Here is a 57,671-nt window from a genome sequence, read left to right on the forward strand (position 1 = left end):
AACGTCCGACAGCGTGCCCGTGCTGAGCCCGGGACGGAGATCGCCGAGCGCCCACTCCGGGTAGGTGTGCCACCGCGTGGCGTTGGCCAGCGAGTAGTCCAGCACCACTTTCGAACGCTGCTCAGCGCTCAGCGTGGCGAGGAACTCCTGCGCCTGCTTGATCACCGCCACACCCGACTGGGCGGGCAGCCTGGACGGCGCGAACACGTTCGGATCAGCCGACAGTGGAGACGGAGCGGCCGGCTGGGCGCCGAGGGCACTCCCGGGAAGCAGCGTGGTCAGGAGCAGCGCTCCCGCGATCGCGACACGTGCCGGCCGAAGCCGTCGTGCTGTGCTGCGTGACATCTTCTTCGTCCGTTCTCGCCCGCCACGGCACCGTCGAGCGGTGCCCGAGAGGGCGTCGTCGAATTTCGGTTCACCTTGCACCGAAACCGTAGCAGACTTAGAAGACACGGTGCACCGATTCTCCGTCAGCGCGCTCCAGTCGTTTCTGCACACGACGTCTCGTATCGTAAGATCCACAAGACGCGAGGCCCGACGAAGGAGCGACGATGGTCAGTGACCACAACAAAGTCGGCCGCCCGCGCAGCGAGGAGGCCCGCGCGGCGATCCTGCACGCCGTCGACGACCTCCTCGTCGAACTGGGATACAGCGCGGTCACCCTCAAAGGCATCGCCGAGCGCGCCGGCGTCTCCAGGCAGACGGTCTACCGCTGGTGGTCGACCAAAGCGGAGATCCTGCTGGAGGCGAGTGCCGCCGACGCCCGCCAGGAACTCGAGGTACCGGCGCACGAGGACCCCGCTGACGACCTCGCCGCCTACCTCGGCGCGCTGATCACCTTCCTCACCACGTCGGACGCGGGGATCGCCTACCGCGCACTCGTCGGCGAGGCTCAGCACGACCCGGCGGTCAGCGAACTGCTCAGAGGCAGCGACCCGATCGGGGAGAGCGCCGCCGTGGTCATCGACCGCGCCCTGCCAGGCGACTCGCTACTCCCCTCCATGGCCGAGGCGACCGCACAACTGGTCGGGCCGGTGTTCTTCTGGATCCTGTGTGGACGAGACCCCCACGCACTCGATCCGCGCCAACTGGCAGTCGACTTCGTCCGCCAAGCCGCTCACACCCCCACTCAGGCCTGAGCATTCGAGGAGGCCGCCACGTGGACGGCCTCTCCTGTCTTGGCGTACCTCGGTCGCTCAGGACAACGGGTCCGGAGAACCCGTCCCCGGAGCGGCGCCGACCGCGGTCAGGTCCGGCCGACCAGGACCGGACGGCCGCAACGGTGTCGTGTCCCGTGCGGAGAGGAACTCCGGACGGGTCTGGTCCTGCGCGCTGGGGGCGTTGCGGACCGCGTTGAACGTGATGATCATCAGCCTGCGGCTGGTCGCGGACATGTTGGGCGGCGATCCGTGCAGCAGCTGGCCGTGGAAGAACAGCACTGATCCCACGTCGCCGAGGGGGGCGACGATCCCGCGCTCGTTCATGGTGTCGCCCAGGGCCGTCGGGTCGATCTGGTACTTCAGCGACGCCGAGAGCGTGGAGGCCCAGTCCTCCTCCGCGTCGAAGGTGACCGGGAGGAGGTCGTGGTGCGATCCCGGCACGAGGTAGAGGGGGCCGTTGAACTCCGTCACGGGGTCCAGGAACACCACGGCGCTCAGCGCGTCCGGCTTCGGCATGCCGTCCTCGCGCTGCCAGAACATGAAGTCCTGGTGCCATTCCCAGATGCCGCCGCCCAGCCCGTGCTTCGCGTTGATCTTGAACTGGTGGATGTAGACGTCGCCGCCGAGCAGCTCCGTCGCCGGGCCGAGCAGGCGTGGGTCGCGGACGAGGTCGTGGAACACCTGGTTGGTCAGGTGTGCGCCGTGCACCGCACGGACCTTCCCGGAGTCCTGCTCCATCGTCCTTTGTGGACCAGGTCGGTTGAACTCCGCCTCGGACTCCTCGCGCAGGACCGCGAGTTCCTCCGCCGTGAACAGCCGTTCGCGCAGGAAGTACCCGTCCTCGGCGTACTGCCTGGACAGTTCGGTTGGCAGTGTCACGGACGTGCCTCCTCGGCCTCGGCTCGCATCAACGGCTGTTGCCACCTTCTCCACCACCTCGGCGAACTCGGCGATCGTGGGGTACTCGAAAAGCGCGTGCAGCGGGATGTCCACCGCGAACGAGGAACGCACCTCGGCGAGGACCTCGGCGGCGAGCAGCGAATGGCCGCCCAGGTCGAAGAAGTCCTCGTCGCCGCCGATCTCCGCGACGCCCAGCGCGGCCGACCAGATCTCGGCCAGCCGTCGTTGGGTGGAGGTGCTCAGCGCCACGCGGGAGGACCGCACCGGCGAGTCCCACCGAGGTGCGGGCAGCGCGCGCCGGTCGATCTTGCCGTTCGCCGTGAGCGGCAGCTTCTCCAGCACCACCACGCTGGAGGGCACCATGTAGTCGGGCACCTTGGTCGCCGCGTGGGCGCGGAGCCGCTGCCCCAGATCCGGGACGTCGTCGCCGACGCGACTCACGTAGCCGACCAGCCGGGCGTCACCGGCCGGGGCCTCCCGCACCAGCACGACGGCCTCGCTGACCTGGGGATGGCTCTCCAGCGCGCTCTCGACCTCGGCCAGTTCGACGCGGAAGCCGCGGATCTTGACCTGGAAGTCGGCCCGGCCGAGGAACTCCAGCTCGCCACCGGGCCGCCACCGGCCCAGGTCGCCCGTGCGGTACAGGCGCCGCCCGTCCCCCGCCGCGAACGGGTCGGGCACGAACCGCTCGGCCGTGATGGCGGGTTTGCCGACGTAGCCGCGAGCCAGTCCCTCGCCACCGATGTGGATCTCGCCGATCACGCCGTCCGGGACGATCTCCCCGTGCTCGTCGAGGATGTACACGGCGGCGTTGGCGATCGGCGCGCCCACCGGCACCGGCGTCGGCCATTGGCCGTCGGACAGCGGCAGGTCGTAGCACGTGACGACGTGGGTTTCGGACGGCCCATACTCGTTGTGCAGGGACATGCCGGGGACACGGGCCAGCTGCCGCACGTCCGGGGTTGCCATGAACTGCTCGGATCCGGAGATGATCGTGCGCAGCGCCGCCGGTGCCGAACCGGCCTCCCGATAGCCCGCCGCCACCTGCTGAAGGGCGGGCGCCGGGATGAACAGCCGCCTGACCCGTTGCGAATCCAGGACTCCGTGCAGCCGCGCGAGGTCCAGCCGCTCATCCTCGGTGATCAGGACGACTTCGCCGCCCACCATCCACGTCGAGAACATGTCCTGCACCGAGACGTCGAACGCCAGCGACGCGAACTGGAGCGTGCGCGGCGGGTCGTCCTGGCTCATCCCGTAGTGGGCCGCCTGCCAGGAGAGCAGGTTGACCACGGCGCGATGGGGCATGGCTATGCCCTTCGGCCCTCCGGTCGACCCCGACGTGTACGTCACGTAGGCCACGTTCTCCGGGTCGAGGCCGCTGCCGGGACCGGCCGGCGCCCCTGCCTGCGCGTGAACGCCGTCCACCGGCAAGATCTCGGCCGTGGTCGAAGGCAGCCGGTGCCGCACCCGGTCGAGCGTCAGCACCACTGGAGCGTCCACTTCGGACAGCACGGCGCTGATCCGGTCCTTCGGGTTGCGCTGGTCGATGGCCACGTACGCGCCGCCGGCCTTCAGCACCCCCAGCACCGCGACGACCATCTCCAGGCCGCGTTCCAGGTAGAGCGCGACTCGGACGTCCGCACCGACGCCCGCCGCACGCAGGCGGTGAGCCAGTGCGTTGGCGCTCGCGTCGAGTTCGGCGTAGCTCAGCCCGGTCTCGCCGAGGCGTACCGCGACCCTGTCCGGTGTGGACGCCGTCTGCGTCTCGAAGAGGTCGAGCAGCGTCGTGCTCGGCACCGGCTGGACAGGTCCCACGCTGCGTTCGGCGATCAGCGCGGCGCGTTCTTCGTTGTCCAGCAACGGGATCCGCGACACCGGCACCTCGGTGCCCGCCGCGATCTCCGTGAGCAGCCGCTCGAAATGCCGTGCCATCGCCACGATCGTGGTGGCCGACAGGTCTCCCTCGGCACAGTCGAACGACAACCGCCACCCGTCACCCGTGCGGCGAGCCGTCAGCGCCAGCGGATGCCTGACTTCCGGGGTCGGCGCGAGCCGTTCGGCACTCACGCCGGGCAACGCGAGGACCGTGTCGTCGTCGGAGGCCTCGAACCACACCTCGAACAGGGAGTCTCCCCTGCCCCTTCGGCTCGGCCTGGCCACCCTGACCATCTCGTCGAACCCGAACTCGCGGTGGGCTGCGGCATCGCGCAGGGTCCCGCGTACGCGCTCGGCCAGCTCGCGGAACACCGGGTCGCCGGTCACGTCGAGGCGCAGCGGGAGGATCTGCTGGTAGCAGCCGATGTCCTCGTCGCCATCGCGGTCCGGCGAGCTCGTGCCGATCATGATGTCGGACTGCCTGCTGTACCGGTGCAACAGCAGCGTCCAGGCCGCCAGGAGCGCGGTGCTCGCCGGGCAGCCGGCCTGCTGGGCGACGGCGTCCACGACCGCGGCGGAGACCTCGACGCGGTGGGACAGCGGACCACCGCCGTCCTGCCCGAGCCTGGGCAGGTCGAGTCCCACCGGGCACTCCGCCAACCGGCTCTCCCAGTACCGCCGTGCCTCTTCGTGGTCGCCCGTGCGTCCGGCCGGGCGCGCCGTGAGAGGTGGCAGTTCCTGGGCCGCGTAAAGCGCGGTGAGGTCGCGGACCAGCACGTACTCGGACCGCTGGTCGAACGCGATCCGGTGCGCCACCACTCCGAGGAACCACGTGTCCGAGCCGCACCGCACGAGAACCGCGCGCAGGACCGGACCGTTGGCGAGATCGATCGGCATCTGAGCGTGGGCCCGCAGTACCTCGACGGCCTCGCTCTCCGAGTCCGCCACCTCGTGGGTGAGCGCGAAGTCCGCGGCGGGGTCGTCGATCACCTGCACCGGTGTTCCGGCGACGTCGGCGAACCGCGTGCGCAGGGCCTGGTGACGCGACCTGAGCCGGGAGAAGGCGGCTGCCAGTGCGGCGGGGTCGACATCTCCGGTCAGCCGCCAGGCAGCCGAGAAGTTGTGGGCGGGACTGCCCGGATCCATCTGCGCGAGGAACCACAGTCCACGTTGGAACGACGAGGCCGGCTCCGCCGCCAGCTCCAGTGATCGCCCGGTCATCGCTCACCCCAGACAGCCCGGTCCGATGTGTTTCCGGCATCGTCCTGACGTCGCCGGGCCGCCGACAAGTCCGGCAAGCTCCCGACACTTCCACCGTCCACTTGCCACCGTCCTGAGCTCATCCGATGCTCCCCTGGTCCCCGGTCAGCCGGGCGGCCACTTCCTCGTCCGACAGCGTGGAGACCATGGCGAGCACCTCGCGGAGATCCGCCTTGGACGCCTGTTGCACCCGGCGTTCCCGGACCCGTTCGGCGAGACGCTCCACCGTGGGGTCGGCCGTGAGCAGGTCCGCCAGCGGCAGCTCGACCCGCAGTGCCACCCTGATCCGGCTGACCACCCTGGTGGCGAGCAGCGAATGCCCGCCGAGCTCGAAGAAGCTGTCGCGGACTCCGATCCGGGACACACCGAGAACCTCCGCCCAGATCTCGGCCAGCCGCCCCTCCAGGGCGTCTCGCGGCTCGACGTACGGCGTCTCGGCACTGCGTTCCACGGTCACCGGCGGCAACCCGGCACGGTCAACCTTTCCGTTGGGAGACAACGGAATCGCGTCCAACCAGGCGAACACGGCCGGGATCATGTGCTTCGGCAGCTTCTCGCCGAGCTCCGCGCGGAGCCGCTCGCCGTCGGGCCGTTCGGACTTCGCCACGAGATATGCCGCGAGGAACCGGTCACCGTAGCGGTCGGGCACCGCGACGACGACGGCGTCGGCCACGCCCTCGCACTCCCGCAGCGCCACCTCCACCTCGCCCGGCTCCACCCGCTGGCCGCGCAGCTTCACCTGGAAGTCGTTGCGCCCCCAGAACTCCAGCAGCCCGCCGTCGGTCCACCGCACGCGATCGCCCGTCGCGTACAGCCTCTCGCCGTCTCCGAACGGACTAGGCACGAAGCGCGCGGCGGTCAGATCCGGCCGGCCCGCGTAACCCAGTCCCACCTGGCCGCCGCCGACGAACAACTCGCCCACCACGCCCTCCGGCACCGGTGACAACCGCCGGTCCAGCACGAACAGGGTGACGCCCTGGAGCGGGCGTCCCAGCGGCACGCGCGCGCCGAGAGCTTCGCTGACCTCGTGCATGGTCACGTCGACCACGGCCTCCGCCGGCCCGTAGGTGTTCAGCAGCCGCACGCCGGGATAAGCGCGGAGGAAGTCGCCGGCCAGCGTAATGGTCAGCTCCTCGCCGCCGGCCACCACCTGCCGCAGTGCCGGATGCCCGCCGGGGTGCTCGTGCTCCAGGAACGACCGCAACATCGACGGCACGAAGTTGCACATGGTCACACCGTGCCGGTCGAAAACGCCGTGCAGGTAAGCCGGGTCGCGGTGCCCTCCCGGCTGGGCCAGCACCATCCGCGCCCCGTGCAGCAGCGGCCACACCAGCTCGGGAACCGAGTCGTCGAAACCGATCGGCGTCTTCATCACCAGGACGTGGCCGGCGTCCAGCCCGAGCCGGTGCCGGAACGCGTTCAGCCGGTTCACCAGCCCGCCGTGGGTGTTGGTGGCACCCTTCGGTTTTCCGGTAGAGCCGGACGTGAACAGCACGTACGCCGGGTCGCGCGGACCGATCGCCGTGCCGGGCGGGGAGGTGGGCTCGGCGGCGACCTGCTCGCGGACCGCCGGGTCGTCCAGGCACACCGAACCGGTGTCCGGCGGCACCATCGTCCGCAACGCCCGGGAGGTCAGCACGATCACCGGACGCGCCTCGGCGATCATTCCCGCCAGCCGCTCCGCGGGGCTGTCCGGATCGAGGGGCACGTACACGCCCCCGGCCTTCCAGATGCCCCACAACCCCACCACGAGGTCCTGCCCGCGCTCCAGGCAGACGCCCACGGGGGCGCCGCGCCCGACGCCCTGGCGGGCAAGCCACCCGGCCAGCTGGTTCGCGCGCAGCTCCACGTCCCTGAACGACAGCCGATCGCCGCCGTCCTCGATCACGGCGATCCCGTCGCCCCACTGGTCCACGACCGACTCGAACCAGCTCACCGCCGAGTCGAATCCGGTCCACAGTGGACCGCCGTCGCCCAGCGAGACGGTGCGGGACACCGTGGCACCGGACATGACCGGCAGTCGTGACACCTGCTGGCCGGCGTCAGCCGTCCCGCCGCGCAGGACCTCCAGCATCCCTGATCCGAGGCCGGTCGCGGTCAGCTCGCCGAGCACGTCGGTGGAGTACTCCAGCAGGCCGGTCAGTTCGCCGCCGGCCGTCGGCGCCAGCTCGAGGCCCACGTCGAACTGCGCCGTCGCCGTGTGCAGCTGTGCGACCCGGTCCGCTCCGGCCACCCGCGGAAGCTCTTCACGGAGCACGAACAGGTTGCGCACGACCGACAGCCGGTCGGAGAAGTCCTTGTCGAACGGCAGGTCCTGGTGCGTGTACGCGGCCAGGCACGTCTCGCGAACCCGGCCGAGCAGCTCCCGGAACGTCGGCTCGCCGCCCAGATCCACGCGCAACGGCACGGTGTTGGCGAAGAAGCCGACCACTCCGGACAGTTCAGGGCGCGATCGGCCCGCGGTGACCGTGCCGATGACGACGTCGGTCTGGTCGGCCCACCGCGACAACACGACCGCCCAGGCCGCGGCGAGCACCATGAACGGGGTCACCTGCTCGGTGGCGGCCAGCTGCCGCACCTTCGTCACCAGCTCGGCGGGAACCGTGACGGGCGCGGCCTTTCCGGCGAAGGAACGAGCGGCGCCCGCGGGCACGTCGGCCGGCAGCTCCAGGGGAACAGCCGCGGAGAGTCGTTCCCGCCAGTGCTCCGCCACCGCGTCGTCGACCGCCTGATCTCGTTGCCACGCGGCGAAGTCCACGTACCGGACCGGCAACTCCGGCAGCAGACCGCCCGTGGTCAGCGTGTTCAGCTCCTGGGCCAGTGTGCCGATCGACTCTCCGTCGGCGACCGTGTGGTGCACGCACAACGCGAGCACCCATTGCCCGGAAGTGGTGACGTGGAACAAAGTCGTCCGCAGCAACGGGGGTACGGCGAGGTCGAACCGTTGTTCCGCGAACCGCGCGCACGCTTCCTCGAGGGCCGTCTCGTCGTGCACCTGCCGGACGGCCAGGTCGAAGCCGACCTCGCCGTGGACGACCTGTTCGACGCGACCGTCGGACGTCAGGCGGAATCCGGTGCGCAAGGCGTCGTGCCGGGCCACGAGGGCACGGAGCGCGGTGCGCAGGGTTTCGACTTCCGGCTCGCGGTCCCAGTCGACCCGGCCGGCGATGTTGTACGCGGCTCCCGCACCGATCTGGTCGAGCAGCCACAGGCGCTCCTGCCCGAACGACGCCGGGGCCGCCACACCATCGGCGAGCCGGGGAATCGGGTGGTCCTCGCGGGTGCCCCGGGACCCGGAGGCCACCGCGGCCGGAGTCGCCTCGCTCAGCAGCCATTCCAGCTCGACCTCGGTGCCGTGCTCGGACATCAGCGTGGCGCGCAGCCGAACGGCACGCAGGGAGTCGAGCCCCTGGCCGACGAGCGGCCGATCGAGGTGCAGCGCCGCGGCCTCGCGCTGGAGCGTGTCGGCGACGAGCCGCAGGATCGGGTCTTCGAGATCGGCCGTGCGTTCGGCGGCAGGAGCGATCGGTTCGGCTGCGAGAACCTGAAGCGTTCCAGCGAGGTACCGCTCACGGCACTCGGTCCGGCGAACCTTCCCGCTGGACGTCCTGGGCACCGCGCCCGGCCGCACCAGCACCACGTCGGCCAGCTCCAGCAGGTGGTCCCTGGTCACGGCCTCACGCACCGCGCGGATCACCTCGGCCGGCTGGTCGTGGGCGAATCCCCTGGCGACCTCGTGCACCAGCACGACCCGTTCGGTCTCGCCGTCGTCGACGGCGAACGCGGCGGCCCTTCCGGCGGCCAAGCCCTGGTCGGCGCTCGCCGCGGACAGCTCGATGTCGGCCGGGTAGTGGTTGGCTCCCCTGACCACGATCAGTTCCTTGAGCCGTCCGGTCACGAACAGCTCGCCGTCCCGCTGGAACCCCAGATCCCCGGTGCGCAGCCAGTCTCGGTCCACACAGGACAGTCGCGCGTGGAAGACGCGCCGGGTCTCGTCCTCGTTCGCCCAGTAACCCGCGCCCACCGTGGGGCCGCTGACCCAGACCTCGCCGACCTCACCCGGCAGGCACTCCCCACCGGTGGAAGGGTCCACAACGGCGACGAGGTCCGTGCCCCTGGCGGTGCCGCAGCCCACCAGCGTCGCCCCGGACTCGGCCGGCACGGCCTTGCCCCCGGCCAGCTCCACGCGGTCCACCGTGAGCTCCGCCGGCAGCGCGGACGAGGCGGCACCGGTCACGAACAACGTGGCTTCCGCGAGGCCGTAGCAGGGCAGGAACGCCTCCGCGCGAAACCCGGCCGGACCGAACCGTTCGGCGAACGCGTGCAACGTCTGGGCGCGCACCGGTTCCGCACCGACGAGAGCCTGCCGCCACCGGCTCAGGTCGAGCCCTGCCAGTTCCTCGTCGCTGACCCGGCGCACGCATTCCGCGTACGCGAAGTCCGGCGCGGCACTCGCGGTCCCACCGAACTCGCTGATCGCCCGCAGCCACCGGACGGGGTGGTGCAGGAAGGCCAGCGGGGACATCAGCAGGCCGGGGAACCCGCTGTAGAGCGGTTGCAGGATCCCGCCGATCAGGCCCATGTCGTGGTAGGGCGGCAACCAGCTGACACCGCGGGCGTCCTCGTCCGGTTCGAGCACGTCGGCGATCACGGCCGAGTTGTGCAGCAGGTTGCCGTGGCTCAGCAGCACGCCTTTCGGCGTCGCCGTGGATCCGGAGGTGTACTGGAGGAAGGCGATGGAGTCCGGCGTCAGCGAAGGCCTCGACCAGTCCGCGTCCGTGGCGGAGGGCACCAGCCAGCGCAGGGAACGGTCCGTGATGCGCGCCTGCACCGCGGGCAGGCTCGCCTCGTCGGTCATGGCGACGCTCGCGTCGCAGTCCGCTGCCACGGCGAGAACCCGCGCGACTCCGGCGCGGGTGGTCGGCGGGTAGACCGGAACGGCGACGACTCCGGCGTACAGACAGCCGAAGAAGGCGGTGACGTAGCCGGCACCGGGCGGGTACAGCAGCATCACCCGGTCGCCCGGTTTCACCCCGGTGGACTGCAACTGGGCCGCGACACCGCGCGCGGCGGCATCCAGTTCGCGATAGGTCAGCGCCAGTTCGGTGCCGTCGCCGTCCGCGAACACGTAGCCGACCGCGTCCGGTCGCCCGGTCGCCCGCGCGATCAACAGTTCGACGAGATCGGCGGCGTCACTGCGTCCCATGCTCACTCCTGTCCGCATCCGCGAGGAACCGTGCGCGGTCCAGCTTGGGAATGGATCTCGCGGGCCGGGCGGGCGTCGCCTTCTCCACCAGCCCGGCCACGTTCGCGACCGTGCCCGCCTCGAAGAAGTCCACCAGCTCCAGTTCGACGTGGCAGACCGCGTGGATCCGGTGCAGGATCCGCACGGCGAGCAGCGAATGCCCGCCGAGGTCGAAGAAGTCGTCGTGCACACCGAACTCCTGGGCCTCCAGCAGTTCCGCCCAGATCTGGGCGATCACGCGCTCGGCTTCGGTCCGTGCGGGAACCTTGTCCGGTCGCGGCTCGGTCCGTTCGGCAGGCACCTGCCGTGGTTCGACCGGGGGCGCGACGAACTCCAGTGCCCCCGACGCGGTCCGCCTGGCCCGGATCCCGGTGGCGTACAACCGTGTGCCCGATCCGGACGGGTCCGGCACGAAGGACTCCGCCGTGCGGCCGGGGTCGCCCGCGAACCCGGCGCCTGCCTCGGATCCGCTGACGAACAGCTGCCCGACCACGCCCACGGGCACCTCGGCGAGCGACCGGTCCAGCAGGTGTGCCCGGCCGGCGTCGAACTCCTCCGCCGGGGCGAGCGGCAGCCTCCACACAGGACACTCGGCGTCGGTCGTCCCGGCGCGCAACACTTCGAGCAGCGACGCCGCCAGCAGCCGCGCCGAGGACTCCGTCAGCACCTCCGCGGCGAACTCCACGAACCCGGTCAGTCCGCCGTCCGCCGCGGGCGACAGCTCGATCTCCAGCTCGAACTTGGCGGTACCGGTGTGCACCGGCAGCACCTCCATGCTGATCCCCGGCAGCTGGGCCGTGGCCGGCGGGGTGTTGTGCAGCACCAGCAGGTGCCGGACGATCGGCGAGCGGCCGAGCGCGTCCCGGTCCGGCCGGATCACCTTGACCAGCTGGTCGAACGGCAGGTCCTGATGCGCGTACGCGTCGAGGCACGTCCTGCGCACGCGGCCGAGCAACTCGCGGAAGGTCAGGGGAGCGCGCACGTCCACTCGCAGTGCCAGGGTGTTCACGAAGAATCCGACGAGCCCTTCGAGCTCGGTCCTCGTCCGCGCGGCGACAGCGGTCCCCCACACCACGTCCGCGCGATCCGCCCACCGCGACAGCACCACCGCCCACGCCGCGGCCAGGACCATGTACAGCGTGGCGCCTTCGGCCTCGCCGAGCCGCCGCATGCCGTCGACGAGGTCCGCCGGCACCGTCAGCGGCACGTCTCCGCCCGAGAAAGGCCGTCCGGGGCCAGGCACACCGTCGGGGGGCAGCGCGAACGGCCGCACACCGGCGAGTTGCTCGCGCCAGTACTCGATCTGACCGGCGAACGCGTCGCCCGAGACGCGATCGCGGTGCCACGAGGCGAAGTCCGCGTAGCGAATCGGCAGGGGCCGCAACGCCGGTTGCCCTCCGGCGTGCAGCGCGCCGTACACGACGGCGAACTCCTCCGTGAGAATCCCGAGGGACCAGCCGTCCACCACGATGTGGTGCACGCACAACACCAGGTACCACTCCGCCGGGCCGACCTGGAACAGCGTGGTGCGCAACAGACTTGGCCCCGCCAGGTCGAACGGCCGGCCGCAGGCGAGTCCGATCTCGTTCCAGAGCTCGTCCTCGGTGACACGGCGGACCGGCACCTCGACCTCGACGGTCTCCTGCGGGTGCACGACCTGAACGACGCCGCCGTCGGCGTCGATCTCCAGCCCCGTGCGCAGCACCTCATGCCTGCCGACCAGAAAGCGGGTCGTGTCGCGCAGAACGGCCAGGTCGACCTCGCCGCGCATCCTGAGCGCGCCGGCCACCACGTAGAGGGTGCTGCCGGGATTCATCTTCTCGAAGAAGAAAAGCCGTTCCTGGGCATGAGATGCCGGGCTGCGGGTCTCCTCTGCCGGTCGGCGCGGGATCGGCGCGGGCGTGGCGCCGACACCCGCCGCGTCCAGTCGCCGCTGGAGCAACCGGAGCTGGTCCGCCGAAAGTGAAGTCACGTGATCACGCTTGCCCTGCCGGGCACCGCCAACAAGTCGGTGAGTCCCCCGACAGGGCACGTCCTCATCGCTCGCCGAACGAGTCGCCGACCACGCGCAGCACCTGTGCCGCGGAGTTCAGGAGGTACATGTGCTCGCCGGGCAGCTCCCTCGACGAGAACCCGCGGCTCGTCGCCTTCGCCCACTCGTCGGCCAGTTCGGCGGGGACCAGTGCGTCGTGCGTCCCCCGGATCGCGGTGATCGGAGCCGCCAGCGGAACGTCGGTGCTGGGCACGTAGTTCTCGTGCATCTCCACGTCCGCCCGCAACGTCGGCAGCACCATCCGGCGCACCTCCGGGTCGGCCAGCGCGCCGTCCCGGTGCCCGGCGAGCTCGGCGACCCGGTCGACGAACTCCTCGTCGGGCAGGCCGGTGGCCCGCCGCGCGCGTTGCGTCCACGGCCCCGGTGAGCCGCTGACGACCAGGCTCACCACCTCGGCCCGGGTCGTGTCCGCCAGCAGGTGGGCCAGTTCGTACGCGAGGACGGCGCCCAGGCTGTGACCGAAGAGTGCGACCGGGCCGCTTTCCCCGATCTGCTCCACGATCTGCGGCAACAGCCCGCGGGCCGCGAGGTGGACGTCTCGGTACGGCTCCTCCCGGATCCGCCGCTCGCGACCGGGCAACCGCACCGGAACGATCTCCAGGCCGGCCGGGGCCACCGAACGCCACGACCGGAAGAACGCGCCGCCGCTGCCCGCGAAAGGCACGCACACCAACGGAATGCCGCTCATCAGGCCCTCGTCCCGTTCTGCATCTCGCTGCGTGCCTCCTCGTCGGACAACGCACTCACTTCCAGCACGAGCTCGGCGATCGTGTCGACGTCGACGCCTTCGGTGGCACCGAGTTGCCCCATGTAGGCAGCGAGCGCGCGCACCGTCCGCGCCGCCAGGAAACCCGGGATGTCCAGCTTGATGCGGAACAGCTCCCTGATCCTCGACACCGCCTGGGTGGCCAGCAGGGAATGACCTCCCAGCTCGAAGAAGTCGTCCGCCACGCCGACCCGCGGGACCGCGAGCAGCCCGGACCACAGCTCGGCGAGCACCTGCTCCAACGGCCCGGCAGGCGGCGTGTACGTGCTCTGCGAGCTGCCCGCCCCCGGCTCCGGCAGCGCCGCGCGGTTGAGCTTTCCGCTGGGCAGCAAGGGAAGCTTGTCCAGCACGACGTAGGCCGACGGCACCATGTGGTCCGGCAGGCGCTCGGCGAGGTAGGAGCGCAGCTCGTGCGCCGACGGATGATCGTCCGTGCGCAGTGTCACGTAGGCCGCCAGCCTGCGCTCGCCGACGGAGTCGGTGTAGGCCAGCACCACCGGCTCGTTCACGCCGGGGTGACCGGAGAGCGCGTTCTCGATCTCCCCCAGCTCGATCCGGAAACCCCGGATCTTCACCTGGAGGTCGAGCCGACCGAGGAAGTCGAGGTCCCCGTTGGCGAGCCACCGGGCGTGGTCCCCGGTGGCGTACATGCGGCCGCCCGGCTCGGGGCTGAACGGGTCGGGCACGAACCGCTCGGCGGTCAGCCCGGGACGCCGCCAGTAACCGCGGCCGGGACCGGCTCCCCCGATGAACAGCTCCCCCGCCACGCCGACCGGAGCCGGCACGCCGTGCCGGTCGAGGACGTAGAGCCGGTGGTTGGGCAATGGCTTGCCCCACGGCACCCCGGCGGGACTGCGCCCGGTCACCGGGTGGGACGTGCTGCAGTAGGACACCTCGGTCATGCCCGCGAGGTTGAGCAGGCGCACACCGGGCACGAGCTCGGTCAGCCGACCGGGCAGGGCGGGCGGCATCCGGTCGCCGCCGAGACCGACCACCCGCAGCGCGACACCGGCCATGCCCTGCCGCCCGTACGTGTGGTTCACCAGCATGTCGAGCAACGCCGGGGCCGAGCTCCACGCGGTCACCCGCTGCCGCCGCAACAACTCCAGCAGCTGCTCCGGGTCCGTGGTCTCGATGTCGCCGGGCACGACGATCGTCGCGCCCGCGGCCAGCGTGCCGAAGACCTCGTAGACGGACATGTCGTAGTTGAGCGAGGAGATCGCCAGCATCCGGTCCGCGGGTTCCAGCCCGTAGGCCCCGTTCACGCCGTGCAGCGTGTTGGCGACCCGCCCGTGTTCGTTGGCCGAGCCCTTGGGACGGCCGGTGGAGCCGGAGGTGTAGATGACGTAGGCGAGATTTGATTCCGTGACAACGGCTTCGGGGCGTTCCTTCGGGCACTCGGCCAGGCGGGCGGCCTCCGTGTCGAGGCACACCAGCCGAGGACCGGGGGCGTCGTCGCTCACCCGCATGCGGTCCTCGTCGGCCACCGAGGAGTGGGTCAGCACGAGTGCCGCCCCGGCGTCCTCCGCCATGTAACCGACCCGCTGGCGGGGATACGCCGGATCGAGGGGCACGTATCCCGCGCCGGCCTTCAGGATGCCGAGCACCGCGATGATCATCAGCTCCGAGCGCGGCAGCGAGACTCCGACCAGCTGCTCTGGCCCGACGCCCTCGGCGCGCAGGAACCAGGCGAGCTGGTTCGCGCGTTCGTCCACTTCGCGGTAGGTCAGCGTCCGCTCGCCGAAGACCACCGACGCGGCGTCGGGCGCGAGGTCGGCCTGCCGTTCGAAAAGGCCGTGCAGCGTGCCCGCGGTCGTCGCCGGGGCCGCCGAGCCGCCACCGCTGAACTCGGTCACCATGCGGGTGCGCTCGGCCTCGGTGGCCATGGGCAACCGGGAGATCCGCGTGTCCGGCTCGCGCAGCCCGGCCTCCAGCAGCAGGCTGAACGCCGTCATCATCCGCCGCACCGTGTCCGCCTCGAACAGGTCCAGGCTGAACTCGGCGCGACCGGCGATGCCACCGTTCGCGTCCGGCACGAGGTCGAGGGAGAGGTCGAACTTGGTCGACTCCGTGTGCAGGTCCAGCACCTCCACCCGGACGCCGGGCAGCTCGAGTGCGGACATCGGCACGTTCCGCAGCACCAGCAGGGTCTGCACCAGCGGGACGGTGCCCGCCGACCGCTCGGCGACCGTCTCGGCGACCATCCTCTCGAACGGGAGGTCCTGGTTGGCGTACGCGGCGAGGCAGTTCGCGCGCGCCGCCCCGACCAGCTCGCGGAAGGTCGGATCCCCCGAGGTGTCCATGCGCAGCGGGAGGGTGTTCACGAAGAACCCGACCAGTGGCTCGACGTCCACGTGCACGCGGTTGGCGATCGGTGAGCCGATGATCATCTCCGGCTGGCCGCTCCACCGCCGCAGCAGCAGGGCGTACGCGGCGAGCAGCACCATGTACTGCGTCGCCTCCTCGGCGTCGGCCAGCTGCTCGACAGCGCGGACGGTGCCCGCGTCCAGGTCGAGGGGAACCGACGCGCCGAGTGAGGTCCGCACGGCCGGACGAGGCTTGTCCGCGGGCAGTTCCAGCACGGGCGCACCCTCGAGGTGCTCACGCCAGTACGCCAGCTGACCGTTGTCCGGCCGGCCTCGCTGCCAGACCGCGAAGTCCGCGTACTGCACGGCCAGTTCCGGCAACGGCGACGGCTCGCCGGCCACGTACGCCTGGTACAGCGTCGTCAGCTCGTGCTGAAGGACACCGAGCGACCACCCGTCCGAAACGATGTGATGCATGCTCAGCAGCAGAACGTGTTCGTCGTCGGCGATCCGCAGCACGCTGGCCCTGATCAACGGGCCGCGAGCGAGGTCGAACGGCAGGCGGACCTCCTGCTGGTAGCGCTCGCGCACCTCGGCTTCCGCGGCCTCCCTGGACAGCGCGCCCAGTTGTACCAACGGGATGGTCAACGGCTCAGCGGGAAGCACCACCTGGCCGGGCAGGCCGTCCTTCTCGGCGAACGTCGTCCGCAGCACCTCGTGCCGCCGCACGATCTCGTCGAGCGACCGGCGCAGCGCGCCGACGTCCAGCCGGCCGGTGAACCGCACCGCCGCCGGCACGACGTACGCGACCGATCCCGGATCGGCCTGGTCCAGGTACCACAGCCGTTCCTGGGCGAACGAGCACGGCAACGGATCACCTGTCCGCGCCGCGCGGGGAATGGCCGCCGCGGCCGCGGCCCTGCGCGCCAGCTCCGCGCCCACCAGCATCCGCTTCTCCGGCGTCAGGCCACGCAGAACCTCTTCCAGGTCGATGTCCTCTGCGTCGTACTCGCCCACCACGTCAGCCATTCACGCAGAATCGGGTGCGCGCGGCCGTGCTGGGAAGACGGGGATTCTCCCGACTCCCGGTGTCAGATCGACGCGACCGCTTTGGCCATTCGGTCCACTGTGGCCAGTTGGTCCGCGAGCAACGCGGTCGTGCGGCCGGTCAGGCCGCGGCCCGCGGTGGCCGGGTCGTCGCGGCCGGAGGCGACGATGATGCGGACGGCGGACCAGTGGTGGGCGACCCGGTCGACCTCGCGGGCGACCTTGAGCAACCCGGGCTCGTCGAGACGGCGAGCGGCCGCGGCCAGGTAGTCGCCGTGCAGACCGGTCACGGCGAGCGCGACACCGGCCACGACGAACACCTCGTCCACGACCGACGTGTCACCGTCGGCGAGACGGGCGGCCGCCTCGCGCAGGAAGCGTTCCAGGCCGGGGAGACCGCGGTGGTCGGACGAACCGTCGGCGACGCCTTCCCACCCGGTCAGGTTCGCCGTCATGATCTCGCGGAGGTGGTCGCGGGACGCGGGACCCCGGTGGCCTGACACCGTCACGTCCAGCCAGCGGTTGCCGATGGGGTTGGCGGTGAAGAACATGTCGCGGCTGTGCCGGATCGGGTTGGCCGAGTCGCGGGCCGCGGTCAGCTCCTCGATCGTGATCTCGCCCCGGAACCGGGGCGGCACCGGGTCGCACACCGACACCGTGCCGCGGGCGTCGTCGAACCCGTACACCACGAGCAGGTGGTTGGTGTGCACGTCCTGGTAGGCCGGGCGGAACGGCAGGAAGTAGTTGTCCGCCGCCACAGCGACGGGTGTGCCCTCCAGCAACCGCGCGCGGACCTCCTCCCAGCCCTGTTCGGGCGAGGACGGCGTGTGCCACGTGGAGGCGACTTCGTGGTACGGCGCGAGGCTCGCGAACAACGATCCCTGCCAGCAGGGGAAGTAGTACTCCTCGCGACGCATGTCGCCGCCGCGGTAGTCGAAACCCCATGCCGCGCCGAGAAGGTCCAGCGGGTCCGCGCCGTGGAAGCCGAGCATCACCCCCGCGGTGGCGTGCAGGCAGTGACCTAGGTCGTGACGCCAGTGCGAGACGCCGGGGAGCGAGACTTTCATCGAGCCGCCTGCAAAGTGAGGGCGAACACGTGCAACGCCGGGTTGTGCGGCAGGACCAGAGCGACGACGTCCGAAGGGACCGTCAGCGGGACGCGTTGCGCCCAGATGCTGGGTGACATCGTCCGTTGCACGTGCCGGGGATAGTGCATCCGCCGGCAGCGGAACGCGAGCACCTCGCCGAACCGGGACTCGGTCTGCGGCCAGAAGTCGGACATCCGCAGCCACTGCCCGCGCACCGAGCCGTCCGCGTAGCAGACCTCCAGCAGGTCCTCGGTCCGGCGTTCGGCGGCGCCGAGCACGTGCACCCAGTCCCAGCTGCCCGGCGGGATCTCGACGCGCTGGCCGCGGCAACGGACGTTGTCCACGCCGGCGACCGGGAACAGGAACGGCACCTCGCCGACGACCGCCGTGCCTCCGGCGGGCGGGAGCTCGTCCGCGGGGAAGGTGTTGCCCCAGATGTTGAAACCGCCGCCGCCGAGACCGTCCGCATCGGTCAGCCCGGTGTTGTTCAGGTGCGGCACGAGGGAGATCGGTCGCATCACGTCAGCGCTGTCCCCACCAGACGGACGCCCGGCAGCACCGGCAGTTCCACGGCGAGCAGCTCGGCGCGCCGGGGCACCCCGATCCTGGCGATCGGCGTGCCGGGCCGCGCGCGCAGGAACTCCGGGTCGACGGCGTCGCGGTAGTGCAGCCACACAGTCGCTTCCACGACCGCGTCCGACAGGTCGAGGTGGATCCAGTCGTACCGACCGGGCACGACCTCGAGGAGCCTGCCGTCCAGCGGGAGGTCGCACGGGCTGAACGTGAGCTGGGCGGCGGTCATGCCGGATTGACGTCGACGAGGAGCATGTCCCGCACGGTGCGCCCACCGGCCGGGTCCAGGATCGAGATCGGCGACGCCTCGTGCCAGATGGCCGTGTCGTCGACCAGCACGGACTCGAGCGGATCCCGCAGGGTGAAGCGGACGTCCGGCAGGCCGTCGCGGTAGATCGCCGACTCCCCGCCCGCGCTGTTCTCCCGGCGCACCAGGTGCATGCCGACGAACGAGTGCCCGTCGCGATGCCGTCCCTCGGGTGTGGGCAGTCCCGGTTCGCCCGCCACGGCCACGATCCGGATCATGTGCAGCCCCACCGTCCATTCCGGACCAGGTCGCACCTGCGCGGCGAGTGAGAGGTCGGTCGTGATGAGCTCGCGCAGGCAGGGGTCGTCCAGGAACGCCGGCTCGATCGGGGAGAACAGGCGGTCGTTCGACCGCCACATCGGGATGCCGTCCTGGCGGAACGTCTTGTGCGGCAACGGCGTCAGCTCGAAGCCCGCACCGGAGGGCACGGCGGCCAGCCTGCCGTACCGGCGGTACCGGTAGCTGCCGCCGTCGACCAGCGCGCCGTCGAGGACGAGGTCCTCCCACCCGGCGCGGAAGTCCCGGAACGCGGCGCCGCCGGTGTCGACCGCGAAGTCCTGGCCGGACAGCCGGGCGAAGCCGTCGCCGGCCAGGCCCGCGACGAGGTCCGCCGTGGCGAGCCCGGATGTGCGAACGTTCTCGGGCACTGGCCCTCCTTGGTGGTCGGCCCGGATCCGGGCGCGGTGGGACTCCCCGGACACTGCTGCGGAAGGTGCCGCGAACGTCACAGCGACGGCACCTCCACAGCCGCCAGGACATCCGCGCGCAGCTGCGCGAGCATCGCCCTGGGGTTGTCGCGGGGGAAGAAATGGCCGCCGTCGAAGACGTGGACACGAGCGTCGCCCTCGGTCTCCGCCAGCCACGCGTCCGCTTCCTCGTCACCCACCAGCGGATCCGCAGCACCCCGGTACACCCGCAACGGGCATCGCAACGGTCGCAAAGGTTCCGGTTCGAAGGTGTTGGCCAGCGTGAGGTCCGCGCGGAGGACCGGCAGGAAGTACTCCAGGAACAGCGGGTCGAGCGGGGCCTGGCTGGGAAGGCCCTCGGAGCGGGTGATCAGCTCGCGCAGGCCTTCGTCCGTGGTCTCGCTGCGCCATCTCGGAGAACGCAGCCGGGTGGGCGCCGCGGCGGCGGCCACGATCAGGCCCTGCGGCGGTCGTGGCAGCCTGCGGCAGAGTTCCCAGCCGACGAGACCGCCCATGCTGTGGCCGAACACCACGAGCGGCAGGTCGTCGAGCCCGGCCGTCTCGGTGACCAGGGCCGACACCAGCGAGGCCATGTCCGTCACCAGAGGCTGCAGGCTCCGGCTGCCGCGACCGGGCAGCTCGACCGCGACGACCTCGACGTCGGGGCCCAGGCTCGCGGGCCACCGCTGGTAGAGCTGCGCGGACCCGCCACCGGGCGGTAAGCACAACAACCTCGCCTTTGCCCGCCCCGGTGGCGAGAAGTACCGCAGCCATTCCGTCACAGATCGAGATTCACCCGGTCCGGGTACCTCGACAAGTCGGTGACGTTCCCGACAGGGTGCCGCCGCCGGTCACCGCACTAGAACTCGAACTCGCCCGGCGCGAGGCTGCGGGCCAGGCAGAACTCGTTGCCCTCCGGGTCGGCCAGCACGACCCAGGACCGGCCGCCACCCTGTCCCACGTCCACTTTGGACGCACCGAGCGCGAGCAGCCGGTCCAGTTCGGTCCCCTGGTCGCTGTCGATCGGGGTGATCTCGAAGTGGATCCGGTTCTTGGTGCCGCCCTTGGCTTCCGGCACGCGGACGAACGCGAGGCTGGCCACGGTGGGACCACCACGCAGGTCGGCGAGACGTTCCTCGTCCGACGCCTCCGGATCGGGCCCGATCTCGACCACCTCACCGTTCTTGTCCTCGTAGAGGACGTATCCCAGGACGCCGCACCAGAAATCGGCCAGCCGCCGCGGGTCCACGCTGTCGATGGTGGTCCATTCCAACCTGCTCGTCATGCACAAAGCCCTTCTCCGTCAGACATCCCTGTGCACGTACACCGTCCCACGAGGCTCAGGCCGGTTTCAGGGTGAGGTGCTGTTTCGCCGCGGCTGTCACGGCGTCCCGGCTGAACGGCCACGCGGTCGTCTCACCGCGCCGCCACAACGGCAGCTGGTCGTCGTAGTGGTCGGCGAAGGCGTGGCCGGACGCGCCGGTGAGGTTGATCCACCGGGACGCGTCCGGGTCGGCCCAGTCCACGACCATCCGCATGGACGGCACCCAGTTCACCTCGTAGGTCTTCTTGGCGTTCCAGCCCGTCGCGTTCACCGTGGCGGGCCCGCCGGCGACACCCTCCGGACCGCGGTTGAGCAGCCACTGGATCGGCGCGGGACCGGAGCCCAGCGTCTGTTCCCGCACGGTCAACTGGTGCAGGTCGCCCCACTTCCACGCTGCCGGATCGTCGCCGAGCCGCTCGCGAAGCTCCTTGTTCGCGTCGTTCATGGCCGTGCTCAACATGGCGTCCCTGCCGTTCACGCCGCGCTGGGTGTTGTGCCAGAAGTCGTCGTCCGGGTGCTCCAGCAGGGTGCGCACCACCTCGAACCACTGGCCGCCGCCGTCCACGTCGACCTTGGGCGCGGCGTTCGTGAGCTTGTCCAGGAACATCAGCTGCAACAGGTTTCGCCACACGGCGTTGAAGTAGGCGGCCGGGGCGGAGTCGGCCGGTTGCGTGTAGTCCCAGCCGCGCAACAGGTCCTGCGCCTTGGCCGTGTCTCCCTCGACGGTCGCCTTGAGCAGGTGCGGGGTGAGGTTGGCCGCGTTGGCGTTGCGGGTGTCGAGCTGGATCCGCTGCATCGCCGCCGCGTCCAGCTTGCCGCCCTGCTTGATCAGGTCGGTGATCCGCTGGCTGCGGTTGCCGTCACCCCAGTCCTTGGTGATCAGGTACGGGTACGACGGGTCGGTCACCGCGTTGTTCGCGTTCACGAAGTACCCGCTGGCCGGATCCAGCGCGCTGGGCAGCTTCTCGAACGGGATGTACCCGCTCCACTCCGAAGCGCTGGTCCAGCCGGGCACCGGGAAGCGCCCGTCGCCCTGTTTGCGGATCGGGATCTGACCGGGCACCTGGAAGCCGATGTGCCCCGCGGCGTCGGCGTAGAGCATGTTCTGCGACGGCGCGGCGAACAGGGACGCGGCCTCGCGGAACGAGTTCCAGTCGTGGGCGGTGGCCAGCCCGAACACCGCGTCGACGGTCCGGGACGGCTGCAACGCGGTCCACTTGAGCGCCACCGCGTACTCACCGGACTCGACTCCGGGTTCACGGCCCTGCGTGCCGACTGCCTTCAGCCGGTCCATGACGTCGGACATCAGCGGGCCGTGCCCGGTCGATCTGACCGTGATCGTCCGGGATTCACCGCCGGAGACCTTGATGACCTCCTGCCGGGTCTCCAGGGGCTTGCGCTCGCCGTCGTACTCGTAGGTGCCGTCGCTGACGCGTTCCAGGTAGAGGTCGACGACCGCCGGGTCGAGGTTCGTCAGCCCCCAGGAGATGTCGCGGTTGTGCCCGATGATCACGCCGGGCATGCCGGAGAAGGTGAAGCCGCTGACGTCGAACGGGCAGTCCTTGCCGACCGAGCGGCAGTGCAGACCCATCTGGTACCAGATGCTCGGCATCTGCGGCCCGAGGTGGGGATCGTTGGCCAGCAACGGTTTTCCGGACGTGGTGAGCTTGCCGGACACCACCCAGGCGTTCGACCCGATGCCCTTGCCGCGCGGCCCGAGAACGCCGTCGAGGGTGCCGGCGGCGTCGGCCACGCCGGCCACGGCCGCCGCAATGCCCGCCTTCTCGTCACGTCCGGCGCTCTGCGGCACGGTCGCGTCCGGGTCGGCCGGCACGCTGGGTTCCCAGCGGCCGAAGTCGTACTCCGGGAAGAGCCTCGCCACGGTGTCCGCCGGCAGGCTGGCGGACAGCATCGCGTGCCTGGCCTGGTACGTGATCGTGCCGCTGAGGTCCCACGCCATCGCCTTGAGCCAGGACACCGAGTCGACCGGAGACCACTTCTCCGGCGTGTACCCCGGTGTGAGCAGCCCCAGGATCGCGTACTCCGCGCTCAGCTCCGAACCCGTGTGCTCGGCCAGATAGGCGTTCACGCCCTCGGCGTAAGCCTGCAGGTGGTCGCGCGTGCTCGCCGAGAGCATCCCGTACTCCTGCTCGGCGACCCGGCGCCAGCCCATCGTCCGCACCGTCGCGTCGGTGGCCACCTGGTCCTCGCCGAACAGCTCGGCGAGACGCCCGGCCGTGATGTGGCGACGGATGTCCATCTCCCAGAAGCGGTCCTGCGCGTGCGTGTACCCCTGCGCCAGGAACAGGTCGTGCGGGTTGTCCGCGTAGACCTGTGGCACGCCGTACTGGTCGCGCAACACCTCGACCGGCGCCTGCAGGCCCGGTACGGCCAGTTCGCCGTCGGTGACCGGGAACGAGTTCCGGACGGTCCAGGTGACGAACAGGCTGACCGCGGACAGCACCACGACCAGGAGCACCACGACACACCACGCCGTGACGCGCAATCGGCGCGGCCACTTCGATCTCGGCCGTGCCTGCGGGACGGCGTCGGTCACGGTGCCCGGGGTGCTCGACACATCTACCACTCGTGGAGCATCGCCACGTTCGCGCGCCGGGCAAAGAGAGGGGTTCTCCTGACTTAACCCGCGTACGCGCAGGTGCCACGCTCGCGAAGTGGTTACCGACGCCGCCGTGCGCCCCAGGTCCGGACCCGACTTCCGCCGGTTCTGGACCGGCGACGTGGTGTCGCAGTTCGGCTCCCGGATCACCGAGTTCGTGCTGCCGCTGCTCGTCGTGACCACTTTGGACGGATCCGGCACGCAGGTCGGCCTGTTGCAGGGCCTGTACCTGTGCCCGTTCTTCCTGTTGCCGCTGCTGGCGGGTGTCTGGCTGGAGCGGCGGGCCAAGCGGCCCGTGATGATCGCCACGGACCTCGTGCGGTTCGTGCTGGTCATGGCCGTGCCGGTGCTGGCCCTGTTCGGCGGGCTGACCTTGCCCCTGCTCTACGTGATCGCGGTGCTCGGCGGCACGATGACGGTCGTCTACGACATCGCGGCGACCAGCTACCTGCCGGTGCTCGTCGAGGGCGAGCAGCTCGCGTCGGCCAACAGCAAGGTCATGGCGGGCCAGGCCGCCAGCGCGACCGGCGGGCCCGGCCTCGCCGGCTGGCTCAGCGGCCTGTTCGGCCCGGCCGCGACGCTCGTGTTCGACGGGTTGTCGTACCTGGCCTCGGCGAACGCGTTGCTGCTGATCCGCCATCGCGAACAGGTCCCTTCCCGGCCGCGGCGCGACCTCCGGCACGAGCTGGTCGAAGGGCTCCGGGCGGTGCTGCACAACCCGCCGGTCCGGGCGCTCGCCGTCCACGCGGGGATCTACAACGCCGCCACCGCGATGACGACCGTGGCGTTCCTGATCTACTTCGTGCGCGACCTCGGGCACAGTTCGGCGGCGTACGGCCTGATCATGGTGTTCGGCGGGCTCGGCGGCATCTCCGGCGCGCTGGGCGCCCCCGCCCTGATCAAGCGACTCGGGTACGGGCGCTCGATGCTGGTCGTGCTCGTGTTCTCCACGTGGTCGTACTTCCTGCTGCCCCTGGCCGGCGGCGGTCAGGCGGACGTGGTTCTGGGCGGCCTCGCCTACTTCCTCGGCTCGGCCGGTGCCGCGGGCGGGACCGTGGTCGCGGTGACCGTGCGGCAGAAGACCACACCGACCGAGCTGCTCGCGCGGATGAACGCCAGCTACCGGCTGTTCGCGTTCGGCATGCTGTCACTGGGTTCCGTGGCCGCGGGATTCCTGGTCGACGGGATCGGCGCGCGAACCACGTTGTTCGTCACGCCGATCCTGTTGCTGATCTCCGCGATCCCCGCGGCCAGCCGGCCGGTCCGCACGATCCGCGAACTGGACTGACCTCGCGCTAACGATAGGAGCGCAGGAGTTCCGTGAGGCAGCTCGTGCCGAACTCCAGCGCGTCGAGGGGGACGCGCTCGTCCACCGTGTGCAGCAGGCCGCGGTAGTCGGTCCCCGCCGGCAGTTTCAGCGGAAGCCAGCCGTAGCAACGGATGCCGAGCTGGGCGAACAACCGGGCGTCGGTCGAGGCCGGCGAGACCATGGGCAGCGGGATCGCGTCGGAGTCGGCCTTGGCGAGGATCTCGGCCATGGTGTCGTAGAAGCCGCCGAACTCCGGTTGCCTGATCCGCTCCGGCCGGACCATCGAGCCCTCCAGCAGCAGTTCGTGCTCGAAGTCCTCGCCGACGAGGGTTCGCAGCTCACCGACGAAGTCCTCGACGGTGTAGCCGCCGGGCAGGATGCGGCCGTCCAGGTCGACGGTGATCTCGCTCGGCACGACGTTGATCTTCTCGGTCGTCCGGACGATCGTGGGGTTCGCGGTGTGCCGCAGCACCGAGTCCAGCCGCAGGGCCTCCCGCAGCGGAAGCCCGTCGGGGCGAGGGTCGCCCGCCTGGTCCTCCCGGTAGCGCGCCACGTGCTCCGAGAGCGGTGCCGGCAGCGCGCCGGCGAGCACCTCCAGCATGCGGTCCGCGGCCGAGGTCTGGTGACGCGGCATCCGGGTCCCGGTCAGCGCGGTGAGCAGCCGTCCCAGCCGCGCCATCGGCGAGTCCGGTGGCGTGAGCCGGGAGCCGTGGCCGCCCGGTCCGCGCAGGGTCACGCGCAGCCAGCAGGCACGCTTCTCCGCCACGACGATCGGGTGGAACCGGTGGCCGGTCAGGTCGATGCCCGCACCGCCCTCCTCGCCGATCGCGTACTCCACGCCGTCGAACAGCTCCGGGTGTTCGTTCACGAGATAGCGCGCGCCGACCGCGCTGCCCGCTTCCTCGTCGGCCACCACGGCCAGCACGACGTCACCCGCCGGGCGCTCCCCCGCGGCCGCCAGCCGCGACAGGGCGGACAGCATCATCGCGATGCCGCCCTTCATGTCGATCGCGCCACGCCCCCAGACGTGCCCGTCGACGACCCGCGCCTCGAACGGCGGATGCGTCCACTGCTGGCCGTCCACCGGCACGACGTCGGAGTGCGCGTGCAGCAACAGCGGGGGCGCCTCACCGCGGCCGGGGAACCGCGCGACCAGGTTCAGCCGCTCCGGATCCGGGCCGAGCACCCTGATGTCCACGTCGGTACCGGCGAGCAGCCGCCGCAGGTGGTCGACGACGGCGGTCTCCGCGCCGGGCGGGTTGGTGGTGTCGATCCTGATCAGATCCCGCAGCAGCGGCACCGGATCGTTGGCGAACGACATGGATGTGCGTCCTTCCTCGTCAGCTGAGCAGGTCCACCACGCGGGCGGCGAGCGCCTGGACGTCCCCGTCGCCCGGCCGCAGCACCAGTTCCGGGCGCTCCGGCCGCTCGTACGGGTCGTCCACGCCGGTGAACCCCGTGATCTCGCCTCGGCGGGCCCGCGCGTACATCCCCTTGGGGTCACGCGACTCGCACACCTCGAGAGGCGTGTCGACGTGCACTTCCCGGAACGCCAGCCCGGTCTCGTCGTGCCTGGCCCGCACCCGGTCGCGGTCCGTCCGATATGGACTGATCAACGCGACGATCGCGACCACTCCGGCGTCGGCGAACAGCCGGGCCACCTCGCCGACCCGGCGGACGTTCTCCGCCCTGTCCTCGGCGCTGAAGCCCAGGTCCGAGTTCAGGCCGTGCCGCAGGTTGTCGCCGTCCAGCAGGTAGGCGGGCCGGCCCGCCTCGATCAGCAGGCGCTCGACCTCCGCGGCGATCGTGGACTTGCCCGCGGCCGACAGTCCGGTCAGCCACACCGTGCAGCCCGGCGTCGCGCGAGTCACCTCGGTCCGGTGCCAGACGACGGAAGGCGCCGCGGGACGCAGAATCATCCCGGCACCGACGGTGTCGTTCGTGGCCTCGTCGATGAGCACGAAGCCGCCGGTCGCGCGGTTGTGCCGGTACACGTCGTAGGCCAGCGGTGCGTGGGTGTGCAGCGTGATGCGCCCGATCTCGTTGAGCGACAACGACTCCGCGGACTCGTCACGGTGCAGGGTGGTGATGTCCAGCCGATAGCGCAAGGTCCGCACCGTCGCGCGAACCTCGCGCGTGGTGTGCTGGACGAGCAACCGCGATCCAGGTGTGAGCGAGGACCGGTCGCCGAGCCAGCAGACCATGGCCTCGACGTCCCTGCCGATCTCGGGCCGGTTGCCGGGCTTGCAGATCAGGTCACCACGGCGCACGTCCACGTCGTCGGCCAGCCGCACGGTCACCGCCTGGGGCGCGAACGCGTACGGCGACGATCCGCCGCCGGGCCGGTGGATAGCCGAGATCGTCGAGGTGACGCCGGACGGCAGGACGACGACCTCGTCGCCCGGCCGGAAGGTGCCACCACCGATGGTGCCCGCGTAGCCGCGGAAGTCACCGTGGCGCACCACGTACTGCACCGGCAGCCGGGCGTCGACGAGGTTGCGGTCGGACGCGATGTGCACGTTCTCCAGGTGGTGCAGCAGCGGAGTGCCCTCGTACCAGGGCATCTGGGTGCCTCGGTGCACGACGTTGTCCCCGTGCAACGCCGAGATCGGGATGAACGTGACGTCAGCGACGTCGAGCCTGGACGCGAACTGCTCGAACTCCGCGCGGATCTCGGCGAACCGGTCGGCCGACCAGTCCACCAGGTCCATCTTGTTCACGCACACGACCAAGTGCGGGATGCCCAGCAGGCTCGCGACGAACGCATGCCTGCGGGACTGCTCGAGAAGGCCCTTGCGCGCGTCCACCAGGACCAGCGCGAGGTCCGCGGTGGAGGCGCCGGTGACCATGTTGCGGGTGTACTGCAGATGACCGGGGGTGTCGGCGATGATGAACCGGCGCCGTGGCGTGGCGAAGTGTCGGTAGGCCACGTCGATGGTGATGCCCTGCTCGCGTTCGGCGCGCAGTCCGTCGGTCAGCAACGCCAGGTCCACGGCCGTGCCGCGGACCTCGCTGGCGCGCTCGATCGACGCCAGCTGGTCGGCGAAGATCGCTTTCGCGTCGTAGAGCAGCCGTCCGATCAGCGTCGACTTGCCGTCGTCCACACTGCCCGCCGTGGCCAGCCGCAGCAGCTGGGGCTCCATCAGAAGTACCCTTCCCGTTTGCGGTCCTCCATGCCTGCTTCGGAGATCCGGTCGTCGGCCCTGGTCGCGCCGCGTTCGGTCACGCGGGTGACCTCGGTCTCCGCGACCACCGCGGCCGGTGTGTCCGCTGTGGACTCCACGCAACCGGTGCAGGTGGCGTCGCCGACCGTGCGGAAGCGGACGGTGGCCTCGTACGGTTCGTCTCCCGGCACCGGCTGCAGGAACCTGGTCTGCGCCAGCAGCATCCCGTCGCGCTCGACCACCGTGCGGCGGTGGGCGTAGTAGATCGACGGCAGGTCCATGCCCTCACGGGCGATGTAGGACCAGATGTCCAGCTCGGTCCAGTTCGACAGCGGGAACACCCGCAGGTGCTCGCCCTTGCGGTGGTGGCCGTTGTAGAGGTTCCACAGCTCGGGCCGCTGGTTTCGCGGATCCCACTGGCCGTGGTCGTCACGCAGGCTGAAGACGCGTTCCTTGGCCCTGGCCTTCTCCTCGTCGCGGCGGGCACCGCCGAACACCGCGCCGAACCTGTGTTCCGCGATGGTCCGCAGCAGGGTCGTGGTCTGCAGTCGGTTGCGGCCACTGGGATCCTCGGTCACGCGGCCCGCGTCGATGTCGTCCTGGACCCTGCCCACGACCAGCCGCACGCCGGTCCGGCGCACGACCTGGTCGCGGAACTCGATCACCTCGTCGAAGTTGTGCCCGGTGTCGATGTGCACCAGGGGGAACGGCACCGGCGCCGGCCAGAACGCCTTCGCCGCCACGTGCAGCATCACCATGGAGTCCTTGCCGCCGGAGAACAGCAGTGCCGGCCGCTCGACGGTCGCGACCACCTCGCGCAGGACGTGCACCGCCTCGGCTTCGACCGCGTCCAGGTGCGACAGCACGTAGTCCTCCGTGACGGCCACTACGCACCCATCGCGCGACGCAGGCTCAACGGCCGCATGTCCGTCCAGACGGTCTCGACGTGCGCGAGGCACTCGCTCTTGGTCCCAGTCACGCCGACCTCGCGCCACCCCGACGGCACCTCGCGGTACGTCGGCCAGATCGAGTACTGCTCCTCGTGGTTGACCACCACGGTGTAGCGGATGTCGTCCTCGTCCTCATCACGCATTTCCAACCTCCATCTCGGTTTCACGCAGTACTGCCAGCGAGCGCAGGACCGCGGCCAGCTCACTGGCGTTGGCGGGCTGCATCATGCTGAAGTGGTCGCCCCGCACGGCCGTGACCCGGACCTCGCCGTCCACAAAGGACTCCCAGCCCGCCGCAGTGGTGCTGGAGTCACCAGGGACCAGGAGGTCCACGACACCGCGGTGGCGTTCGGGCTGCCACACCGACACGGCCGTGGTCAGGTCCACGAACGTCTTCGCTCTGGCCAGCATCTCGTCGCGTTGCCCGTCCGGCAGCAACCCGGCCTCCGCCAGGGAGCCCAGCGCCTTCTCGTACTGGGCGCCGGGTTCGAGAGCGCTCAGCTCGGAGACGTCCAGCGTCACGTCGAGGCCCGACGCCCCGGCCACGCTGCGCACGAAACCGTCCACCGCGAGCGGCAGCGGAACCGGGACGCCAGGGACCTCGGGCGCGACCGTGTCGAGCAGGGCGAGCAGCCGGACGTCACCGAGCTCGGCGGCGACCGCCACGGCCAGACTCCCGCCCAGCGACCACCCGACGAGGTGGTACGGGCCTTCCGGCCACCGCTGCCGGATCACCGCCGCGTACCGGCGCGCCAGTTCCGGCACGTCCCGCCGGGCGTCCTCGGGCAGCTCGATGGCGTAGCACGGCCGGTCGCCCAGGTGCTTGCTCAACGGCACGTACGGCAACGAGGACCCGGTGCTCGCGTGCAGGCAGATCAACGGTGCCGACGTGCCGGACTCGTTCAGCGTCACGATCGATCCGGCTCCGGCGAACGCGTCCCCGGCGGTGACGACTCCGGCGAGCTCGCGGATCGTCTGGTGCTGGAACAGCTGGCGGGCGGTGACCGGCACGCCACGCCGGTTCGCCTTGTCCACCACCAGGACCACGGAGATCGAGTTGCCACCGAGGTCGAAGAACCCGGTCAGCACACCGACCGGTCCCGCGCCGAGCACCTCCTGCCAGATCTCGGCGAGGATCTCCTCCGCCGGCGTGGCGGGCGGCTCGTACCGAACCTCCGGTGCGGCCGCGCCCGGTTCGGGCAACCTCTTGCGGTCGACCTTCCCGTTGGGCGTCAAGGGGAACGCCTCCAGCCACGTGTACCGCGCCGGGACCATGTGCTCCGGCAGCACGTCGCGCAGATGCCGTCGCAGGTCCGCGTCGCCCGGCCGCGTGCCGTCCTCGGGCACGAGATAGGCCGCGAGGTACTGACGACCGGCCTCACCCCAGGCGGCGACGGCGGCCGAGCGGACCGCCGGATGGCCGAGCAGCGCGGCCTCGATCTCGCCGAGCTCCAGCCGATGTCCCCGGATCTTGACCTGGTCGTCGGCCCGGCCGAGGAACTCCAGCCTGCCGTCACCACGCCACCGGGCCAGGTCGCCCGTCCGGTAGAGGCGCCTGCCACCACCGGCGAAGGGATCCGGGACGAACCGGTCGGCGGTGAGGCCGGGCCTGCGGTGGTATCCGGCCGTGACGCCGTCTCCGCCGATGAACAGCTCCCCTGCCACGCCAACGGGTTGCGGCTGAAGCCGCCGGTCGAGGACGTAGGCGGTCTCGTTCGCCAATGGCCTGCCGATGGTCACCTCGCCCGCCACGCGGTCCGCGGTCGACCACACCGTGGTCTCCGTCGGGCCGTACATGTTGTGCAGCTCGGCGGAGGTGATCTCGCCCAGCCTGCGGGCCAGGTCGCCGGTCAGCGCCTCACCGCCGACGAACAGCACCTTCAACGACCCCAGGGCTTCCGCCGCGTCCGCGTCGCCGGCGAGCAGCCCCGCGAGCGTGGGGGTGCATTGCAGGTGGGACACGCCGTGCGCACGGATCTGCGCCGCGAGACCGGCGTCCCGCCTGGCGCCGGTGAAGGCCCGGCGGACGGTGTCGACGTGCGGCAGGGACGCGAGGACGTCGTCGGTCGCGACTCCGAAGTCGATCAGGCAGGCGATCTCGTCGACGCCCAGTTCGGCCAGCTTCTCCGCGAACCGCACGCACTGCTCCGGCGTGCCGAACAGGCCACCGGAGTCCATGTACCGGTCGGCGGCGTGCTCCAGCAGCGCCAGCCGGTCGTCCTCGCCGAGCGTCTCGAACTCCAGGCCCATCTGCTTGGCCAGGCCGCGCAACAGGTCCAGCGACGTGCTCAGGTACTGGATGAACGGGCCGCGCGCCACACTCCGCGCGCGGTCGCCGTCCGGGTCGATGAACGTGTGCAGCATCAACGCCACGTGCCCGTCATCGGTGCCGTGGCGTTCCCGCCAGGCCTCCCGGTAGACGGCGATCTTCTCGGCGAGCGCCTCCAGGTCCTGGCCGAGCATGTGGGTCAGCAGGCCGAGCCCGGCGTGCCCGGCCGCCCGGAACGTCTCCGGGCTGCCCGCGGCACTGAGCCACATCGGCAGCTCGGCCTGCACGGGAGCCGGCCGGAGGCGGACCTCGACGTCGGCGCCCTCACCGGCGGGCAGGTGGACGCTTTCCCCGCGCCACAACGACCGCACGGTCTCGACGCTCTCCAGCATGATCTTCTTGCGTTCGGCGTAGTTGTCCGGCGCGAACACGAAGTCGTTGCGATGCCAGCCGGACGCGACCGACATGCCCACGCGGCCGTCGGACAGGTTGTCCACAACGGACCATTCCTCGGCCACGCGCACCGGGTTGTGCAACGGCAGCACCACACTGCCCGCGCGGATCGAGATCCGGTCGGTCACCACGGCCAGTGCCGCCGCCGCGACCGAGGGCGCCGGGTAGAGCCCGCCGAACGCGTGGAAGTGCCGTTCCGGTGTCCAGACCGAGCTGAAACCGTTGCGGTCGGCGTACTTCGCGCCTTCCAGCAGGAGGCGGTAGCGCTCGCTTCCGGGTGCGCTCGAGTCGTCGCTCGCGAAGTAGAACAGGCCGAAGTCGAGCTTCCTCGCCGGCCGCGCGGTGCCCAGCATGGTGTCCGTGTTCGCCTCGGCGACCACGACGGTGAAGCCCCTGGCCAGCGTCCACAGCAGCTCGACCACGGAGATGTCGAACGAGATGCTGCTGACCGCCAGCCACACGCCGGGCTGGTCGGTGCCGATCCGGCGGTCCAGCTCGGTGTACAGGGTGATCACCTTGCGGTGGTCGACCATCACACCCTTGGGCTGCCCGGTCGAGCCCGAGGTGTAGCAGACGTACGACAGCATCTCCGGCGTCACCGCGACCTCGGGCGCGGTGACCGGTTCGCCGTCCACGTCCGCCACGTCGATCACCGTGACACCGTGCTCGGCCATCGCGGCCCGGCTGTCCGCGTCGACGACGACCGCCGCCGGTGCCGCGTCCGCGAGGACGAACCCGAGACGTGCGGCCGGGTACTTCGGATCCAGTGGCACGTAGGCAGCGCCGGCCTTGAGCACGCCGAGCAGGGCGGCGACGGTGTCCACCGACCGTCCCACGGCGACCCCGACCAGGCTGCCCGGCCGGACGCCGACGGAGATCAACCGGTGCGCGACCTGGTTCGCCCGGCACTGCAACTGGGCGTACGTCAGCGAGTCGTCCCCGCTCACCACGGCGGTCGCGTCCGGGGTGCGTTCGGCCTGGGCGTCGAAGGCCTCGTCGACGGTCCCCGGGGCGACCGGTGCCTTGGTGTCGTTCCAGTGCACGGTCAGCCGGACGCGTTCCGAGAGCGGCAGGAGGTCCAGTTCGGACAGACGGGCGTCCGGGCGGGCGACCGCGGACTCCAGGAGCTGACGGGTGTGCTGCAGGAAGCGTTGCATCCGGTCGCGGTCGAACAGCTCGGTCGCGTACTCCAGGCCCAGCTCGACACCTCCGGCGGACCGCTCGGCGACGCTGAGGGTCATGTCGAAGCGCGCGGTGCCGGTGTGCAGCGCGACGCCCTCGACCTCCACGTCCCCCATCCGCGCGGCCTTGAGCTGCTCGTCGACCTGCAGCAACGCCACCTGGAACACCGGGTTGGCGCCCGCGTCCCGGTCCGGCCGCAGCTCGTTGACCAGCTGGTCGAACGGCACGTCCTGGTGCGGGTGCGCGGAGTAGACGGTGTCCTTGGCCCGTGCCAGCAGTTCCCGGAAGTTCGGGTCGCCCGCGGTGGACACCCGCAGCACGACCGTGTTGGCGAAGTAACCGATCAGCTGCTCCAGCTCCGGCCGGGTGCGGCCGGAGAACGCCGTTCCGGCGACGATGTCGTCCTGCCCGGTGTACCGGCCCGACACCGCGGCCAGTGCGGCCAGCGCCAGGGGAAGCACCCTGGTCGGTTCGGGTCCGCCCAGGGCCTGGAGCTCGCGGTGCAACCGGGCGGGCAGAACGTCGTGCACGGTGTCGCCCGCCCAGCTCGGAGCGGCCGGTCGCGGCCGGTCGGCCGGGAACCGCAGCGTCTCCAGGCCTGCCAGGGCCTCTCGCCAGTACTCCATCGACGACTCGCGCGCCGCGGTGGCCTGAGCGCCGTGTTGCCAGGCGGCGTAGTCGGCGTACTGGATCGGCAGATCGGGCAGCACGGCGGGCCGGCCCTCGCGGGCGGCGCTGTAGAGCTCGATCAGTTCCCTGGTGAGGATCTCGGTGGACCAGGCGTCGGTGGCGATGTGGTGCAGGGCGAGGACGATCAGGTGCTCGTCGGCCGCCAGCCGCACGAGGTCGGCCCGCAGCAGCGGGTCGCGCTCCAGGTCGAACCGGCGGCGCCCGGCCGTGATCAGCAGGTCGGCCGCCCGGCGTTCCCGGTCGTCGAACTGCCGCAGGTCCGACACGGTGAGCAGGTCCGCGGCGGGCGCGCCGATGATCTGGCGCGGGCCGCCGGGTGTGTTGACGTAGCGCGTGCGCAGGCTTTCGTGCCGCGCGACCAGAGCGGAAACAGCGTCCCGCAACAGGGTCACGTCGAGCTCGCCGCGCAGGCGCATGGCCATCGGCGTGTTGTAGATGGGCTTGCCGTCCGCCCACTGGTGCATGAACCACAACCGCTGCTGCGCGAACGACAACGGCAACGGCTCGTCCCGGCCCACTGCGGGTATCCGGCCGGTCTCGCGTTCGGCCGCACGCCTGGACCGGAGTTCGGCCACGAGTGCGGCACGCTGCTCGGCTGTCAGCTTGCCCAGCCGCTCCTCAGTGCTCTCGTGCATCGCGCTCCTCGAAGCTCCGTGGCCACACTCAGGCAGCCTGTCCACCGGGTGGAGGGGTCGGCCAGTCGGGGGATTCCCCTACCCGCCACCACGCCAGGAACTCCGGCTCGTCCAGCCGGGGCTGGGCGAACGAGCCGATCAGGGCGGCGGGCAGCGGCCATCCGCGCCGCACCGGCGGGGCGTCCGAGAGCGGAGCCCAGTCCACGCCCCGCAACACACCCAGATGACGATGCCGCCGCACCTCGGCGGAGATCCCGCCGGGCGCGGGCGACGTGACGCACACCGTGCCGCCGTCCGCCGACCACCAGGACCGGACCGTTCCCGGCGTGGGGTCGAACTCCGGGTAGTCACGGACTCGCACCGGCTCGCCGAGCAGGAGTTCCATGTGCACTTCGGACAACGGCTTGTCGTCGGCGGGAAAGTGGTGCACCGTCCGGTAGCCCGCGCGGGCGTAGAACGCCGGGTTGCCGCGTTCGACCACCGCGTCGAGCACCACCCGTGACGCTCCGGCCGCACGCGCGCCGGCTTCGAGCGCTCGCAGCAGCCGTTTGCCCACGCCGAACCGGCGGGCGTCGGGCGACACGGCGAGCCGGCGCACGACCCAGTCCACGCTGTGCGCACGAACCGCGCCGACGATCCGTCCACCGGCCGTCGCGGTCCACAGGTGGTACCCGGCGGCCAGGTCGGCCCGCACGCTGTCCGCGGTCTCCCCTGCGCCGTCGGCGACCGGCAGGCCCGGCACCAGATCCCCGGCCCGGTAGGCGTCCCTGGTCACGGCGGCGACGTCGACGGCCAGCCGATCGGTCAGCGCGACGACCGGTGCGACGACCAGAGTGTCTGTTGTGGACACACCACACCTCCCCCGTGGACCGTGACACGCCAGGGGCTCGCCGGACCTGTCGGGGTATTGCCGGACTCGTCCCGCCCCGGCGAGCTGGACAGGGTGGAGGCTGGTCTGTCGCGCAGCCGAGGAGCCGAGCATGCCGAATCCGCCATCCCGACCGGCGGCGAGTGGACTCGCTGAAGCGCGCAAGGCGGTACTGGCCTTGCGCAACCGGCAGCACACCGCGAGCCACGGAGGCGGCACCCGGATCGAGCCCGCCGCACGGGACCGGCGGCTGCCGCTGTCGTTCGCCCAGCAGCGCCTCTGGTTCCTCGACCAGTGGTCGCAGGGCCAGCCGGTCTACAACGCGCCGATGGTGCTGCGGCTCAGGGCCGAGCTGGACGTGGAGGCGCTCCAACGCGCACTCACCGAAGTCGTCACCAGGCACGAGATCCTGCGCACGCGCTACCCGAGCGAGAACGGCGTGCCCTACCAGGAGGTCGAGCCCGCCCCCGAGCGCGTCCCGCTGCCGGTCACGGACATCGCCGCCGCCGACGTGCGCTCGTACGTCGAAGCGCTCGTGCGGGAGCCGTTCGACCTGAGCACCGGGCCGGTGTGCCGACCGGCGCTGGGCCGGGTGAGCGCCACGGAGTACGTCCTGGTGCTGGCCATGCACCACATCGCCACGGACGGCTGGTCCGTCGACATCATCCTGCGCGAGCTGGTCACGAGCTACCAGCGGGCGATCGGCGCGCCCGTCGACGCCGTCCCGCTGGCCGTGCAGTTCGCCGACTACGCGGTCTGGCAACGGGACTGGCTGGCCGGCGAGGCGCCGCAGGACCAGCTGCGGTACTGGCGCGAGCAGCTGCACGACCTGCCCACGCTCGACCTGCCGACGGACCGGCCGCGACCAGCGGAACGCACGCAGGCGGGCTCCATCGAAGAGGCCCTGCTGCCGGAGTCGCTGGCGCGCAAGCTGGCCTCGTTCGCCGTCACCGAGCGGGCCACCGTGCTGACGGTCGCGTTCGCCGCGTTCACCGCCGTGATGTCCCGCTACAGCGGTCAGGACGACGTCGTGGTGGGCTCGATCTTCTCCGGCCGCACCCGGCCGGAGGTCGAGCCGCTGATCGGCTTCTTCGCCAACACCCTGGTGCTGCGCACGTCCACCGCGGGCAACCCGACGTTCCGGGAGCTGGTGGCGCGCACGGGCAAGACCGTGATCGACGCGCACCTCAACCAGGACCTGCCCTTCGGCCGGCTGGTCGACGAGCTGAGTCCTGAGCGCGACCCGAGCCGCAACCCGCTGTTCCAGGTGTCGTTCACCCTCCAGCAGGCGTCCGCGGAGTCGGCGACGGTCGGTGACCTGACCGCCGAGGTGTACTCGCCCGACATCGGCACCGCACGGTTCGACCTGGCGTTCCAAGTGACCCAGGTGGCCGGGAGCGGCTTGCGGCTGTGGGCGGAGTACTCCACGGAACTGTTCGACCGCGCCCGGATCCAGCGCCTGTTCGCGCACTACCACCGCGCGCTCGAGCTGTTCCTCGACGATCCCGGGCTGCGGCTGGGCCAGGTGAGGCTGCTCACGGACGCCGAGTACGACGAGGTGGTGGTCGACGCCAACCGGACGGAGAAGTCGTACGGCCCGCCGGAACGCTGCCTGCACCACCTGTTCGAGTCCGTTGTGGACAGAGCACCGACCGCGGTCGCGTCCCGGTTCGCCGGTGTTTCCCTGACGTACCAGGAGCTCGACGAACGGGCCAACCGGCTCGCCCGGCACCTGTCCTCGCTCGGGGTCGGCCCGGAGACCGTCGTCGGCGTGCTGCTGGAGCGCGGGCCGGAGCTACCGACCGCGTTCCTGGGCGTGCTGAAGGCGGGCGGGGCGTACCTGCCGCTGGATCCCGACCATCCCGTCGCCCGGCGCGAGCTCGTGCTCGGCGACGCCGGCGCGACGATCGTCGTCACGACCACGGATCTCGCCGGAGGCGTGCCGGAGGGAGTGCGGGCGGTGTGCCTGGACGACCCGGCCGTCGCGGCGCAGGACGACTCGCGGCCGAACTTCGCGGTGCACCAGGACAACCTCGCGTACGTGATCTTCACGTCCGGCTCCACCGGGCGGCCGAAGGGCGTGCAGGTCTCCCACCGGTCGATCGCGGGCTTCACCCCCGCGGTGATCGAGCTGTTCGGCCTGGACGTCGGCGATCGCGTGCTGCAGTTCGCGAATCCGGCGTTCGACGTGAGCCTCTTCGACTTCTTCGGCGCGCTGTGCAGCGGCGCGACGCTCGTCCAGGCGCCCCGCGCGGACCTGCTGGACCCGGCGCGGCTGACGGAGCTGATGCGGTCCGAGAAGGTCACCGTCACCGACCTGCCACCGGCCGTGCTGCGGCTGCTCGACCCGGCCGCGCTGCCGGACCTGCGGGCGTTGTTCGTCGGCCTGGAGTCGTTCCCCGGTGAGCTGGTGAACGCCTGGAACACCGGGAACCGGATGTTCCACAACGGGTACGGCCCCACCGAGGCGACGGTGGCGTGCGTCGACCACCTCTGCCCGCACGAGCACCACGACGCGATGCCGCCGATCGGCGTGCCGATGGCGAACTACCAGGCGTACGTCGTCGACCGGTTCGGGGAGCCGGTGCCGGTCGGCGTGCCGGGTGAGCTGCTGATCGGCGGCGTGGGTGTGGCTCGCGGGTACGCGGACCGGCCGGATCTGACCGCGGAGAAGTTCGTGCCGGACCCGTTCGGCGCACCCGGCGGCCGGCTGTACCGCACCGGGGACCTGGTCCGCCGCCGCGCGGACGGCAACATCGAGTTCGTCGGCCGGATCGACAACCAGGTCAAGATCCGCGGCCTGCGGGTCGAGCCCGCCGAGATCGAGCACGCCGTCCTGGCGCTGCCGCGGATCGAGGACGCGGCCGTGGTGGTGTCCGGGAGTGGCAGCGACGCCCAGCTCGTGGCGTACGTCGCCGGTGTGGACGTCGACACGTCCGGGTTGCGGGCCGAGCTGGCCAGGTCACTGCCGGTCTACCTGGTGCCGTCGACGTTCGTCGTGCTGCCGTCGCTGCCCCGCGCCGCGAGCGGCAAGCTCGACCGCAACCAGCTGCCCAAACCGGGAGCGGCTCTTCCGGTCGCGTCGCCGCCCGCGACGGCCACCGAGATCGCGCTCGCCGAGATCTGGAAGGAGCTGCTCGGTGCGGACTCGATCACGGTGCAGGACAACTTCTTCTCGATCGGCGGCACGTCGCTGAAGATCACCCAGGTGGCCACCAGGATCCTGGAGAACTTCGGGGTCCGGCTGGAGCTGCGCGACTTCTTCCTGCACGCCACGCTCGGCGATCTCGCGTCACTGGTGGAGGAACGGGAGCTGGAGGCCGCCTCCCCGGACGAGCTGGCCGAGTTGCTGGCCGCCGTCGACCGGCAGTCGTCATGAACTTCCGCGAGGAGATCCGCGCTTTCCTTTCCTCCCAACGGGTTCAGGACGCGGTCGCCGAGATGCGCGCTCTGCCACCGACCGCGGAAACCGGTCGCCTGGACGTCTACTCCTGGCTGGGCGAACGCGGCTGGCTCGCGCCGCACTGGCCGGAGCGGTACGGCGGCCTCGGCCTCGGACCCGCGGAGGCGGCGGCGCTCACCGAGGAGATGCTGTACGCGGGCGTCCCGGACGACCTGCACACGCTGAGCATCGGCATCGTCGGTACTTTCCTGCTGCACAGCGGTTCGGAGGCCCAGAAGCAGGAACACCTGCCCGCGCTGGCGAACGGGACCCGGATGGCCACCGTGCTGTTCACCGAGCCCTCGTGCGGCTCGGACCTCGCCGCCCTGCGGACCGAGGCGCGGCCGGACGGCGACGGCTGGCGGCTGTACGGCACGAAGATCTACAACCAGAAGTCCCAGTTCGCCGACATGGCCCTGTGCGCGGCACGCACCCGCTCCAGCGGTGTCGGGATGGACGGCATCACGCTGTTCCTCGTGCCCCTGAAGTCCGCGGGCGTGCACGTGTCCGTCGTCGAGTCGATGGGCAACGACCGGTTCACGCAGGTGGTGATCGACGGTCTGCTGCTCACCGAGGACGCCGTCGTCGGCGACCTGCACGACGGCTGGACCCTGATGAACTCGTTGCTGCTGCTGGAACGCACCGGCATCGACTTCCACGCCAAGGCACGGGTGCTGCTGGACACCGTCATCGAGCGCGCCCGCGCCACCGGTCGTCTGTCGCCGGAACTGGCCGAGCTCGACGCGCGGCTGGCAGCGGCGCACGCGCTGGCGTGGCAGCAGGTGCGCAACCTCGCCGAGGACCGGCCCTCACCGGGCGGCTCGGCCATGGCCAAGTGGTACGCCTCCGAGCAGTTCCGGCCGATCCTGCGGGCCGCGGCCGAGATCGACGGCCTCGACTCCGCGCTGACCTCCTGGGACGGCGCCGCACCGGCGGACGGGACCGTCGAGTCGGCCTACCGGACCGGGCCGAGCCTCCGCCTCGCCTCCGGCACCTCCGAAGTCATGCTGTACCTCATCGCGACCGGTGAACTGGGGCTGCTGTGACGCTGACCGACCTGTTCGACGACGAGACCATCCCGCTGCTGCGCCGGCTGGGCGAACGGCGGCGCGGCGACCACACGCCGGTGAACGAGGAGGCCCGGCGGCAGGTGCTGGCCGCGCTCACCGAGTCCGAGCAGTCCACAGTGGAGGTGCTGCGGGCCGCGGAGCTGATGGGCGCCGCGCTGTACCAGAGCCCGTTCCTGGACACCGTGGCAGCCGCGGAGATCTTCTCGCTCTCCCCGGGCCGCACGGTCGCCCTGGCCCTGCGGGAGAAGGGCACCGACAACCCCGCCACGCCCGCACCGATCTCCGTTCAGGACGGCAGGGTCACGGCGGTGCGGAGGTTCGTCGCGTTCGCGTCCGAAGTGGACGATCTGCTCGTCGTCGGCGGGAACACGGCGGCACTCGTGGCTGTGCGGCAGCCCGGCGTGCGGACGTCCCGGCAGGACGACATCGGCCGCGGCGACCTGCACACCGTCGAGATCCAGGACGCGGCGGCTCAGGTGAAGGACGTGACCGCCGACTACCCGGGAGTGCTGGCGCGGGCCAGGATGCGGCACGCCGCGTACCTGGCCGGCTCGGCGAAGGCCGCGATCCGGCTGACCGCGGACCACCTGAAGGAGCGCAAGGCGTTCGGTCAGCCCCTGGCGAAGAACACGGCGCTGGCGTACCGGCTGGCGGCGCTGTACGCCGAGGCCGAGGCCGTCCTGGCGCTGATCGGCACGGAGCCGAGCCCGGCGACGGGTGCGCGGGCCGTGTTGCTGGCCGGTGCGGTCGCCCGGCAGAGCGCGGAGGAGGCGGTGCACCTGCACGGCGCCTACGGGATGACCGAACGCAGCGACGCCCAGTTGTTCTACCGGCGCGCGGCGGTCGACGCCCAGTGGTTCGGGACGGCGACCGACCTGCGCGCCGAACTCCTCACCGCACTAGGCGGTTAGCCGCGAGCAACTCGTAGAACGGCTCGTGGTGCTTGCTGAAGGCCGCGAGCTTCTCGTTGTTGTCCACCGTGTCCGCGTACGTCGTCGACGTGGCGGTGAAGCCCGTGCTTTCGCTGACCCCCTTGTGCCAGCGGGCGGACTGCGCCCATTCGGCACGTTCCCCGGAGGACCAGGTGGTCGCCGAGGCGCGGTAGTCGATCCCCACGCGGTCGCAGTACTCGCGGAGCATCTCCCCCGGCGCGTCGACCACGTCCGCGGCGTCGAGCACCACGGGCGGCTGCCCGCCCGCGGCGAGCACGGCCTGGTACATCTCGTACAGGCCTTCGAGGCCGATGTCCGAGCACACCATGTCCGGCTTGAGCGCGTAGAACGAGGCCGCGATCTCGTCGGGGCGGCGGATCAGGAACGTGTGCCGCGCCTCGGCCAGGAACTCGCGGTCGGCCAGCACCGCGTCGTACCGGAGATCCGTGGTGTCCTTGAAGTACACCGTGCGGGTCGCGGACAGCTCGCGGATCGCCGCGATCAGTTCCGCGTGGGTGTGCACCTCGCGGGAGCCGACGGTGGTGGAGCCGTAGTCGGAGATGTTGCAGAACGGCTCGTGCAGGGCGAGGAGCCCGCCGTGCTCGACCATCGAACGGAAGAGCGCGGTCGACCGGGATCGCGGGGCCGCCCACAAGGCGATGATCATGTCGCTCCTTCCTGGGATTCTCACGTTCTCCCGGGCCGCACGGGCGGGATAAGTCAGGCATGTCCCTGACTTGAGGACGCCACCTCCCGGCCACGATGCTCGGGTCCGAACGTCGGAGGGCGGCCTCATGCACGCTGAGTCCACAGTAGACAGTCGGACGGCCGCACAGTCACGCTCGGTACCACGGGCCGACCGCGGCGACGGGCGGCTGCCGTGTTCGCCCGCGCAGGAACGACTCTGGTTCCTCGAGCAGGTGGATCCCGGCTCCCCCGCGCACGTGGTCGCGGGCGCGGTGCGGTTCACCGGAGACCTCGACATCCCAGTCCTGAGCCGGTGCCTGGACGAGATCGTGCGGCGGCACGAGGTGCTGCGGACCAACATCGTCGAGCGGGACGGCACGCCCCACCAGGTGGTGAGCCCGCCGGCGCCCGTGCCGTTGCCGGTGCGCGACATCAGGGACGCGCCCGACGTCGAGCGGGCGATCGACGACGCCGGCCGGCGTGAGGCCGCCACCGCGTTCGACCTGGCGACCGCTCCGATGCTGCGGGCGAGCCTGCTGCGGGTCGACGACCGCGCGCACGTGCTGCTGCTCAGCGTGCACCAGGTCGCGTGCGACAGCTGGTCGATCGGCGTGATCCGCGCGGAGCTGGCCGCGTTGTACCAGGCCTTCCGCGACGGCCGGCCGTCCCCGCTGCCGGAACTGCCGGTGCAGTACGGCGATGTCGCGGTGTGGCAACGTGCGCGGCTCGACCGCGGTGAGCTGGACGCTCAGCGGGAACACTGGCGGACGGCGCTGGCGGGCGCGGGCGAACTGCTGCTGCCGACGGACAAGTCCCGTTCCGCCGCACGGACTTCGCGCGGTGACGCCATCCCCTTCCGCCTGCCGGCCGACCTCGTCGCGTCGGCGGCTGAGGTCGAGGCGACGCTGCTGGCCGCGTTCGCCGCCCTGCTGTGGCGGTGGAGCGGCCAGGACGCGGTGGTGATCGGCTCCCCCGTCGCCGGCCGGTCCACGGCTGAGACCGAGCCGATGGTCGGGTGCCTGGTCAACGTCCTGCCCCTGCACCTGGACCTGTCCGGTGATCCGGCGTTCGCGGACCTGGTCGCGGCCGCCCTCCACGTCCGCACCGCGGCCCGTGCCAACCAGGACTACCCGAGCGACCGGATGATCACCGACGCGGGGCGCACCGACGGCCTGGTCCAGGTGACGCTGACACAGCGCGCCGCGCCGCCGGCACCCGTGAAACTCGGTGGGCTGATCATCGAGGAGCTACCGGTCCGTTCGGTGTCCACGAGATTCGACCTGTCGCTGGACCTCGTGCCCGACGCGGACGGCGGCATCGACGGGCGCCTGGAGTTCAGCACCGACCTGTTCACCCGCGACACCGCGTCCCGGATGGCCGACGCGTTCGTCTTGCTGCTGCGGCACGGCGTGTCCCGGCCCGGCGACGCCGTGTCGGCACTGCCGTTGATCACGCGGGCCGAGAGCACCCGGATCACCCGGGAACTCAGCGGCTCGACCGTGCCGTTCGAGGGCCCGCGGACCATGCACGGGATGTTCGAGCACTGGGCGGACCGGACTCCGGACGCCACCGCCGTGGTGGCCGGGCAGCACACGCTCACGTACGCCGAACTGGACGCGCGCGCCAACCAGCTGGCGCACCACCTGCGTGAGCTCGGAGTCGGGCCCGAGCAGCTGGTCGGGATCTCGCTGCCGCGGTCCGAGCTGATGATCGTCGCGGCGCTCGGCATCCTCAAGGCGGGAGCGGGATACGTGCCTCTCGACCCCGGTTACCCGCGGTCGCGAGTGGCGCACATGACCCAGGACGCGAACGTGCCGGTGATCCTGACGCACTCGTCGGTCGAGATCGAGGATTCGGTCCGGTTCGTGTGCCTGGACACCGAGTGGCCGGAAGATCAGCCCGTCACCCGGCCGGACGTCCCCGTGCACGACGCCGGTCTCGCCTACGTGATCTACACGTCGGGTTCGACCGGTCTGCCCAAGGGTTCGGCCAACGAGCACGCCCGCGTCGTGAACACGCTCCACGGGGTCAACAACGTCTACGACCTCACTCCGCGGGACCGCGTGCTGGCGATCTCCTCGCTGAGCTACGACATGTCGGTCTACGAGATCTTCGGCGCGCTCGCGGCGGGCGCGACCGTCGTCGTACCCAGCGACGCCGAGACCGCGGACCTCGATCAGCTGCTGGATCTCCTGGTGCGCCAGGAGGTCACGGCGTGGAGCTCGGCACCGGCGCTGCTCGACGCCCTGGTCCGGCACACCGGCAGGCGAGGCGGCCTGCCCGGTGTGCGGCTGCGCGTCGTGGGGCTGGGCGGGGACCGGATGCCACCCGCGCTGCCCGGCCGGCTCGCGGAGCTGGTCCCGGGTATCCGGCTGCTGAACCTGGCCGGCATGACCGAGTCGTCGTACTGCAGCCTCGCCCACCGCCTGACTCGCCGGAACTACCCGGGAGGCGTGCCGTGGGGCAGACCGTTCGCCAACCACCGCGTCTACCTCCTCGACCGGCACGGCAGGCCCGTACCCGTCGGCGTGCCGGGTGAGCTGTTCATCGGCGGATCCGGACCCGGCCGCGGTTACTGGAGCAGGCCGGGGATGACGGCCGACAGGTTCCTGCCCGACCCGTACAGCGCGGAGCCCGGCGGCCGGATGTACGCCACCGGCGACCACGCGCGGTTCCTGGCCAACGGGGACGTCGAGTTCCTCGGCAGGCTGGACCAGCAGATCAAGATCCGCGGGTTCCTGGTCGAACCCGGCGAGGTCGAGGCCGAGCTGGCGACGCACCCGGCGGTCATCGACCCGGTGGTGCTCGCGTTCGACGACAACCTGGGCGAACGCAGGCTGGCCGCCTACGTGCTGCCGCGCGGCAGGCAGCGCCCGTCCACCTCCGAGCTGCGCGCGTACCTGGCCGCGCTGCTCCCCGACCACATGGTGCCGGCGGTCTTCGTGGTGCTCGACCGGCTTCCTCTGCTGCCCAGCGGAAAGCTCGACCGGGCCGCGCTGCCCGCACCCGCCATGGCCGGACCGATGTCACCCGACGACGCGCGCTCCCGGCGGTGAGCCAGGGAGATCACCGACTGTCCCGGGCACGGCGGGACCGGCAACGTCTGCAGATCAGGAATGGGAGGTGAGGACCCGGTGACCGACACGTACGTCTTCCCGGCGTCCTTCGGCCAGGAACGGCTGTGGATGCTGCACGAGATGGGCGCGGGCAGCGCCTACCACGTCAGCGGTGCGCTGCGGCTGACGGGCGACCTGGACGCGGACTGCCTGCGGCGGGCGCTGCAACTGCTCGTCGACCGGCACGAGGCGCTGCGCACCGGTGTCGAGATCGGCGAGGGCGGCGCGGTCACGCAGGTCGCGATCTCCGCGCTGACCGTCCCGTTCACCGCCGGCGACACCGTGGAAACCGAGCTCGGCGACGCGATCCGCGCCGTGGTCGACGAGCCGTTCACCCTGTCCTCTCCCCCGCTGCTGCGCGCGCGGCTGTTGCGGGTCACCGACGCCGCCGAGCCGCAGTGGGTGCTCGTGTTGTGCGTGCACCACATCGTGGTCGACGGCTGGTCGCTGGGCATCCTGGTGGCGGAGCTCGGTGCCGCGTACACGTCACTGGTGGGCGGGACACCGCCGCAGTGGCCGGAGCCCGAGATGCAGTACGCGGATTTCGCGCTGTGGCAACGGGACTTCCTGACCGGTGACGAGATCGCCGGGCAGCTCGAGTTCTGGCGAACCACCCTGTCCGGGGCGACCGCGCTCGACCTGGTGACCGACCACCCCCGTGCAGCGGCCACGAGCTACCAGGGTGACTCGGTCCGCACGGTCCTGCCGGACGTTCTGGTGAAGCGGCTCGCCACGGCGGCGCAGACCGAGAACGCCACCGAGTTCATGGTGTTCGTGACCGCGTGGTCGGTGGTGCTGTCGCGGTGGAGCGGCCAGCACGACCTCGTCATCGGCACCCCGGTCGCCGGTCGGCCCAGCGACGAGCTCGACGGTGTGGTCGGGTTCTTCGTCAACACCCTGCCGTTGCGCGTGCGGCTCGACCCGCACGAGACGCTCCGGCAGACGCTGGCGCGGTGCCGTGCGGTCTGCCTGGCCGCGCTGGCCAACCAGGACGTGCCGTTCGAGTGGATCAAGCAGGCGCTGGGCGACGGCGTGAAGATCCCGCAGACCCTGCTGGCCCTGCAGAACACCCCGAGCGGCAGCCTCGGTCTCCCCGGCGTGCAGGTGGAGCAGGTCGGCGTGCCCAGCGGAGGGGCCCAGTTCGACATCGGTCTGTACCTCGCGCCCGCCGACGACGGTCTCGCCGCCGAACTGGCGTACTCCACCGGACTGTTCGAGCAGGCTTCCGCGCAACGCGTGTTGGACGCGTTCGTGACCGTGCTGACCGAGTTCGCCGATCACCTCGACTCTCCACTGTGGACCACCCCGGTGCTGTCCGCGGCCGAGCGGGACCAGGTTCTGGCGATGACCGGGTCGACCGAGCTCGCCGAGCCGCTGCCCTCACTCGCCGAGTCGTTCGAGCAGGCCGTCGCACGCACACCGGACGCGGTCGCGGTCGTCGCGGACGCCACCGGTGACTCGCTGACGTACCGCGAACTGGACATCCGCGCCTCGGGCGTGGCGTCGTGGTTGCGGGCCAACGGTGTCCAGGTGGGCGACTGCGTCGGCGTGTGCCTGGAACGCGGAGTCGATCTGGCCGTCGCCGTGCTGGGCGTGCTGAAGGCGGGCGGGGCGCACCTGCCGCTGGATCCCGACTACCCCGACGGAAGGCTCGCGGCCGTGTTGTCCGCCGGGCGACCGGGCATCGTGCTCACCTCGGCCACGACACGCGCTCGTGTCACCGGCGGCGCCCGTGTCGCCGACATCGGCGAGGCGACCGGAGACCCGTTGGCGCCAGTGGAGGTTCCGGGCGGCAGCGGGTCGTACGTGGTGTTCACGTCCGGTTCGACCGGCGTGCCCAAGGGGGCCGTCAACACGGTCGACGGCCTGGCCAACCGGCTGCGCGCGGTGGCGGCGAGGATGCCGTTCGGCGCTCAGGACATCGTCGCGCAGAAGACGCCGATCGGGTTCGACGTGGCCGTGCCCGAGCTCCTCGGGCCGTTGCTCGCGGGTGCCAGGGCGGTGTTCGCCGCACCGGGCGGTCATCGTGATCCCTTGTACCTCAAGGAGTTCTTCGTCCGCCACGGCGTCACGCACACGCACTTCGTGCCGTCCATGCTGCGCCTGTTCATCGACTCCGGCGTCACGGGCGCCGACGTGCCGCAGCTCAGGCGCGTGCAGTGCAGCGGCGAGGAGGTGCCGGCCAAGCTGGCAGCGGACTTCTTCGCCGCGTTCCCCGGCGTCGAGCTGCACAACATGTACGGGCCGGCCGAAGCCGCGGTCGAGGTGACGCACTGCCAGGTCGAGCCGTCGATGACCGGCCGCCGGATCCCGATCGGCGACCCGCTGCCCGGCGTTCAGGTGCTGCTGCTCGACGCACACGGACAGCCTGTGCCCGTTGGCGTTCCCGGTGAGCTGTACCTCGCGGGTGTGCAGAACGCGCGTGCCTACATCGGTCAACCGGGGGCGACCGCGGCCGCCTTCCTCCCGCACGAGAACGGCACGCGCGTCTACCGGACCGGCGATCGCGCTTACTGGAACCCCCAGGGGCGACTGACCTTCCTCGGCCGCACCGACCACCAGGTCAAGATCCGCGGCCAGCGCGTCGAACCGGCGGAGATCGCGACGACGATGCGCTCGCACCCCGCGGTCACCGAAGCGGTCGTGGTCGTCCGGCCGGACAGCCGGGGCAACCCGCGCGTCATCGGCTATCTCGTGGCGGACGGCGACGTCGCCCTGGACGAGCTCCGGCGCCATCTCGCCGCCCGGCTGCCCGCCGCCATGGTGCCCGGCCAGTTCGTGACCGTGCCCGCGTTCCCGGTCACCGCCAACGGGAAGATCGACCCGGCCGCACTGCCCCTGCCGGCGGCGGACCTGGAGGAGTCGGTCCGCGTGCCACCGAGGACACCCGTGGAGACGCTGCTGGTGAAGCTGTGGGCCGAGGTGCTGGGTGTGTCGAACGTCGGCGTCCGGGACGACTTCTACGAGCTCGGGGGCGACTCGCTGCGCGCGGTGAACGTGTTGCAGCGCACCCGTGAGCTCGGCCTGGAGTTCCCGCTCCAGGTCCTGCTGGGCAGGCACACCATCGAGGAGCTCGCCGAGCAGACCACGGACGGGCGCGGCTGATGACACGCACCTCCCCCGCCACGACCGGACGCGCGGTGTCCCGCAGCGAGGCGATCGACCTGCTGCACCGGATGGTCGCCATCCCGTCGGTGTCAGGCGACGAGCGCGACGTGGCCGAGTTCGTCGTCGGCGTCATGACAGAGCTGGGTTTCGAGGCGCACGTCGACGCCGCGGGCAACGCCATCGGCGTGATCGGCGAACCGAGCGGCCCCACGATCATGCTGCTCGGTCACCTGGACACGGTTCCCGGCGGGCCACCGGTCCGGCTCGACGGCGACCGCCTGCACGGCCGTGGTTCCGTGGACGCGAAGGGCCCGCTCGCGACCATGATCGTCGCCGCCGCGCAGGCGAGGGCGGCGGGCGCACGGATCGTCGTCGTCGGTGCGGTCGACGAGGAACGCGACTCCGTCGGCGCGCACCACGTCGTGGCCACCCAGCACGCGGACGCCGTGGTGATCGGCGAACCGAGTGGCGTGGGGACGGTTGTCGTGGGCTACAAGGGTGTCCTGCGGTTCACGTGCACCATGCACCGGCCGCAGGCGCACACCAGCACGCCGGAACCCAACGCCGCCGAGGTCGCCGCCGCCTTCTGGGAGTCGCTGCGTTCGCGGTACGCGGTGGACGGAGGCCGGGTGTTCGACCGGCTGTCCCCCACCCTGATCAGCATGACGGCCGACCTCGTCCGGGCCGACCTCGTCATCTCCTGCCGCACGCCGTTGGACTTCGACACCAAGGCTTTCCTGGCCGAGGTGCGAGACCTGGCCGGGGATGCGGAGCTCACCGTGCTCGAGGTGACTCCGGCGATCCGCAGCTCCCGTGCCGATCCGGTGGCCCGTGCCCTGGCCGGCGCGATCCGGGCCCACACCGGGAACGCCGAGTTCAAGCTCAAGCTCGGCACCTCCGACATGAACGTCCTGGGCCCGGCCTGGCGCGTGCCGATCGCCACCTACGGCCCCGGTGACCCGCACCAGGACCACACCCCTGCCGAACACATCGACCTGCCCGAGTACCTGCTGGCGGTGGCGGTCCTGACCGACGCCATCCACCGGCTCGCCACCGAACTGATGTCACCGAGCTGACCCCGGGGATGACTTGATGGATCTGCCTGTCGCCGTTCTGGCATCGCGTGTCCGCCTCGAGGAGAAACTCATCCTCGCCGAACTGGCCAGGCGCGGGGTGCCGGTGGAGGTGATCGACCCCCGCCGGGCCTTGTTCGAGCTGCAAGCACCCAAGCCGAGGTACGCGGGCGTCATCAGCCGCGAGATCTCGCACACCCGCAACATGTACGCGGCCCGGCTGCTGGAGCACGCGGGCCTGACCGTGGTCAACAGCGCCGACATCATCGCGCTGTGCGGTGACAAGCTGCTCACCACCCTCGCTCTGCACGCCGCCGGACTGCCGGTGCCGCGGGCGGCCGTGAGCCTCTCGCCGGAGCACGCGCTGGAGCACCTGGAGACCTTCGGGTTCCCCCTGGTGTCCAAGCCGGTGAACGGGTCGTGGGGGCACCTGGCCGCCAGGCCCACCGACCGCAACTCCGCGGAGATCATGCTCGAACACCGCCGCGCGCTGCCCAGCCCGCAGTACCAGGTCGTGTACGTGCAGGAGTACGTCGACAAGCCCGGCCGCGACATCAAGGCCTACGTGATGGGCGGCGAGATCATCGGCGTGATCTACAAGATCTCCGACGAGTGGCGCACGAACACCGCCAGGGGTGGGACGACGGCACGCTGCGAGCCGGACGAGGAGCTCACCAAGCTCCTGCGCGCGACGGCCGACGTGGTGGGTGACGGCATCCTCGGCATCGACGTGCTGGAGTCCCCCGACAGCGGCTACCTGGTCAACGAGGTCAACCACACACCGGAGTTCCACGGCGCCCTCGAGGTGCTGTCGGTGGACCTGGTCGGGGCCTACGTGGACTTCGCGACCCGCAAGCTCGGCATCGGTGCGGCATGAGCGACAAGCTGGCGATGTTCGGTGGCACCAAGGTGATCGGGAAGGGCAGCGTCCCTCCCGAGCAGATCCGGTGGCCGGTGATCACCGACGCCGAACACGAGGCCACCCGGCGCGTGCTGGACAGCGGGCAGTTCACGTCCAACAGCACCGGCGGCGGCGAGGTGGCCGCGCTGGAGGCGGAATGGGCCGAGTTCGTCGGTGCCCCGCACTGCGCCGCGGTGGTCAACGGCACCGCGGCCATCGAACTGGCCATCGCCGCGGCCGGGATCGAGCCGGGTGCGGAGATCCTGGTGCCCGCGCTGAGCTTCATCGCCAGCGCGGTGGGTGCCGTGCAACGCATGCTGGTGCCGGTGTTCGTCGACATCGATCCGGTCACCTACAACATGTCGCCCGAAGCCGCGGCGGCGGCGATCACGTCGCGGACCCGCGCGATCCTCGTGGTGCACCTGCACGGCCTGCCCGCGGACATGGCCGAGTTGCGGGCGCTGGCCGACCGGCACGACCTGCTGTTGATCGAGGACGCCGCCCAGTCGCACGGCGCCAGCTACCAGGGCAAGCGCACCGGCACGCTCGGCGACGTCGCCACGTTCAGCCTCAACGTGGTCAAGAACCTGCCCACGTGCGGCGAAGGCGGCCTGATCACGACGGCCGACCCCGAGCTGCACCGGAAGGTCGTGCTGCACCGGCAGTTCGGCGAGGACCTGCGCGGCGGCCGGGAACGGGACTACGTCTCCCGCGTGCTGGCCGGAAACGCCAAGCTCAGTGCCATCCAGGCGGCGTTCGCCCGTGCTCAGCTGGCCAGGCTGCCGGAGTACGACGTGGCCAGGAAGCACAACATCGAGGCCATGCTGGCCGCACTGGCCGGCCTGCCAGGACTGGTGTTGCCGACCGTGCCCCCTGACCGGACCCACGCCTGGCACATCCTGCGGTTCCGCTTCGATCCCGAGGCGATGGGTCACCCGGACGTCCACCCCGGCGCGTTGCGGTCGATCGTGCACCGGGCACTGCGCGCCGAAGGCGTCCCGGTCCAGCCGTACCAGCTGGTTCCGCTGCCGATGCAGGAAGCCTTCCAGACCCGTGCCGGGTTCGGCGGGTACCCGTGGAAGCTGGGCGGCGACGTCGCCTACCAGGACTCGTACCCGCAGACCACGGCGGTCATCGAGTCGTCACTGACGCTGCAACGCTGGCACCTCAACCCGGCCAGCGGCCCGGTGCTGCTGCGGTGCGCCGAGGCGTTCCGCAAGGTGTGGGACAACCTGGACACCCTGATCCCGATCGCCCGCAGCCTGGACCACCCTTCGAAGGTGGCGGTATGAGCACCTCACTCGCCGCCAGGGCACTGCACAACCGTGAGCAGATCCTGCGGATGGGATCCTCGCCGTCCGGTACGCACGTCGGTGGCAGCCTGTCCTGCGTCGACGTGCTCACCTTGCTGTACGACGAAATCCTGAACGTGCGGCCGGACGAACCCGACTGGCCGCTGCGCGACAGGTTCATCCTCAGCAAGGGTCACGCGAGCGCGGCCCTCTACGCCGTGCTGGCCTCCGCCGGGTTCATCCCGGAGTCCGAAGTGGACACTTATGCGGCCACCGGCGGCCGGCTCGCGGGTCACCCGTTGCGCCGCCTGCCGGGCGTCGAGTTCCCCAGCGGCTCACTGGGGCACGGGCTGTCCCTCGGCGCGGGAGTCGCACTGGCCGCCCAACGCCTGGGCCACGCGTACCGGACGTTCGTCCTGATGGGCGACGGCGAACTGCAGGAGGGCTCGGTGTGGGAGGCGGCCCAGTACGCCCCCGCGGCGGGCCTGGACAACCTGGTGGCGATCGTGGACCGCAACGGCTGGCAGATCACCGGCCGCACCGAGCAGCTGGGACTGGAGCCGCTGGCCGACCGGTGGCGCAGCTTCGGCTGGGCCACCACCGAGGTCGACGGCCACGACCTGGACGCGCTGCGCGAGGTCTTCACGTCGCTGGAGCCGGGCCGGCCCACCGCGGTCATCGCGCGGACGGTCAAGGGAAAAGGCGTGCCGTTGTTCGAGGACAAGAAGAAGAGCCACCACGTCACGCTGACGCCCGCCCTGCTCACCAGGGCACAGGCGGGCCTGCGGGCGAGGGCGAGGAGGACGTCATGAGCGTCGAGACAGCACCCGGCGTCCTGGTGCCCACCCGCGAGGTCTACCGCCGGGTCCTCGGCGAGCTGGCCGAACGGGACCAGCGGGTGTTCTGCGTGGATTCCGACATGGGCGGGCTGGAAACGGGTTTCGGCGAACAGTTCCCCGAGCGGTACACCAACGTCGGCATCGCCGAGGCGAACATGATGGGCGTCAGCGCGGGACTGGCCTCCGCGGGCTTCCTCCCGTACGCCAACACCATCAGCACGTTCGCCACGTGCCGCGCGTGCGAGCAGATGAAGGTCGACATCGCGGGCAACAACCTGCCGGTGCGGATCGTGGTCACGCACGCCGGGTTCTCCGCCGGGCACTACGGGCCCACGCACCACGCGCTGGAGGACATCGCCATCGCCCGCACCATGCCCAACATGACCGTCGTCGTGCCGGCCGACTCGGTGGAGACCGAGGCGGCGGTGCTGGCCACCGCGGACCTCCCCGGTCCGCTGTTCCTGCGGCTCGGCCGGGCAGCCACTCCGTTGGTGCACGAGTCGTCCGCCGACTTCGTCCTGGGCCAGGCCGCCCGGCTGCGCGACGGTGACGACGTGACGATCATCGCCACCGGGCCCTACCCGGTCGTGATGGCCCTGCAGGCGCACAACCTGCTCGCAGCAGCGGGAATCCGTGCGCGGGTGCTGGACATGCACACCGTCAAGCCCATCGACCGGGCCGCGATCGTCGCGGCGGCCGAGCAGACCGGCGGCATCGTCACGGTCGAGGACCACGTGCTGGAAGGCGGGATGAGCAGCGCGGTCTGCGAGGTGCTCGCCGAGACCGTGCCGTGCCGCGTGCGGCGGATCGGCGTCCCGATCTCGTTCTTCGACCTGGTCGGCGACGAGCTGGAACTGCTGACCGCGGCAGGGGTGAGCCCGGACGCCGTCGTCGCGGCGGCGAAGGACCTGCTGTAGGGGACTTTCCGGACTACTTCGGACAGTGCCAGGACCACATGCTCGGCTGGACACCAGAGGAGAAGCCATGACCACCGCGACGGCGTGCCCCGAGTGTGAAGGCGCGATCGAGATCACGAACTCGTTGACGCAGAACGAGATCGTGGAGTGCCCTGACTGCATGAGCGAGCTGGAGGTGGTCACCGCCGAGCCGCTGGTGCTGGCACTGGCCCCGGAGATGGACGAGGACTGGGGCGAGTAGGTGGCGTCGATCTCCGCCGGAATCGTCGGCGCGGCCGGGTACATCGGCGGTGAGCTGCTCCGGCTGCTCACCGGTCACCCCGAGGTCGAGGTCACGCGGGTGTACTCCACGAGCCAGCAGGGCAAGCGGGCCGACAGCGCGCACCCCAACCTGCGTGGCCACACCTCTCTCACGTTCACGCACCCCGACGACCTCGAATCCCACGACGTGCTGTTCGTCGCGGTGTCGCACGGGAAAGCCGCCGAGCTGGTGCGGCGCGTCGGTTCGGCCGCACCGCTGGTCGTCGACCTCACCGCGGACTTCCGGCTCAAGGACCCCGCGGTCTACGAGACGTACTACGACTCCGCGCACCCGGCCGCTGACCTGCTGGCCGGGTTCACCCCCGGACTGCCGGAACGGCACCGGGACGCGCTGCGGACGGCGTCCCGGATCAGCGTGCCGGGATGCATGGCCAACGCGGCGACCCTGGCGCTGGCACCACTGGCCGGCCTGATCGACCCGGACGTCACCATCGACGCCAAGATCGGCTCCAGTGGCTCCGGCGCGACCGCGACCGGCATGAACCTGCATTCCGAGCGCAGCGGCGCGATGCGGGTCTTCGCACCGGTCCGCCACCGGCACGAGGCCGAGGTCGCCCAGGAGACCGGACTGCGGGCGCGCATGACCGCGACCGGTGTCGAGGCCGTGCGCGGGGCCCAGGTCCTGTGCCACGCCACGGCTCGCGGGGTCACCGAGAACGACCTGCGCCGTGCGTACCGGGCCGCCTATCAGGACGAACCGTTCGTGCGGATCGTGGCGCAGCGCCGGGGGCTCTACCGGCTGCCCGAACCGAAGATCTTGGCGGGCACCAACTTCTGCGACATCGGGTTCGCCGTGGACGGTGACCGCGTGCTGGCCGTGGCGGCGCTGGACAACCTCGGCAAGGGCGGCGCGGGCAACGCGGTGCAGTGCCTGAACATCCGGATGGGCTGGCCGGAGCGAGCCGGACTGGGCTTCGTCGGGCTGCACCCGATCTAGGCCACGGCCCCGACACAGGCAGGAGAGGCATGGACCAGGTGCTGGTGGTCAAGGTCGGTGGCGCGGCCGGGATAGACCCCACCGGGGTCTGCGCGGACGTGGCGGCCCTGGTCCACGGCGGCCGCCGGGTGGTGCTCGTGCACGGCGGCTCGGCGACCGTCGACTCCCTGGCGGAGCGGCTCGGCGTGCCGCAACGTCATCTCACGTCCGCCAGCGGCGTCACCACCCGCCACACCGACGCGGCCACCCTCGAGGTGCTGCAACTGGCGCTGCTCGGCCAGGTCCGCCCGGCCGTGCTCGGCGCGTTGGGCGACGGCGGCGTCAGAGCGATCGGACTGTCCGGTTTGGACGCCGGACTCCTGCGGGCCGAACGCCGTGCCGCGATCCGGGCCGTGGTGGACGGCAAGCGCGTCCTGGTTCGCGACGACCACAGTGGACGGATCTCGTCCGTGGCCGGATCGTTGCTGGAACTGTTGCTGGACAACGGGTTCACCCCGGTCATCTCGCCGCCGGCGCTCGCCGAGGACGGCCGTCCGGTCAACGTCAACGCCGACCGGGTGGCCGCCGCCGTGGCCGCCGAGCTCAAGGCGGACGCGCTGGTGTTCCTCACCGCCGCTCCGGGTCTGCTCCGCGATCCGGCCGACCCCTCGTCGCTGATGGACGCCCACACCCTCACCGAGGACAGCGCGTCCGCCGTGACCGGTGGCATGTCGGTGAAGCTGATCGCGGCGCGTGAGGCCCTGCGGGGCGGCGTGCGGACGGTGGTGATCTCCGACGGCAGAGCGGAGTCGCCGGTGAGCCGGGCGCTCGACGGCGCCGGCACACGGGTCGTCCTCGACCCGGCCGAGCGGGCCTGAGGCGTCGAAGAATGTTTCCGCGTCCGGAGAACGGCACCCAGGCCGTTGTTCTCGTCCGGTTGATGAACGCCGGCGTTCATCAACCGGACGAGAAGCTACGCGATTCGACGCATTGTGCCGGTCATGGCCGCTACCTCAGATCGGGACGAGACCTCCAGCTTGTCGAAGATCCGACGCAAATAGGTCTCCACCGTCTTGTGGCTCAACGTCAGCGCCCGAGCGATTTGCTGGTTGGTCCGTCCGCGCGCCACGAGTTCCGCCACCTGGTTCTCCCGCACGCTCAACAGGCTCAGCCGCTCCACGACGACATTCTCGAGATCCTCCGCCTCGGTTTCCCCGGCATCTCGCGCGGGCGCGCCCTCCAGCCGGAGCACGGCGAGCAACACCCGGTGCGAGCGTGCGGACAACACGACCACGGCGACCCGGAGCACCTGCCGCGCCCGGTTCTGGTCGGTCGCCCACTCCAGGCACGCCGTGGCCAGCAGCATCAGCCCCAGCTGATCGGCCGGACCTGGCCTGGAGGACAGCTCGTCCTCCAGCGCGTGCCAGAACCGCGCGTCCTCGCTCCTGCCCGCCGTCGCGCTCAGCCCGGCCAGCACCGCCCACAGCGACCCCGACAACGCCGTGCCGCCGCTCGTGATCACGTGCCCGATCTCGGCGCACAGCCGCTTCGCCCGCACCTCCAGCGCGGCCGACCCGGTCGCGGACGCCAGCGCGCTCGCGTCCGCGGCATGGTCCACCGCCAGTCCCAGAGCGCCGTCTCGCAGGTGCGCGGTGGCCAGCCCGAGGTTGAGTCTGCCGAGAACGTGGGTCTGCTGGTACCGCTCGGCGAGCTCCAGGCCGCGCGTGAACTGGCACAGCGCCTCCGCACTACGTCCGGACCAGATGTTGGCCCAGCCCAGCCAGTCGAGAACCTCGCACGCCGAAGCGACGTCCTCGCGCGGCTCCTCGAACGCCTCGGCGGCGCGGTCGGCCACCGCCATCGCCTCCGTGCCACGTCCGAGCGTGGCCAGCATCGCGCTGTGCACAGCCGACGCACGAGGATCGTCTTCGGCCAGCGCTCTCACCGGCGCCAGCAGACCGGCCACGTCACCGCCGCTGTCCAGCGCGATCTCGGCGAGAGCGAGGGGCAGTTCGACCTGCCCGGCCGCGGTGCGCATCAGTTCCGTCGCGTCGTCGAACCTGCCGAGCAGGCGCAACACCCTGACATGGGACTCCGCCAGGCCGGCGAGCGTCGCCGGATCCAGCTCGGCGTGGTGCTTCCACGCCAGCTGGTGGCCGGGAAGGCTGGCGGCGAGCTGCCCGGACAACGCGGTCGCCCTCGCCAGCCGGGTGATCACTTCCCCGCGCAGCAGATCATGCTGCTCCAGCAACCGCCGCAGCCAGCGCGACACCGTGCCGGGCATGCGGTCACCGGTGCTCCTGGCCGCGGCCAGAAGCGTCTCCGCGTCCCGCCCGGTCTCCGAGTTCCCGGCTCTCTCCAGATGGTGTGCCTGGTCGGCGAGCGGTGCACCGCGCTTCCACAGCGCCTCGTACGCGCGGGCGTGCGCACCGATCCGCCATCCGCCACCCGAGTGGTGGTAGCAGATCGAACGGACCACACCGTCGCGGAAGCCGAGCCGGTTGTTCCTGGTGCGCACCAGGTCCTGTGCGATCAGCTCGTCCAGTCCCGCCAGCGCGCTGTCGTGTTCGAGCTCCGCGACCTCGGCCACGAGCGCCGGGTCGAACGCGTCGCCGACTACGGCGGCGGCCTGGGCGAACAGCCGTCCCGCCGGCCCGAGCGCCCGCAGGTCCATGCCCACGGCCGCCGCGACCGGATGGGGCGACGGCATGTCGTCGACGATCGCCGTGTCGTCGTGCGGCCCGGCGGCCAGCGCGTTCAGCAGACCGGGTTGCCCACCGCTGAGCCGGTACAGCACCCTGCGACGACCCGGCCGCGTGGTGACGGGGAGCAGACGCACCGCGTCGGCCTCGTCCAGGGGCCCGAGCTCGATCCGCCGCACCGCGCCGGTCTCGGCCGCCGTGCCCAGCGCGCTGAGCAGGTCCACCGGCGTCTGCCGCGGCCGATGAGTCAGCACGAGCAGCAACGGTGCGGCCGGCGGACGGCGCACCAGGTTGAGGATCATCTCGATGGAGCTCTGGTGCGCGTGGTGCACGTCGTCCAGCAGGAGCACGAGCGGCTTGTCCTCGCTCAGTCTGCCGAGCAGCGCGCGAATCCCCTGACTGGCCCAGTAATGCCGTTCCTGTGGCTGTATCCGGGCCGCCCCGGACGTGTGCAGGGCCGGGAAGATCTCCGGCAGCCGCAATGCGGCACGCGGGTCCATTTCGGACAAAAGATCCACACCGCCCGAGGCCAGCAGATCATCGAGGGCGTCGACGAACACCGCGAACTCCGTCATCAGCGGCTTGGCCACGACCTCACCGTGCGCCACCCTCGCGCCGGCGCGTTCCGCCCGCTCGCGCCACGCGGCCAGCAGACGGGTCTTGCCCATGCCGGGCTCACCCGCCAGCTCCACCACACGAGCGGAATTTCCGCCGAACGTCTCCAGCAGGTGGTCGAAGTACTCCAGCTCCCGCGTCCTACCCCGTAAGGGTGGCTGCCCGGACGACTCTCCGGGCGTGCCGAGCCCGCCCCCGAACATCGAAGGCCCCCTCCCCCTGCAGTGGCGTACACCCATGGACGTATACCCGTGGATGTACGCCTAACGGACGTACACCGGTGGACATACACCCGTGCGCACATTCCGCGCACATGTGCATGTATGAACCACACGAATAGACCCCAGTACCGTCGTCAGTATTACCTTGACGGCACACCGAGGGCAAGCCTGAACCAAATAGGCCACCAGTCAGGCAAAACCTTGACATGCCAGCGGCGATTTGGTTACGGTCGCTCCAGCTTCAACCGCGCAGGGGGCGCCACCAGGAGCGAATTGCACTGGGGACCAAATTGGGGTGGACGTTGTCGCCAAGCCGAAATGGATCAGCTAAACCCGCAGGTCACAGGGGTGTGACTGCAAGAGCCGGCCAGCGCTGACGACATAGCGCGCGACACCGGATCCACGCGAACAAGGTCACGGCAGCCGAATCTTTCCTTCGGCTCAGTTGAGATTTCTACATTTAATTGTCGACCTCCGAGCACGGCACGCCCGCCGTGCGAATTTGGCGTGCACATTTCCGAACAGCAGGGGTAATCATGACATCCGAGGGCAATGCGTTCGCATTGAGCGAATCGGAACTCGCGCAGTTCCACACCAACGGATACATCGGGCCGTTCGATCTCTACGAGCCCGAGGAGATGGCCGCAAATCTGCAGGCCTTGCGACCGAAACTCATCAACACGAAAAAAGCCGTCTACGGCGGCGGCAAGACCATCTCCGGCGTGACGAACCTGTCGAACTACGACCGGCACCTGGACGTCGACTTCCTGGCCGAGCACATCACCCGTC

37 protein-coding genes (2 of these 37 cut by a window edge) are annotated in these 57,671 nt (G+C 71.0%); 16 read left to right on the forward strand and 21 right to left on the reverse strand.

The genetic code is table 11. The annotated features are described in order from the left end of the window. Positions 1-345 carry the beginning of a DUF3500 domain-containing protein gene (locus tag ACH413_RS07460; protein WP_360033753.1) on the reverse strand. It extends 771 nt beyond the left edge of the window, so only the first 345 of its 1,116 coding nucleotides appear in the window; it begins with the start codon at positions 343-345; the stop codon falls past the left edge of the window. Between the two features lie 206 nt (positions 346-551). On the opposite strand from ACH413_RS07460, the gene ACH413_RS07465 reads away from it, so the two are divergent. Beyond that, on the forward strand, positions 552-1,139 hold the full coding sequence (locus ACH413_RS07465) for a TetR/AcrR family transcriptional regulator (RefSeq protein ID WP_360033750.1): 588 nt from the start codon (positions 552-554) through the stop codon (positions 1,137-1,139). Between the two features lie 57 nt (positions 1,140-1,196). On the opposite strand, the gene ACH413_RS07470 is transcribed toward ACH413_RS07465, so the two are convergent. The 12 genes from ACH413_RS07470 to ACH413_RS07525 form a co-directional block, all read right to left on the reverse strand. Further along, positions 1,197-5,156, reverse strand: coding sequence for an amino acid adenylation domain-containing protein (locus ACH413_RS07470; RefSeq protein ID WP_360033747.1), 3,960 nt, complete (start codon positions 5,154-5,156; stop codon positions 1,197-1,199). 118 nt (positions 5,157-5,274) lie between these two features. Next, positions 5,275-10,401, reverse strand: a complete 5,127-nt coding sequence (locus ACH413_RS07475) for an amino acid adenylation domain-containing protein (RefSeq protein WP_360033744.1) — start codon at positions 10,399-10,401, stop codon at positions 5,275-5,277. Further along, positions 10,388-12,412 carry a condensation domain-containing protein gene (locus ACH413_RS07480; RefSeq protein ID WP_360033741.1) on the reverse strand — a complete coding sequence of 675 codons (2,025 nt, stop codon included), beginning with the start codon at positions 12,410-12,412 and terminating at the stop codon, positions 10,388-10,390. The genes ACH413_RS07475 and ACH413_RS07480 overlap by 14 nt, the downstream gene beginning before the upstream one ends. Before the next feature lie 64 nt (positions 12,413-12,476). Beyond that, positions 12,477-13,181 carry an alpha/beta fold hydrolase gene (locus ACH413_RS07485; protein WP_360033739.1) on the reverse strand — a complete coding sequence of 235 codons (705 nt, stop codon included), beginning with the start codon at positions 13,179-13,181 and terminating at the stop codon, positions 12,477-12,479. Next, complete coding sequence (locus tag ACH413_RS07490) at positions 13,181-16,594, reverse strand: amino acid adenylation domain-containing protein (RefSeq protein WP_360033736.1); 3,414 nt, start codon at positions 16,592-16,594, stop codon at positions 13,181-13,183. Before ACH413_RS07490 ends, ACH413_RS07485 begins: the two co-directional genes overlap by 1 nt. Before the next feature lie 62 nt (positions 16,595-16,656). Then, positions 16,657-17,679: a BtrH N-terminal domain-containing protein gene (locus tag ACH413_RS07495; RefSeq protein ID WP_360033733.1), complete on the reverse strand. Its 1,023-nt coding sequence runs from the start codon at positions 17,677-17,679 to the stop codon at positions 16,657-16,659. Next, positions 17,676-18,218 (reverse strand): hypothetical protein, encoded by a 543-nt coding sequence (locus ACH413_RS07500; protein ID WP_360033730.1) that lies wholly within the window; start codon positions 18,216-18,218, stop codon positions 17,676-17,678. The genes ACH413_RS07495 and ACH413_RS07500 overlap by 4 nt, the downstream gene beginning before the upstream one ends. After that, a complete protein-coding gene (locus ACH413_RS07505) occupies positions 18,218-18,502 on the reverse strand; it encodes a hypothetical protein (RefSeq protein WP_360033727.1) in 285 nt (94 codons plus the stop codon). Before ACH413_RS07505 ends, ACH413_RS07500 begins: the two co-directional genes overlap by 1 nt. Continuing rightward, the gene (locus ACH413_RS07510) at positions 18,499-19,227 is read right to left on the reverse strand and encodes a 2OG-Fe dioxygenase family protein (RefSeq protein ID WP_360033726.1); all 729 of its coding nucleotides are present in this window, start codon (positions 19,225-19,227) and stop codon (positions 18,499-18,501) included. Before ACH413_RS07510 ends, ACH413_RS07505 begins: the two co-directional genes overlap by 4 nt. A 77-nt stretch (positions 19,228-19,304) precedes the next feature. Next, positions 19,305-20,048 carry an alpha/beta fold hydrolase gene (locus ACH413_RS07515; protein WP_360033723.1) on the reverse strand — a complete coding sequence of 248 codons (744 nt, stop codon included), beginning with the start codon at positions 20,046-20,048 and terminating at the stop codon, positions 19,305-19,307. A gap of 77 nt (positions 20,049-20,125) precedes the next feature. Beyond that, complete coding sequence (locus ACH413_RS07520) at positions 20,126-20,551, reverse strand: VOC family protein (RefSeq protein ID WP_360033721.1); 426 nt, start codon at positions 20,549-20,551, stop codon at positions 20,126-20,128. 55 nt (positions 20,552-20,606) lie between these two features. After that, positions 20,607-23,147, reverse strand: a complete 2,541-nt coding sequence (locus tag ACH413_RS07525) for a penicillin acylase family protein (protein WP_360033718.1) — start codon at positions 23,145-23,147, stop codon at positions 20,607-20,609. Between the two features lie 118 nt (positions 23,148-23,265). Here ACH413_RS07525 and ACH413_RS07530 point away from each other — a divergent pair, with 118 nt between their 5' ends. After that, positions 23,266-24,498, forward strand: coding sequence for an MFS transporter (locus ACH413_RS07530; protein WP_360033715.1), 1,233 nt, complete (start codon positions 23,266-23,268; stop codon positions 24,496-24,498). A 7-nt stretch (positions 24,499-24,505) separates the two neighbouring features. Here the strand turns inward: ACH413_RS07530 and ACH413_RS07535 are convergent, their stop codons facing one another. Genes ACH413_RS07535 through ACH413_RS07560 form a run of 6 tightly spaced genes read right to left on the reverse strand, consistent with a single transcriptional unit; the run spans position 24,506 to position 34,712 of the window. Continuing rightward, positions 24,506-25,840 carry a M20/M25/M40 family metallo-hydrolase gene (locus ACH413_RS07535; protein ID WP_360033712.1) on the reverse strand — a complete coding sequence of 445 codons (1,335 nt, stop codon included), beginning with the start codon at positions 25,838-25,840 and terminating at the stop codon, positions 24,506-24,508. A 19-nt stretch (positions 25,841-25,859) separates the two neighbouring features. Further along, positions 25,860-27,662, reverse strand: coding sequence for an adenylyl-sulfate kinase (gene cysC / locus ACH413_RS07540; RefSeq protein ID WP_360033710.1), 1,803 nt, complete (start codon positions 27,660-27,662; stop codon positions 25,860-25,862). Next, positions 27,662-28,570 carry a sulfate adenylyltransferase subunit CysD gene (gene cysD, locus ACH413_RS07545; RefSeq protein ID WP_360033707.1) on the reverse strand — a complete coding sequence of 303 codons (909 nt, stop codon included), beginning with the start codon at positions 28,568-28,570 and terminating at the stop codon, positions 27,662-27,664. The genes cysC and cysD overlap by 1 nt, the downstream gene beginning before the upstream one ends. Then, complete coding sequence (locus tag ACH413_RS07550) at positions 28,570-28,776, reverse strand: MbtH family NRPS accessory protein (protein ID WP_360033704.1); 207 nt, start codon at positions 28,774-28,776, stop codon at positions 28,570-28,572. Before ACH413_RS07550 ends, cysD begins: the two co-directional genes overlap by 1 nt. Beyond that, positions 28,769-33,862: a MupA/Atu3671 family FMN-dependent luciferase-like monooxygenase gene (locus tag ACH413_RS07555; RefSeq protein WP_360033701.1), complete on the reverse strand. Its 5,094-nt coding sequence runs from the start codon at positions 33,860-33,862 to the stop codon at positions 28,769-28,771. Before ACH413_RS07555 ends, ACH413_RS07550 begins: the two co-directional genes overlap by 8 nt. Before the next feature lie 28 nt (positions 33,863-33,890). Then, positions 33,891-34,712 (reverse strand): GNAT family N-acetyltransferase, encoded by an 822-nt coding sequence (locus tag ACH413_RS07560; RefSeq protein WP_360033698.1) that lies wholly within the window; start codon positions 34,710-34,712, stop codon positions 33,891-33,893. Between the two features lie 130 nt (positions 34,713-34,842). On the opposite strand from ACH413_RS07560, the gene ACH413_RS07565 reads away from it, so the two are divergent. From ACH413_RS07565 to ACH413_RS07575, 3 genes are read left to right on the forward strand one after another with little or no spacing between them, the layout of a single operon-like run. Continuing rightward, complete coding sequence (locus tag ACH413_RS07565) at positions 34,843-38,109, forward strand: amino acid adenylation domain-containing protein (RefSeq protein WP_360033695.1); 3,267 nt, start codon at positions 34,843-34,845, stop codon at positions 38,107-38,109. Continuing rightward, entirely contained in the window at positions 38,106-39,218 is a 1,113-nt protein-coding gene (locus tag ACH413_RS07570; protein WP_360033693.1) for an acyl-CoA dehydrogenase family protein, read from the forward strand. Before ACH413_RS07565 ends, ACH413_RS07570 begins: the two co-directional genes overlap by 4 nt. Then, a complete protein-coding gene (locus ACH413_RS07575; protein WP_360033690.1) occupies positions 39,215-40,153 on the forward strand; it encodes an acyl-CoA dehydrogenase family protein in 939 nt (312 codons plus the stop codon). The genes ACH413_RS07570 and ACH413_RS07575 overlap by 4 nt, the downstream gene beginning before the upstream one ends. Here the strand turns inward: ACH413_RS07575 and ACH413_RS07580 are convergent. Next, positions 40,134-40,841 (reverse strand): sulfotransferase family protein, encoded by a 708-nt coding sequence (locus tag ACH413_RS07580; protein ID WP_360033688.1) that lies wholly within the window; start codon positions 40,839-40,841, stop codon positions 40,134-40,136. The genes ACH413_RS07575 and ACH413_RS07580 overlap by 20 nt on opposite strands. Before the next feature lie 253 nt (positions 40,842-41,094). Between ACH413_RS07580 and ACH413_RS07585 the strand changes: the two genes are divergently transcribed. The 10 genes from ACH413_RS07585 (at position 41,095) to ACH413_RS07630 (ending at position 54,222) form a co-directional block, all read left to right on the forward strand. Continuing rightward, entirely contained in the window at positions 41,095-43,917 is a 2,823-nt protein-coding gene (locus ACH413_RS07585) for an amino acid adenylation domain-containing protein (RefSeq protein WP_396424921.1), read from the forward strand. A gap of 78 nt (positions 43,918-43,995) precedes the next feature. After that, complete coding sequence (locus ACH413_RS07590; protein WP_360033682.1) at positions 43,996-47,082, forward strand: amino acid adenylation domain-containing protein; 3,087 nt, start codon at positions 43,996-43,998, stop codon at positions 47,080-47,082. Further along, entirely contained in the window at positions 47,082-48,161 is a 1,080-nt protein-coding gene (locus tag ACH413_RS07595) for a [LysW]-lysine hydrolase (protein WP_360033679.1), read from the forward strand. The genes ACH413_RS07590 and ACH413_RS07595 overlap by 1 nt, the downstream gene beginning before the upstream one ends. A 16-nt stretch (positions 48,162-48,177) precedes the next feature. Beyond that, a complete protein-coding gene (gene lysX, locus ACH413_RS07600; RefSeq protein ID WP_360033676.1) occupies positions 48,178-49,035 on the forward strand; it encodes a lysine biosynthesis protein LysX in 858 nt (285 codons plus the stop codon). Beyond that, positions 49,032-50,351, forward strand: coding sequence for a DegT/DnrJ/EryC1/StrS family aminotransferase (locus ACH413_RS07605; protein ID WP_360033674.1), 1,320 nt, complete (start codon positions 49,032-49,034; stop codon positions 50,349-50,351). The genes lysX and ACH413_RS07605 overlap by 4 nt, the downstream gene beginning before the upstream one ends. Then, entirely contained in the window at positions 50,348-51,163 is an 816-nt protein-coding gene (locus tag ACH413_RS07610; protein ID WP_360033672.1) for a transketolase, read from the forward strand. Before ACH413_RS07605 ends, ACH413_RS07610 begins: the two co-directional genes overlap by 4 nt. Then, entirely contained in the window at positions 51,160-52,107 is a 948-nt protein-coding gene (locus ACH413_RS07615) for a transketolase C-terminal domain-containing protein (protein WP_360033669.1), read from the forward strand. The genes ACH413_RS07610 and ACH413_RS07615 overlap by 4 nt, the downstream gene beginning before the upstream one ends. Positions 52,108-52,174: 67 nt before the next feature. Next, positions 52,175-52,348, forward strand: coding sequence for a lysine biosynthesis protein LysW (gene lysW, locus ACH413_RS07620; protein WP_360033666.1), 174 nt, complete (start codon positions 52,175-52,177; stop codon positions 52,346-52,348). Then, positions 52,349-53,365: an N-acetyl-gamma-glutamyl-phosphate reductase gene (argC, locus tag ACH413_RS07625; RefSeq protein WP_360033663.1), complete on the forward strand. Its 1,017-nt coding sequence runs from the start codon at positions 52,349-52,351 to the stop codon at positions 53,363-53,365. It begins immediately after the preceding gene. A 29-nt stretch (positions 53,366-53,394) separates the two neighbouring features. Then, positions 53,395-54,222, forward strand: coding sequence for a [LysW]-aminoadipate kinase (locus ACH413_RS07630; RefSeq protein ID WP_360033660.1), 828 nt, complete (start codon positions 53,395-53,397; stop codon positions 54,220-54,222). 95 nt (positions 54,223-54,317) lie between these two features. Here ACH413_RS07630 and ACH413_RS07635 read toward each other — a convergent pair whose 3' ends face one another. Next, positions 54,318-56,864: an AAA family ATPase gene (locus ACH413_RS07635; RefSeq protein WP_360033658.1), complete on the reverse strand. Its 2,547-nt coding sequence runs from the start codon at positions 56,862-56,864 to the stop codon at positions 54,318-54,320. Positions 56,865-57,445: 581 nt separating this feature from the next. Here ACH413_RS07635 and ACH413_RS07640 point away from each other — a divergent pair. After that, a protein-coding gene (locus ACH413_RS07640) for a chlorinating enzyme (RefSeq protein ID WP_360033655.1) crosses the window boundary here: on the forward strand, positions 57,446-57,671 show its beginning. Its footprint extends 710 nt past the window's final position; the window shows 226 of its 936 coding nt (coding positions 1-226); its start codon is at positions 57,446-57,448; the stop codon falls past the right edge of the window.

This window comes from Lentzea sp. NPDC020367 (genome assembly GCF_044387305.1).
Taxonomy (GTDB): domain Bacteria; phylum Actinomycetota; class Actinomycetes; order Mycobacteriales; family Pseudonocardiaceae; genus Lentzea.

What these genes read in the sequence shown, in the direction of transcription:
- ACH413_RS07565 (WP_360033695.1), top strand. Translation starts at nt 34,843, where the DNA reads ATGCCGAATCCGCCATCCCGACCGGCGGCGAGTGGACTCGCTGAAGCG.
- ACH413_RS07630 (WP_360033660.1), top strand. Translation starts at nt 53,395, where the DNA reads ATGGACCAGGTGCTGGTGGTCAAGGTCGGTGGCGCGGCCGGGATAGAC.
- ACH413_RS07615 (WP_360033669.1), top strand. Translation starts at nt 51,160, where the DNA reads ATGAGCGTCGAGACAGCACCCGGCGTCCTGGTGCCCACCCGCGAGGTC.
- cysC (WP_360033710.1), bottom strand. Translation starts at nt 27,662, where the DNA reads ATGGAGCCCCAGCTGCTGCGGCTGGCCACGGCGGGCAGTGTGGACGAC.
- ACH413_RS07535 (WP_360033712.1), bottom strand. Translation starts at nt 25,840, where the DNA reads ATGTCGTTCGCCAACGATCCGGTGCCGCTGCTGCGGGATCTGATCAGG.
- ACH413_RS07595 (WP_360033679.1), top strand. Translation starts at nt 47,082, where the DNA reads ATGACACGCACCTCCCCCGCCACGACCGGACGCGCGGTGTCCCGCAGC.
- ACH413_RS07485 (WP_360033739.1), bottom strand. Translation starts at nt 13,181, where the DNA reads ATGAGCGGCATTCCGTTGGTGTGCGTGCCTTTCGCGGGCAGCGGCGGC.
- ACH413_RS07505 (WP_360033727.1), bottom strand. Translation starts at nt 18,502, where the DNA reads ATGACCGCCGCCCAGCTCACGTTCAGCCCGTGCGACCTCCCGCTGGAC.
- ACH413_RS07475 (WP_360033744.1), bottom strand. Translation starts at nt 10,401, where the DNA reads ATGGGACGCAGTGACGCCGCCGATCTCGTCGAACTGTTGATCGCGCGG.
- ACH413_RS07500 (WP_360033730.1), bottom strand. Translation starts at nt 18,218, where the DNA reads ATGCGACCGATCTCCCTCGTGCCGCACCTGAACAACACCGGGCTGACC.
- lysW (WP_360033666.1), top strand. Translation starts at nt 52,175, where the DNA reads ATGACCACCGCGACGGCGTGCCCCGAGTGTGAAGGCGCGATCGAGATC.
- ACH413_RS07520 (WP_360033721.1), bottom strand. Translation starts at nt 20,551, where the DNA reads ATGACGAGCAGGTTGGAATGGACCACCATCGACAGCGTGGACCCGCGG.
- ACH413_RS07580 (WP_360033688.1), bottom strand. Translation starts at nt 40,841, where the DNA reads ATGATCATCGCCTTGTGGGCGGCCCCGCGATCCCGGTCGACCGCGCTC.
- ACH413_RS07635 (WP_360033658.1), bottom strand. Translation starts at nt 56,864, where the DNA reads ATGTTCGGGGGCGGGCTCGGCACGCCCGGAGAGTCGTCCGGGCAGCCA.
- ACH413_RS07495 (WP_360033733.1), bottom strand. Translation starts at nt 17,679, where the DNA reads ATGAAAGTCTCGCTCCCCGGCGTCTCGCACTGGCGTCACGACCTAGGT.
- ACH413_RS07550 (WP_360033704.1), bottom strand. Translation starts at nt 28,776, where the DNA reads ATGCGTGATGAGGACGAGGACGACATCCGCTACACCGTGGTGGTCAAC.
- ACH413_RS07610 (WP_360033672.1), top strand. Translation starts at nt 50,348, where the DNA reads ATGAGCACCTCACTCGCCGCCAGGGCACTGCACAACCGTGAGCAGATC.
- ACH413_RS07605 (WP_360033674.1), top strand. Translation starts at nt 49,032, where the DNA reads ATGAGCGACAAGCTGGCGATGTTCGGTGGCACCAAGGTGATCGGGAAG.
- ACH413_RS07490 (WP_360033736.1), bottom strand. Translation starts at nt 16,594, where the DNA reads ATGGCTGACGTGGTGGGCGAGTACGACGCAGAGGACATCGACCTGGAA.
- ACH413_RS07555 (WP_360033701.1), bottom strand. Translation starts at nt 33,862, where the DNA reads ATGCACGAGAGCACTGAGGAGCGGCTGGGCAAGCTGACAGCCGAGCAG.
- lysX (WP_360033676.1), top strand. Translation starts at nt 48,178, where the DNA reads ATGGATCTGCCTGTCGCCGTTCTGGCATCGCGTGTCCGCCTCGAGGAG.
- ACH413_RS07465 (WP_360033750.1), top strand. Translation starts at nt 552, where the DNA reads ATGGTCAGTGACCACAACAAAGTCGGCCGCCCGCGCAGCGAGGAGGCC.
- ACH413_RS07570 (WP_360033693.1), top strand. Translation starts at nt 38,106, where the DNA reads ATGAACTTCCGCGAGGAGATCCGCGCTTTCCTTTCCTCCCAACGGGTT.
- ACH413_RS07470 (WP_360033747.1), bottom strand. Translation starts at nt 5,156, where the DNA reads ATGACCGGGCGATCACTGGAGCTGGCGGCGGAGCCGGCCTCGTCGTTC.